Origin of the sequence: Pseudonocardia oceanicola (genome assembly GCF_047200735.1) — a bacterium.
Taxonomy (GTDB): domain Bacteria; phylum Actinomycetota; class Actinomycetes; order Mycobacteriales; family Pseudonocardiaceae; genus Pseudonocardia.
In genome coordinates this window covers 738,586-795,375 of sequence record NZ_JBJZON010000001.1, presented here as the reverse complement: position 1 = coordinate 795,375, position 56,790 = coordinate 738,586, and the positions used below count along the sequence as shown (strand labels likewise).

The window sequence follows — 56,790 nt, the reverse complement described above, 5'->3', positions numbered from 1 at the left end:
GCCGCCGCCGCGCTCACGACCGCCGTGAGCGCGCAGCCGAGGAGCAGTGCCGGCCACGAGGCGGCGGTGAGCAGGGCTCCGACGGGTGCCGCGAGCTTGACGTCGCCCAGCCCCAACGAGCCCGGCGAGACCGTGTGGACCAGCAGGTACGCGCCGGCGAGCACCGCGGCTCCCGCTGCGGCCCGCCCGACCGCCGCGGGCCCGAGCGGGATGGCGAGCAGCAGGGCGCCGGGCAGCGCCGGCAGGGTGAGCGCGTCGGGCAGGCGGTGGTGCCGCACGTCGACCACGCCGGCCACCACCGTCAACCACGCGGCACCGAGCAGCAGCGGTGTCCACGGCCATGGCAGCACCCCGGCCCCCGCCGCCCCGACCACGCCCGCCCACGGCACCCCGACCGCCAGTTCCAGCCACGGCGGCGGGACCCGGGCGCCCCGGCGCAGCCGAGCCAGCACCACCCGCCCCACGGCCCCGGCCAGCATCCCGAGCCCGAACCCCAGGACGGCCCAGCCCACCCTCGGGGGCGGCAGGAAGGCCGCCGGCACCACCGCCGACGCCGCCCTCGTCACCAGAGGCAGGACCGTCGTCGTCACTCCGCTCGTCATGCCGCCGATGCTCACCCGGCCCGGCGACCCGCGGCGACCGGCGGAGAGAGCTGTGCACAGGTCCGCCGATCCGTGGATCACGGCGGCGGCGACCCCGGCGATCGACCTGTCCCGTCGGACGGGCGTGGTAGTGCGACTCACCGTGCGAACGGCGGCACCGCGGAGGCGCGGTGAGCAAGGATCGTGGGGTGCCAGATCCCGCCCCTCCCGACCGGCCCCTCGCGTCCGCCGTCGTCCGCGCGGAGATCGACCACGGCCGGGCCGAGCTGGTCGGCGACCCCGACCGCCCGCTGGCCTGGACGTTGCTGGTCGACGGGACCGCACAGTCTTACGTCGACCTGGCCGACCCCGAGCACCTGGAGTTCGAGTACGTCCGGCGGATGGGGCACGTGGTCGACACGATCGCGCCGCCGACGCTTCCGCTGCGCGCGGTCCACCTCGGCGGAGGGGCCTGGACCTTGGCCCGGTACGTCGCGGCGACCCGGCCCGGCTCGCCGCAGCTCGTCGTCGAGCTCGACGCCGCGCTCATCGACCTCGTCGCCGCGCGCCTGCCCGCCGACGGCACCGGCATCGAGGTGGCCGGCGGCGACGCGCGGGCCCTCCTCGCCACCCGCCCGGACGCCTCCGCCGACCTCCTGGTCCTGGACGTGTTCGCGGGCGCCCGGACCCCCGCGCACCTCACCTCGGCCGAGTTCGTCGCGGACGTGCGGCGGGTGCTCGCGCCGGGCGGGGTCTACGTCGCGAACGTCGCCGACGGGGGCCCGCTGGAGTTCGCCCGCGGACAGCTCGCGACGGTCGCGGCCCGGTTCCCCGAGATCGCGGTGATCGCCGCGCCGGACCTGTTGTCGGGCCGCCGCTTCGGCAACCTGGTCGTGGTCGCCGCGGACCGTCCGCTGCCGCTCCCCGAGCTGACCCGGCGGGCCGCGGGGGACCCGTTCCGGGCGCGGGTGCTGGGTGGTCCGGCGGCGGCGGAGCTGGCGAAGGGCGCCGCCGTGCGGCACGACCGGTCCACCACCCCCTCGCCGAATCCGCCGCCCGGGTTCTTCGGCCGCTGAGCCGGCCGAGCACCGGGAAGCGGCGAGGGCCCCGCCGGCCCGCGCACCTAGAACGCGCCGTTCCGGATCGCCTCGCCGACGTTGTCCTGGTGCTCGGCCAGCGAGGTGGCGAAGCACGACGTGCCGTCCTTCTGGCACCGCACGAAGAAGGTCCACGGCCCCTCGTCGGGCGCGAGCGCGGCCGCGATCGCCGCCTTCCCGGGCGCGGCGATCGGCGTCGGCGGCAGGCCGGTGTCCCGGTAGGTGTTGTACGGCCCGGCGGTGCTGCGCGCCTCGGCGGTCGTGCGGAGGGCCTGCAGATCGAGCGGGTAGTTGACGGTGGAGTCGAGCTCGAGCCGCTGGTCGATGTCGAGCCGGTTGGTGATCACGCGCGCGACCTTGCCCATGTCCGGGGTGATCGCCTCCTTCTCGGCCAGCGAGGCGAGCACCAGCAGCTCGTAGGCGGTCAGGCCGTCGTGGCCGGCGTCGGCGGTGAGGCCGCTGGCCTCGAGCTGCGCGACCGACACCGCGAGCAGGGACTTCCAGACCTCGGCGGCGGAGGTGCCCGGGGCGACGTCGTAGATCCCCGGTACGATCAGGCCCTCGAAGCGCCGGTTCGGCTCGGCCCGGGCGACGTCCTCGACCGCCCACTGCGGCACCCCGAGCGAGGCCGGGTCCGCGGCCGCCATGACCTTCCGCAGCTCCTCCGGACTCACGCAGCGGCGCTCGCCGTCGATCCGGCCGCAGCTGGCCTGCGAGATCAGACTGATCACGCCGGGCGCGACGGTCCCGTCCGGCGAGCGGGTGTCGTCGAGCTGGGTGCCGCCGCGGATCTCCAGCCGGCCCACGCGGGAGGAAGGGTCGATCATCGCGGCCACCGCCGACTCGCCGGACATCTGCAGCCGCATCTGGTAGTAGCCCGGCTGGATCCCGAGGACCTTCTCCTCCTCGGCCGCGGCCTCGGTGAACGCCTCCGGGCTCGCGACGACGCCGCGGCGGGCCAGCATCGTCCCGATCTGCCGGGTGGAGTCCCCGTCGAGGATCCGGACCACCACGTCGCCCTGGCCCTCGCCGTCGAAGTCGTCCGTGAAGAAGGTGGAGCCGACCAGGTAGGCGCCCCCGCCGAACACGACGCCGAGCAGGACCAGCGCCGCGAGCAGCACGAACAGGCCGCGGCGGCGGCGCCTGCGCGCGATCTCGCGCAGCTCCGCCCGCCGCGCCGCGAGCTCCTCGCGACGGGTCAGGAAGGGACCGGCGGGGCGGTTCACGCCGCGCGGCCCGCCCGGCGGCGGTCCCGAGTGCAGCGGCATGTCCGGTTCACAGCTCCGGAGGGTAACGGGTGTCCGCAACGGCGGGGCACGGAGCACACCCGCGCGGGCCCGGTCGTCACCGTCGGGTGTCCGGCCACCCTGCCCGACGATCGGCCCGACCCCCGGCGCGCGCCGTGCGCGTACCCGACCTCACGGTGTGACCGTGGGGCCGGTGCCCGCCGGTGGCTCCGATGGCTCCACGGCGACCGGTGCACCGTCGCCGTTCGCCCGGCGGGACTTCCGCTCGGCCTTGCGGGCGGCTTTGCGCGCGGCCTTGGCGGCGTCGTCGGCCGCCGCGGCCTCCGCGCCCTTCGGCGTCGCCCGCAAGAAGGCGTCCGCCCAGCCCGCTTTCGGGTCGACGTCCACCAGCAGCGCCTTCACCAGCAGGGTCAGCGGAATCGCGAGGATCGCCCCCAACGGCCCGAGCAACCAGGCCCAGAAGACCAACGCCACGAACGTGACCGTGACCGACAGACCCACCGCGTCACCGATGAAACGCGGCTGGATGATCGACTGGACCACGAAGTTCAGCACGCAGTACACGACGACCACCAGCAGAGCCAGCTGCGGCCCCCCGATCAGCAACCCCAGGACGGCCGGCGGGATCACCCCGAGGATGAACCCGACGTTGGGAATGTAGTTGGTGACGAACGCCAGCAGCCCCCAGGTGACGGCCAGCGGAATGCCCATCAGAGCCAGGGCGATCGTGTCCAGCACCGCGACGATGAACCCGAAGACCGTGGTCACGAGCAGGTACTGCCGCGTGCCCCAGGCGAAGTGGCCCAGCGCCCCGGTGACGCCGGGCCGGTCTGCGGCGATCGAGGCCATCCGGTGGCCGACCCCGCCCGCCTCGACACTGAGGAACAACAGCAGCGCGAGCAGGAACACGAGGTTGGACGCCAGGCCGGCGACGCTGCTGAGCAGGGCGCCCAGGAGCCCGGCGAGCTTGCCCAGGTCGAGCGATCCCGCGGCCTGTCTGATCTGCTCCGGGCCCACACCGAACCTCGCGAGCTCCGCGGTGGCGGAGTTGACGACGTCGTTGGCCGACGGGGCGTACCGGGGCAGCTCGGTCGCCAGGCGGGCCATCGAGAAGATGATCCCCAGGGCCAGCGCCAGCATGACGGCGAACACCAGGACGATCAGCACCAGGGTCGTCGCCCACCCGGGCCACCCCTTGCGCCGCAGCCAGCTCTGTACCGGCGCCACCGCGATGACGACGATCAGAGCCATGAAGATCGGCCCGATCAGCCACGCGACCGAGCGGACGCCGGCCAGCACGACCACGACCGCTGCGGCACCGAGCAGCACGACCAGCGCGCGGGGCAGGACGGGACCGCGGGGCCTCGCCCCGTTCCTCCGCAGACCGGTGGTGCCCGATGGTGGCTCGACCGACATCGTCATCCGGCGAAACGAGGACCGGCCCCCCGGACGGGCGTCACCTGTTTCGGGCGAGCGGTCCGTCGGTCGTCACGAGTCGGGTGTGGCCGCGGCAGGAACCCGGCTCAGCGGCGGTTCCGGGAACCCTTCCCGTCGAGATACGCCTGCAGGATGGCGACCGCGGCCGCCTGGTCGATGACGGCGCGCTGCTTGCGCCCCTTCACCCGGCCCCGCAGCTGCTGGGTGGCGACGACGGTCGTCAGCCGCTCGTCGTGCAGCACGACCGGCACCGCGAGGACCGCCTCCAGCTCCCCGCGGAAGGCCTGCGCGGCCTCGGCGGCCGTCCCCTCCCGGCCGGCGAGCGTCCGGGGGAGGCCGAGCACGACCTCGACGACGAGGTGCTCCTCGACCAGTTCGGCGACCCGGCGGGCGGCGCCCTCGCGCGGCACCGTCTCCAGCGGCGTCGCGACCAGGCCGTCGGGGTCGCACAGGGCGACCCCGACGCGCACCGACCCGACGTCGACGCCGAGCCGGCGGCCGCGGGGGTCGATCACCGTGGGAATCCCGCGATCAACCCCGGACCGCCTCGCGCAGCTTCTGGATGGCGGCCGCCACGCCCGACGGGTCCGTGCCGCCGCCCTGGGCGAGGTCCGGCTTGCCGCCGCCGCGCCCGCCGACGGCCGGTGCGAAGGCCGGGATCAGCGTGCCGGCGGCCAGCCCCCTGTCCCGGGCCGCGGCGGTGGTGGCGACGACGAAGGCGACCTTCCCGCCGTCCGTCGAGAACAGGGCCACGACACCGGGCTTCGACCCGAGCCGGCCGCGGACGTCCGAGGCCAGGTTGCGCAGGTCGTTGCCGCCCAGCCCGGCCGGGGCCTCGAGCGCCACCACGGACACCCCGTCCAGGTCCTCGGCCTGCTCGGCGAGGGTCCCGGCGGAGGCCAGCACGGCCTCGGCACGGTGCTTCTCGAGGTCCCGCTCGGCGTCGCGCAGCCGCTCGACCAGGCCGTTGATCCGCTCCGGGAGATCCTCGGGCTTCGCCTTGAGCTGCTCGGCGAGCTGGTTGACCAGCAGGTGCTCCTTGGACATGTGGTCGAACGCGTCGAGCCCGACGAGGGCCTCGACGCGCCGGACCCCGGACCCGATCGACCCCTCGGACAGCACCTTGATCAGGCCGATCTCGCCGGTCCGCCCGACGTGCGTGCCACCACAGAGCTCACGGGAGTAGTCGCCCATGTCGACCACGCGGACGCGGTCGCCGTACTTCTCGCCGAAGAGCATCATCGCGCCGAGCCGCTTGGCCTCGTCCATCGACGTCTCGTAGGCCTCGACCTCGCGGTTCTGCTGCAGCACCGCGTTGATCTCGCCCTCGACCTCGGCGAGCTGGGCCGGCGTGACCGCGCCCGAGGGCGACGTGAAGTCGAACCGCAGCCGGCCCGGGCCGTTGAGCGAGCCCGCCTGCGCCGCCGAGGTGCCGAGCGCGCCGCGGACGCCGGCGTGCACCAGGTGCGTACCGGTGTGGGCGCGGGAGACGGCGGCCCGGCGGGCGACGTCGATCTCGGCGACGACCGGGGAGTCGACCGTCGCGGTGCCGTTCGTGACGACGCCGCGGTGCACCCGCAGGCCCGCGACCGGCGACTGCACGTCGTCGACCCGGATGGTGAACGAGCCCGCGCGCAGCTCACCGGTGTCGGCCTGCTGGCCACCGGCCTCGGCGTAGAACGGCGTACGGTCCAGCACGACCTCGACCGAGGTGCCCTCGGACGCGGCCGGGACCGGCCGGCCGTCGACGAGCAGCCCGACGATCGTGCCCTCGGCGGCCAGGTCGGTGTAGCCGAGGAACTCGGTGATCCCGTGGTTGTCCAGCACCGCGCGGTAGACCGACGCGTCGCCGTGCCCGACCTTGCGGGAGGCCGCGTCGGCCTTCGCCCGGCTGCGCTGCTCCTGCATGAGCGCGGTGAACCGGTCCTGGTCGACCTCGAGCCCCTGCTCGGCGGCCATCTCGAGGGTGAGGTCGATCGGGAACCCGTACGTGTCGTGCAGCTGGAAGGCGCGGTCCCCGGGCAGCACGAGCCCGCCGGCCCTCCTCGTCTCCGCCACCGCGGTGTCGAAGATCCGCGAGCCGGCGGTCAGCGTGGCGAGGAAGGCCTCCTCCTCGGCCTCGACGACGGCCGAGATCCGCTCGAAGTCGGTGACCAGCTCGGGGTAGGTCGGGGACATCTCGTCCCGGACCACCTCGGCGAACGCCCGCAGCACCGGCTGGGTGACGCCGAGCAGCCGGGCGGAACGGACGATCCGGCGCAGCAGCCGCCGCAGCACGTAGCCCCGACCCTCGTTCGACGGCGTGACGCCGTCGCCGATGATCATGACGCCGGACCGGGCGTGGTCGGCGATGACGCGGAAGCGGGTGTCGTCCTCCCGGTTCACGCCGTACCGGCGCCCGGACAGCGCCTCGGCCTGCGCGATGACCGGTCGGACCAGGTCGGTCTCGTAGACGTTGGCCACGCCCTGCAGCAGGTAGGCGACCCGCTCGACGCCCATGCCGGTGTCGATGTTCTTGCTCGGCAGCGTCCCGACCGGCGGGTGGCCGAGCTTCGGGCTCAGCTCGCCGCGCTCGTCCTGCATGAAGACGAGGTTCCAGATCTCGAGGTACCGGTCCTCGTCGGCCTCGGGGCCGCCCTCGCGGCCGTACTCCGGCCCGCGGTCGTAGTAGATCTCCGAGCACGGCCCGCCGGGACCGGGCACGCCCATGTCCCAGTAGTTGTCCTTGCCGCCGCGGCGCTGGATCCGCTCCTCGGGCAGCCCGGCGATCTTCTTCCAGAGCGCGATCGCCTCGTCGTCGTCCTGGTAGACGGTGACCCAGATGCGGTCGGGGTCGAAGCCGAACCCGCCCGACGCGAGGTCGCCGGTCACCAGGTTCCAGGCGTGCTCGATCGCCCCGGCCTTGAAGTAGTCGCCGAAGCTGAAGTTCCCGGCCATCTGGAAGAACGTGTTGTGCCGGGTGGTGCGGCCGACCTCGTCGATGTCGCCGGTGCGCACGCACTTCTGGATCGAGGTGGCGCGCGGGTACGGCGCCGGGACGTCACCCAGGAAGTACGGCTTGAACTGCACCATCCCGGCGTTGACGAACAGCAGGTTGGGGTCGTCGAGGATCAGCGACGCGCTCGGGACGGAGGTGTGCCCGGCCTGGACGAAGTGCTCGGTGAAACGACGGACGATCTCGTGGGTCTGCACGGGTGTCTCTCTCGAGGGATACGGGGGGACGACGGCACGGTGCGGCAGGGACCGCTCAGGCCCCTGCCCCGCGCGCTCGCCCCCGAGGGCGGGCCGGCTCGTCCTCGGCCACGGCCTCACTGTAGGACGGGACGTGCCCGCCCGTCCGCCGCTCGACCAGGTCGGTGAGCTCCTGCTCGCGGGTGGCCATGCCGGCGCGCACCTCGGCACCGAAGGCCCCGAGCCCCGCCCCGAGCTCGCGCAGCCCGTCGGCCAGGTCGGCGCCGATGCCCTGCGGGGTCAGCCGCTGCCTGGTCTCGGTGAGCCGGCGGGTGACGTAGGCGCCGGCGGCCGCGCCGACGCCGATCCAGAACAGCCGCTTCACTTCTTCCTCCCCCGGCGGCGGCCACGGGAGTGCACCCCACCGTCCCGGCCGGCGCGGCGGGCCTTGATCGCCTTGTTGAGGCCGTAGGAGAAGGCGGCGGCCCGCACGAGCGGGCCGCCCAGGGTCGCGGTGAACAGCGAGGTCAGTACCGACACGTTGCTGGTGACGGTCTTGGCGTTCGAGGTGATCCCGTCGACGCGCTCGAGCTGCGTGTTGACGCTGTTCAGCGTGGTGTGCGCGTCGACCAGCAGCGGGGCGCTGCCCTCATGGGCCTTGCGGATGGCGACGGTCGCCTCGTCGAGCGTGCGGCCGAGCTTCAACAGCGGGATCGCGAGCAGCACGACGAGCACCACGAACGCGATCGCCGCGATGAGCGCGGCGATCTGACCAGCCGACACGGACCCCTCCAGCGATCTTCGACTTCCGACCGCCACGAGCGTGGAGATCGGCGGTCAGGCTACTCCCCCGGCCACCGGTCCCCACGTCCGGATCACGCGCGGATCAGCCGCTGGTGACGGCCGGGCCCTCGTCCGTGTCGGCGCCGGTGTCGGCGCCCGTGTCGGCGGGTTCGCGGGGCGGCGCTTCGGTGACGAGCTGGCGCAGCCGGGCGAGCGCGCGGTGCTGGGTCACGCGCACGGCGCCGGGGGTGGACCCGACGGTCTGCGCGGTCTCCTCGGCGCTGAGCCCGACGACCACGCGCAGCACGAGGACCTCGCGCTGTCGCTCGGTCAGCACGCCGAGCAGCCCGCCGAGGCGCTGGTTCAGCTCGGCGGTCAACGCCAGGTGCTCCGGGCCGTCGAGCACCACCCCGGTGTCCGGCACGTCGGCCACCGGCTCGGAGCGGTTGCGGCCGATGGCCCGGAAGGTGTCGGTGACCTTGTGCGCGGCGATGCCGTACACGAAGGCGCGGAAGGAGAGGCCCTTCACCGTGTAGCCGGGCAGGGCGGCGAGGACGGCGACGCAGACGTCCTGCGCGACGTCCTCGGCCGAGCCGATCACCGTCTCCTGACGGCCGAGCCGGGCGCGGCAGTACCGCAGCACGAGCGGGCGGATCTCCTCGAGGAGCCGTTCACGGGCCCGCGCGTCGCCCTCGACCGCGGCGGCGACGTACTTCTCGAGCACCGACGGTGCGGGGACCGTCCGGGCCCGCCGGCCCGTCGGTTCACCGACGACGGTGAGGTGCGGTGCCTGGGCGCCGGCCGGCTCGGGGCCGGCGACGGGTCCCTCCGGCTCGGCGAACGCGGCGCCGAACGGATCCGGGGGCTCGAAGGCTGCCGCGGCGGTCATCGGACCGGCCCCGTGGCAGGACGGACGAAGGCGTGCATGGGTTCCCCTCCCCTGCGACGCAGGGGACGTGCCCGGCCCGAGCCGGACGACGCCCCTCCGCGCCGTGCGCGGTACGAGCGACCGGGGCCCGATGTGCCCGTCGGACCGTGGCCGCGTGCTCCGGGCGGAGCGACCGTACGACACCCACCCGGCCGCACGAGGCGACCCCCGACGGGCGGGTGCCCGTACCGTCCTCCGGCGGCGATCGCGGGGCCGTGCCCTGCCCGGCGAGACCGTTCGAGATTCAAGTACGTGGTCACCATCTTGGGTGATTGTCGAAATGGAGTCAAGACCAACTCGGCGCGTTTCGACTACCGTCCGTCGATGTGACCCCTGGCGGAACCGGCCGTTCGAGCGACGCTCGAGCCAGGGCGGCACAGACGAAGCGAGACCGCACCCGCCGCGCCCTCCTGGATGCCGCGGACGCCCACTTCGGCGCCCGGGGCTGGAACCGCACGCGCATGGAGGACGTCGCGGCGACGGCGGGCGTGAGCCCGGCGACCGCCTACAACCACTTCCCGAGCAAACACGCCCTCATCGGCCACGTCTACCGACCGCTGGTCCTGTCCCTCGTCGGGCAGGCGGAGCAGGACCGCAGGGCCGGACGGCCGGTGGTGGACGCACTGCGCGACCAGCTCGAGGCCCTGGCCAGGACGAGCTGGCGACACCGCGGGCTCACCGGCGCGTTCTGGTACGCCGCCCAGGACTACGTGGCCACCCGGGTCGGCCGGCCGCCCGATCCGGACGTTCCGGGTGACCCGGGTGATCCGCGCACGCTCGCCCCGGTACCCGACACGCTCCTCGGGCTCCTGCGGGACGGACAGGCCTCCGGCCAGCTGCGCCGCTACCCGCCGGCCGCCGAGATCAGCGGGGTGGTCGTCGACACCCTGCTCGTCCGGGCCGTGAACAGGCCGCACGAACCGCCGGAGCAGACGGCCGAGCTGTTACTCACCGTGCTCTTCGGGACGCTCAAGCCCGAGCTGCTCTGCGCCGTCGGTGTGGACGAGCGGCCCTTCGCCGGCGGTCACTGACCGCTTGTGCGGGACGGGCGGCCGTCTCGGCACGACGAACGGTCCCGAACGGGTGGATCGCGTCCCCCGCTGCGGGCACGTCCCTTGCCGTACCCCACACGAGGCTCGTACCTGTACCGATCATGGAACGTCGCGCGGTGTCCCGCATCGCCACCCTGCTCTCGGTCGCACTGTCCCTCGGCACGTCCGCCGCCCTCGCGGCCGCGCCCGCCGCCGCGGCACCCGTGGGCCCCGGCACCGCGGGCACCGAGGCCGGCAGCACCGTCAGCGCCACCTCCGAGGCCACGGTGCGGCCCGACGGCACGCGGACCGTCACCCTCTACTCCGGCCCGGTGCGGGTGCGGCGCGGCGCGGAGTGGCTGCCGGTCGACCTCACCCTGCAGCCCGGGCCCGACGGCGTCGTCCGGCCCGTCGCGGCGCCCCACGACCTCAGGCTGACCCCGACCGGACCGTCGGTGCGGTACGCACGGGGCGGTTCGGCCGCGGTCGTGTGGCCGGAGCAGCTGCCCACCCCGGAGCTCGACGGCTCGACGGCCGTCTACCGGCAGGTCGCGCCCGGCTACGACCTCGAGGTCGAGGCGACCCGCGCGGGTTTCGTCGCCTCGGTGCGCACGGACGGGACCGCGACCGGCCCCGCTCCGGAGCTGCGCCTCACCGGTGACGCCGAAGCGGGGCCGGACGCGGCCACGCCGCTGACCGAGGCCGAGTCCGCCGTCAGTCGCGTCGTCGCTGCCGCGCCGGTCACCGCGGAGGCGCCGGTCCCGTTCGACACCACGACGCAGACGACCGTGCGGAACACCGACACCTCCGGCGACCCCGACCTGCGGCTCGGCAGCTACGACGGCACGGCGGCGGCCCGGGGCTACCTCACCTTCGACCTCACCGAGGCGGGTGCGCTCGGGGGCGCGACCGTACGGTCCGCGACGCTGGACCTGTACCAGACCTGGTCCGCCTCCTGCCGCCCGCGCGCGTGGGAGGTGTGGACGCTGCCGGCGGGCACCACGGTCGGCCCGAAGCTGCGCTGGGCGAACCAGCCGCGGCCCGAGCGCCTCCGCGCGACCAGCACCGACACCCGCGGCAACGCCGCGGCCTGCGCGCCGGGCTGGAGCAGCGTGGACGTCACCGGTCTCGTGGCGGAGTGGGCCGCGGCCGGCGCCACCTCCGGCACCGTGGTGCTCAAGGCGGCCGACGAGGCCGACCCGCTGTCGTGGAAGCGGTTCGCCTCGGCGGAGACGGCGACCGTCCCCCACCTCACCGTCACGCTCGGCTGAGCACGCCCTCCAGGGTGTCCAGGGCGAGGTGCAGGTCCCGGTCCTCGACGACGAGCGGTGGCGAGAGGCGCAACGTCGGGCCGTGGGTGTCCTTGGTCAGCACCCCGGCCCGCGCGAGCCGCTCGCCCAGCTCGCGACCGGTCCCGAGTGCCGGGTGGACGTCGATCCCCGCCCAGAGCCCCACCCCGCGCACGGCGGTCAGGCCGGGCATCGCGCGCAGGCGCGCCTGCAGGACCTCGCCGAGCGCCCTGGTGCGGGCGAGCAGGGCGTCGTCGCGCAGGATCTCGATCACCGCCCGGCCGACCGCGCAGGCCAGCGGGTTCCCGCCGAAGGTCGAGCCGTGCTGGCCGGGCCGGAGCACGCCGAGGACGTCGGTGTCGGCCACCACGGCCGACACCGGCACCACGCCGCCGCCGAGCGCCTTGCCCAGCAGGTAGACGTCCGCCTGGACCCGGCCCAGCCCGCGGGTCGCCAGGACGTGCCCGGTGCGGCCCAGGCCGGACTGCACCTCGTCGGAGATCCAGAGCACCCCGGTCTCGGTGCAGATCTCCCGCACCGCACGCAGGTAGCCCTCCGGCGGGACGATCACGCCGGCCTCGCCCTGCACCGGCTCCAGCAGCACCGCCACCGTCTCCGGGGTGATCGCGGACCGCAGGGCGTCGGGGTCGCCGTACGGGACGACGTCGAAGCCCGGCGTGAACGGGCCGAACCCGCCGCGCGCCTCGGGGTCGGTGGAGAAGGACACGATCGAGATCGTGCGGCCGTGGAACGCACGGGCCGCCACCACGACGCGCGCCCGGTCGGTGGGCACGCCCTTGACCTCGTAGCCCCACTTGCGGGCGACCTTGAGCCCCGACTCGACGGCCTCGGCGCCGGTGTTCATCGGCAGCACCATGTCCTTGCCGAGCAGCGCGGCGAGCTCGGTGCAGAACGGGCCGAGCTGGTCGTTGCCGAAGGCCCGGCTGGTCAGCGTCATCCGGTCCAGCTGGGCGTGGGCGGCGGCCCGCAGGGCGGGGTGACCGTGGCCGAAGTTCAGGGCGGAGTAGCCGGCGAGGAAATCGAGGTAGCGGCGGCCCTCGACGTCCGTGACCCAGGCACCCTCGCCCGAGGAGAGCACCACCGGCAGCGGCGCGTAGTTGTGCGCGGAGTGCTCGGCGAGCATCCGCTCGTGGTGCGTGGTCGCCGAGAGGGCCGTGCCGGGCTGGTCCAGAAGCGTCATGCGCGCACCTCCAACGTGCAGCACTTGGGTCCGCCGCCGCCCTTGAGCAGCTCGGACAGGTCGACGCCCACGGGCTGGTACCCGCGGTCGCGCAGGGCCGCGGCCAGCCCGACGGCCGCGGCGGGGAGGACGACGTGCCGGCCGTCCGACACGGCGTTGAGCCCGAGGACCGCCGCGTCGACCGGCGAGGCGAGCACCGCGTCGGGGTAGCGGCCGGCCAGCACCCCGCGGGAGCGCGGCGAGAAGGCCTCGGGCAGGTAGGCGACCTCGTGCCCGGACAGCACGGCGAGCGCGGTGTCGAGGTGGTAGTAGCGGGGGTCGACGAGCTCGAGCCCGAGGACGGGCCGGCGCAGCACCCGGGCCGCCTCGGCGTGCGCCCGCGGCTCGGTCCGGAAGCCGGTGCCGGCCAGCACGACGTCCCCGGCCACCAGGAAGTCGCCCTCGCCCTCGTTCACGAACGCCGGCTCGGTGTAGGGGCCGGCCTCGACCAGCGCCTTGCGGTACAGCTCGGCCTCGGCGGCTCGCTGCGGGTGCCGGAAGCGGGCGCCGTAGACCCGGCCGCCGACGACCGTCGCGGCGTTGGCGGCATAGACCATGTCCGGCAGCCCCGGCTCGGGTTCCACGACGCTCACCTCGTGGCCCAGCTCGAGGTAGGTGCGGCGCAGGGCGTCCCACTGCGCGAGGGCCAGGTCGCGGTCGACCGGGGTCCCCGGCCGCATCCACGGGTTGATCGAGTACTCGACGGCGAAGTGGGTCGGTGGGCACATCAGGTAGTGCCGCCGGGTGGGGGTGCGCGCAGGTGCCGCGTCGGAACGGGTGAGAACGCTGGTCACGGAGCCTCCCTCGGCGCGCCGGGAGTCACGTCCTCGGGACTCCCGACCACGGTAGGGAGCCGAGCGGCACAGCGACAATCGCCCGTCGTTGCCCATCGGCGCACGATCGTTGCACGTTGGACCGCGGAAACGGCGTTTCAGTGCATGGTGGGCGGCGGCCTGCGAACGAGTGGTGAGAGCACCAGCACGGACTTGGTCCGCTCGACGAAGCCCTCGGCACCGATCTGCTCCAGGACGCGCTCGAAGTGGCGCATGTCGGCGGCGAGGATCCGGACCAGGGCGTCGGCGTCGCCGGACACGGTGCTCGCGTCGACGACCTCCGCCAGCCCCTCGCACGCCCGCCGGATCGCCGCCGGCGGCGTCGAGGGCCGGCAGTACAACTCGACGTACCCCTCGACGCTCCAGCCCAGCGCGGCGGGATCGAGCCGCACCGTGAACGCGGTGATGACGCCGTCGGCGCGCAGCCGGTCCACCCGGCGCTTGACCGCGGACGCCGAGAGCCCGATCTCCGCGCCCAGCTCCGCGAAGCTGCGGCGCGAGTCCGCGACCAGCAGCGTCACGATCTTCTCGTCGAGCGGGTCCCAGCGCACGGGCCCATCTTCGGTCACGATGGCGCCCATGCACCCCACGGACTCGCCGACCGACCCGATCGTCCACCGGGTCGACTCGGAGGTCGGGACGCTGCGGCGGGTCCTGCTGCACCGGCCGGGCCTGGAGCTCAAGCGGCTCACCCCGGGCAACAAGGACCAGTTGCTGTTCGACGACGTCCTGTGGGTCCAGCGCGCCCAGGAGGAGCACGACGGCTTCGCCGCGCTGCTGCACGAGCGCGGGATCGAGGTCCACCTGTTCGACCGGCTGCTGCGCGAGACCCTCGAGCTCCCCGAGGCCAAGGCGTACGCGCTCGACCGGATCTTCGACGACCGGATGTACGGCCCGCTCGCCGTCGACGCCCTGCGCAACCTGTTCGACGCGATGGACGTGGACACGCTGACCGAGCACATGATCGGCGGCATCACCAAGCGCGAGGTCCTCGACCGGATCGAGGAGCCGCGGTCGATCGCCTTCCACGTCCTCGGCCCGGACGACTTCGTGCTCGAGCCGCTGCCGAACCACCTCTACACCCGCGACACGACGGCCTGGATCCACGGCGGCGTGGCGATCAACAGCATGCGCAAGCAGGCCCGGATGCGGGAGACGGTGCACTACGAGGCCGTGTACCGCTGGCACCCGCTGTTCGCCGGGGCCGGCTTCGACGTGTGGTCGGCGGGCTCGGTCAACGGGCCCGCGACGGTCGAGGGCGGCGACATCCTCGTGCTCGGCGACGGTGCGGTGCTGATCGGGATGAGCGAGCGCACCCGGCCGGCGGGCGTCGAGCGACTGGCGCGGTCGCTGTTCGCCGGCGGTGAGGTGGACCGGATCGTCGCGCTGCGGATGCCGCACGGCCGGGCCCTCATGCACCTCGACACCGTCCTGACGATGATCGACCGCGGGACGTTCGTGAAGTACGCCGGGCTCGGCATGCTGCCCTCCTACACGGTGCGCCCGGGCGCCTCCGACAAGGAGATGGTCATGACCGACCACCAGCCGGAGGACATGCACGCCGCCATCGCCGCCGCGGTCGGGCTGGACTCGATCCGGGTGCTCACCGCCGAGCAGGACGTGCACTCCGCCGAACGCGAGCAGTGGGACGACGGCTGCAACCTGCTCGCCGTGGCGCCCGGCGTCGTCGTCACCTACGAGCGCAACGTCACGACCAACGCCTACCTGCGCAAGCAGGGCGTCGAGGTGCTCGAGGTCCCCGGCAGCGAGCTCGGCCGCGGGCGCGGCGGGCCGCGGTGCATGAGCTGCCCGATCCTGCGTGACCCGACCTGACCGCACGACCCGGCGACCCGGCACGAATACCGTGTGTGTAACTAGCCCGAACGGGTGACGCACGCGCGGGTGGACACGCGCGCCGGGAGCAACGTCGTCCTCGTTGGCGGGACGTGGCCGCCCTCGACGGACAGCGCACCGCCATGCGCCTCCCCGCGTTCCGGACCGTGCTCCGCACCCTCCTCGTCCTGACCGCCGCCGCGGCCCTCACGGGGGCCGGGGTGGCGGCGGCGTCGCCGCAGGAACCGAAGGCCGCGGCCCCGCTCGCCGGGCCCGCCGCCGTGATGGCCCTGCTCGACGCGCGGACCGCCGTCGGCATGCCCACGGAGCTGGCGGACTACGGCATCGACGGCGACGTCGTCGACGTCCGGTTGGTCGGCGCCCCCTCCCCCGGGACGACCGCGCTGCTCGAGGGCATCGACCCGGGGCTGCTGCGGATCGAGACCGGGGCGGGGGTGCCGCGTCACCAGGACCTGCGCGGCGGTCAGCGGATCACCGGCGGCACCACCCGGTGCACCCTCGGGTTCTCCGCCGGCTCGGGCGCGCAGGACTGGATCATCACCGCCGGGCACTGCACCCGCGAGTCCGACGAGTGGCTCGACTCCGAGGGCGAGGTCATCGGGGACGGCGCCCGGACGGCGGGGCGCGGCGTCGACGTCGGGGCCGTACCCGTCACCGCCGCCACCCCGGCGCTGCCCGAGGTGGCCTCGCAGGCCGTCCGCGGGGTCGAGCCCGCGCCGATCGGCTCGACCGTGTGCCTCTACGGCAGCACCAGCGGCAAGACCTGCGGCCCCGTCACGGCCCGCAACCGCACCGTGAACTTCGACGGCGAGCAGCAGCGCGGCATGGTGGTCGCCTCGATCTGCACCGCCCAGGGCGACTCCGGCGGCCCCTACATCACGGCCGACGGTCAGGCGCAGGGCGTGCACAGCGGGGCCGGCGACGGCTGCACGGCCTACTTCACCCCGATCGACCAGGCGCTGAGCTCGCTGGGTCTGACCCTGCGCACCGCCGGAGCCGGGCCAGGACTCTCATGATGGTTCCATACCGCCACCCAGCAGGCCGAAGAGCCGCATCATGGTTCCATAACGCGACCCAGCTGCTCGGGAAGTCGCGTCATGGTTCCAGGGTGCGGTGGGGTGGGGTGGGCGACTCCGTCTCAACGGCCGCGGACCGCGCGACGCAGCTTGGGCAGGCGCTCGGCGAGGACCCGCTCGGCCCCGTGCGTGGTGGGCTCGTAGTAGTCCCTGCCCACGAGCTCGTCCGGCGGGTACTGCTGGGCCAGCACCCCGTCCGGCGTGCTGTGCGGGTAGCGGTAGCCCACGGCGTTGCCCAGCTTCGGCGCGCCCGCGTAGTGCCCGTCCCGCAGGTGCGGGGGCACCGCCCCGACCGCCCCGGCCTTCACGTCCGCCATCGCGGCGTCGATCGCCGAGATCACGGCATTGGACTTGGGTGCCGTGGCGAGGTGCACGGTCGCCTGGGCCAGGGCGAGCCTCGCCTCCGGCATGCCGACGAGCTGGACCACCTGCGCCGCCGCGGTCGCGGCCTGCAGCGCCGTCGGGTCCGCGAGCCCGATGTCCTCGCTGGCGTGCACCATCAGCCGCCGCGCGATGAACCGCGGGTCCTCACCTGCCACGATCATCCGCGCCAGGTAGTGCAGCGCGGCGTCGGGGTCCGAACCCCGGATGGACTTGATGAAGGCGCTGATCACGTCGTAGTGCTGGTCGCCGGCGCGGTCGTAGCGAACCGCGACCTCGGTGACCGCCCGCTCGACCGCCGCCAGGTCGACGATCCCGGTGCCGTCGGCCAGCACCCCGTCGGCCGCCGCCTCGAGCGCCGTGAGGGCGCGCCGCGCGTCCCCGGCGGAGAGCCGGACCAGGGCGGCCTCGCCGTCCTGGGCGAGGGTGACGGCACCGTTCAGGCCCTGTTCGGCACTCATCGCCCGGCGGAGCACCTCGCGGACCTCGTCCTCGTCGAGCGACTGCAGCTGCAGGACCAGCGAGCGCGACAGCAGCGGCGAGACGACCGAGAAGGACGGGTTCTCCGTGGTCGCGGCGACCAGCAGCACCACCCGGTCCTCGACCGCGCCGAGCAGCGCGTCCTGCTGGGTCTTGGAGAAGCGGTGCACCTCGTCGATGAACAGCACCGTGGAACCGCCGTGGTGGTCCCGGCGGCGCCGGGCGTCGTCGATCACGGCGCGCAGCTCCTTCACCCCCGCCGAGAGCGCCGACAGGGCGACGAAGTGCCGCTCGCCGGCCCGCGCCATCAGCCGGGCGAGCGTGGTCTTGCCGGTGCCGGGCGGGCCGTAGAGCAGCACGGACGCCGGGGCGCCGCCCTCCAGCAGGCGCCGCAGCGGGGCGCCGGGCTTGAGCAGGTGCCGCTGGCCGACGACCTCGTCGACCGAGCGGGGCCGCATCCGCACGGCGAGGGGCGCGCCGGGGACCGGGCGCGCCTCCCCCGCGGCGGTCTCCCCGGATCCGGGGGGTTCGCCGATGTCGAACAGGCCGTCGGATGCAGCACTCATCGCCGTCCAGGGTGCCACCCGGCACCGACGGTCCCGGCACGAACCGGGGAGAACGTCAGCGCTGCAGCTCGTGCACGAGCGTCGGCGTCCCGACCTGCGGGTTCTCCTTGTTGCGTAGCGAGGCGTAGGTGACGACGGCGACGCCCGCCGCCGCCAGGGTCACCGGCAGCGTCAGGATGTTGACGACCAACGAGCGCGCGACGCTGTCCGGCGCGGTGAAGGTGCTGACGATGGCGCTGATGATCCCGCTGTAGACGGCGGCGGCGATGGCGAACGTGATCAACCGCCCGAACGTGCCCCAGAACTGCCGGTTCACCAGCTCGAAGGTCCGGCCGATCCCCGCCCGCTCGTACATGATCACACCGGTCAGCGAGGCCGCGAACACCACCAGGAGATACACGCCCGGGAGGACGAGCAGCAGGAACCCGATGAACACGAGGATCCCGGCGAGGAGCCCCCAGCCCAGCAGGGGCAGGGCGCGGCTGGCGGCGAAGGACAACGCCTCGCTCGCACCGACCGGCTGCTCGGCCGCCTGCCGGGTGACGACGTAGACCGACGCCCCCTGCGCGAGCAGCGAGGCCGCCACGACGAGGATCACGAAGATCCCCCCGCCGACGGCGACCCCGACCACGCCTCCGCCCGCGGCCAGCACGACCCCCAGGATCGCCGCGAGGATCAGCGCCGGGAGCGCCGTCGCGAGCTGGATCAGCAGCAACGGCTGCCAGCTCCGCTTCAGCACCGCGAGGACCTTCGCCCACCAGTCGGAGAAGTCGGCGGCGACGAGCGGGTCCGCGAGCGGCGCGGGCGCCCCGCCCGGGTACTGGGCCCCCTGGTACTGGGCCCCCGGGTACTGGCCACCCGGGTGCTGGCCACCCGGGGGCTGGGCGTACTGCGCCGGCTGACCCTGGCCGTAGCCGTAGGGCTGCTGTCCGTAACCCTGCTGCTCGTAACCCTGCTGGCCGTAGCCCTGCTGGCCGTAGCCCTGCTGGCCGTAGCCGGCCGGCGGCGGGTAGCCCTGCTGCCCGTAACCGGCCGGCGGCTGTCCCTGGCCGTATCCCTGCTGGCCGTATCCCTGCTGGCCGTAGCCGGCCGGCGGCGTGTAGCCCTGGCCCGGAGCCTGCCCGTACTGGTCGGGACCGGGCCCGTACCCGGGTGGAGGCGCCTGGCCGGGCTGCCCTGCTCCGGCCTGCCCGTGGTCCTGGCCCGGGCCGGGCGCGGGGTGGCTGCCGGGCGGTTCCTGCCCAGCCTCCTGCTGGGGCGGGGCCGAGTCGGGCTGCGGGGCGCCCTGCTCGCCGTGTCGGTGGCGGTCGTCGCCCGACGGGGTGCTCATACCGGGCAACCTAGAGGGTTCGTCCACGTCGGTCACCGGGCCGGAAGTCCCGTGATCGGGTTGCAACGTGGCGCTCCTCCCAGGATGCGGGAAACCGGTTCCGTATGCCAGGAACAGGGCGCATCATCGGGACGGGCGGCGGTCCACCCGATCGCGCGCTCGCTGCTCCGCGGACCCCGCGGGACGGCCCGGCCGCTCCCGGTGACCACCCGGCGGCGGCCGGCCCCCGCCCCTGCCCCACCTCTCCGCGAGGCCCACGTGACCAGTACCGATCTCCGTCCCCGCTCCGCCGGCGGAGCACCTCCGATCAGGCTCGCCGCCCGGCTGTCCGGGATCCGCGGCTCCGCCATCAGGGATCTGCTCACCCTCACCGCGCGCGACGACGTGCTGAGCCTCGCCGGCGGCCTGCCCGCCGCGGACCTCATGCCGCGCGAACGGATCGCCGAGGCCGCCGAGCGGGCGCTGGCGTCCCCCACCGCCGTGCAGTACTCCGAGACGGCCGGGCTCGGCCGGCTGCGCGAGGTCGTGGCCGCGCACGAGACGGGCCGGACGGGGCGGCCGGTCGGCCCGGCCGACGTCGTCGTGACGAGCGGGTCGCAGCAGGCCCTGGACCTGCTCGCGCGCGCCCTGCTCGACCCGGGCGACCCGGTGGCCGTCGAGGACCCGGTCTACGTCGGGGCGCTGCAGGTCCTGCAGGCCGCGGGTGCCGACGTGCACCCGGTCCCGCTCGACGGCGAGGGGATGCGGGTCGACGTCCTGGCCGCCCGCCTGGCCGCGGGGTTCCGGCCCCGGCTCGTGCACACCGTGTCCAGCTTCCACAACCCGCGCGGCGTCACCCTGGGCCAGGAGCGCCGCCGGGATCTGGCCGGACTCGCCGAACGGTACGGCTTCCTCGTCGTCGAGGACGACCCGTACGGTCTGCTCGCCTTCGACGGCGATCCGCCCCGCCCGGTGGCCGCCCACGGCGACCACGTCGTCCGGCTGGGCAGCGCGTCGAAGGTGCTGGCCCCGTCCCTACGGGTCGGCTGGCTGGTCGCGCCGCCGGTGCTGGCCGCGGCCGTCGAGCGGCTCAAGCAGTCCACGGATCTCTGCGGGTCGTCGCTCACCCAGATGATCACGGCCGAGCTGCTGGCCGACGAGGAGTGGTTCGCCGGGCACGTCGTCGGGGTGCGGCGCGAGAACCGCGGCCGCGCGGCGGCCCTCACCGCCGCCGTCGACGCCGAGTTCGGACCCGCGGTCACCCGGTCCACCCCGTCCGGCGGGATGTTCTGCTGGCTGGAGTTCGCCGACGGCACCGACACCGCGGCCCTGCTGCCGCGGGCCCTGGAGCAGGGTGTCGGGTTCGTGCCCGGGGGCGCCTTCTCCGTCGACGCGCCGGTCGACGGCGGGGCGCTCCGCTCGGCCGCGCGGCTCTGCTTCGCCACCTACCCGCCCGATCTGCTGCGCGAAGCCGTCCGGCGACTCGCCCGGGCCTCCCGCCGGCCGGACTCCTGAGTAGGGTCGGTGACCGTGCGCGAGATCCTGGAACTGCTGGAGCGGGACGCGTCGCTGAGCCACGACACCCTGGCGACCATGACCGGGCGGCCCGTCGCGGAGGTATCGGCCCAGATCGCGGCGTGGGAGAAGGCGGGCGTGATCCGCCGGTACAAGGCGGTGGTCGACTGGGAGAAGGTCGACGGCTCCGAGGCCACCGAGGTCACCGCGTTCATCGACGTGGCGGTCGCGCCGGCCCGCGGCGTCGGGTTCGACGACGTCGCGGAGCGGATCTCCCGCTTCGACGAGGTCCGCAGCTGCTACCTCGTCTCCGGCGGGCACGACCTGCGGTGCACGGTCGTCGGGTCGAACATCCGCGCGGTCAGCGACTTCGTGAGCCGCAAGCTCTCGACCATCGACCGGGTCACGGCCACCGCCACGCACTTCGTGCTGCACACCCACAAGCGCGACGGCGACACGTTCTTCGAGCCGGAGCCCGACCACCGCCTCCGCGTCACCCCGTGAGGACCCGCCCGTGAAGCCGCTCAACGACGTCATCGCCGCCTGCCCGCCGTCGGGCATCCGGCGCTTCTTCGACATCGCCGCCGAGATGGACGACGTGATCTCCCTCGGCGTGGGCGAGCCGGACTTCGTCACGCCGTGGCGGATCCGCGAGGCCGGCATCTACGCCCTCGAGCACGGCTACACCACCTACACCTCGAACGCGGGGCTGCCCGAGCTGCGCCGGTTGATCTGCGCGAGCCTGGAGCAGCGGTACTCCGCGCGGTACGCGTGGGACACCGAGTGTCTGATCACCACCGGGGTGTCCGAGGGGCTCGACCTGGCGCTGCGGGTACTGCTCAACCCCGGCGACGAGGTGGTCGTCCCGGAGCCCTGCTACGTCGCCTACGAGCCGTGCGTCGCGTTCGCGGGCGGTACCCCCGTGCAGGTGGCCACGCGGTGGGAGGCGGACTTCGCGATCGACCCCGCCGCGGTCGAGGCCGCGATCACGCCGCGCACCAAGGCGATCCTCATCGGTTCGCCGGCCAACCCGACCGGCGCCGTCCAGCCGCGGGCCGCCCTCGAGGGCCTGGTGCGGCTGGCCGAGAAGCACGACCTGTACCTGATCTCCGACGAGATCTACGACCGGCTGACCTACGACGACGTCCACGTCTGCCTGGGCGCCGTGCCGGGCGCGCGGGAACGGACCGTGGTGCTCGGCGGGTTCTCCAAGGCCCAGGCGATGACGGGCTGGCGGGTCGGCTGGATCTGCGCGCCCCGGGCCGTGGCCGAGCTGTGCGTGCGGGTGCACCAGTACACGATGCTGTGTGCCCCGCACGTCTCGCAGGTCGCCGCCGTCGAGGCGCTCGAGGAGGCCGACGGCGACGTCCGCGAGATGGTCGCCGACTACGACCGACGGCGGCGGGTGTTCGTGAAGGGTCTGCGCGAGATCGGGCTGGAGTGCCCGGAACCGGGTGGCGCCTTCTACGCGTTCCCGTCCGTCCGGTCGTCCGGGCTGGACTCGGAGACCTTCGCCGAGCGGCTGCTGAAGGCCGAGAGCGTGGCCGTGGTGCCCGGCAACGTCTTCGGGCCCTCCGGCGAGGGGCACATCCGGTGCTCCTACGCGACCGCCCTGCCGCAGCTGGAGGAGGCGTTGGTGCGCATCGACCGGTTCCTCCGGTCGCTGTAATACCGCCGAACCGGGATCACACTCTTCGCCGGATCGCAACACTGCGCGGCGTGGCGTTCACAGCACGGCAATGCGGGCGGTCCATGCTCCGGGGGCATGGACGACGGCGCACCTGTCACCGCCCGCCCCCTCCACTCCTGCACGGTCTGCGCCTGCCCGCGGACCCCGAGCGACGTCCGCGGCCTGGCCTGGAGCAGCCACCACGTCGATGGCGTGACCAGCTGGGTGTGCGGGCCCTGCACCCGCGCCCACCTCTTCGAGATCGAGGCGGGGCAGCCGGTCCGCCCCGCCTCGCTCCCCCGCTCCGCGTAGACCCGCACGATCAGGCGGCCCCGGCCCGCCCGCCCGCCAGCAGGCCGTGCAGGATCACCGGGCCGAGATCGCGGCCGCGGCGCACCAGCCACGGCGTGCCGCGGACCACGATCCACGCCGCCCGGTGGAAGGCCGTGATCTCGCGCCCGCCGCCGCACGCGGTCGGCACCGGCGCGGGCACCGCGAAGCCCGCGCTCGCGAGCAGCTCGCCCGCCGCGCGGGCCAGCAGCCGGTGGCCCAGCTCCGAGGGGTGCAGCCGGTCGACGCTCCACGCGGCGCGCTCGTAGCCGCCGGGCAGCAGATGCAGGTCGAGCACCCCCACGCCCGCGCCGGTCCCGTCGACGCCCGGGCCCACCTCCTCGACGGCCGCGTCGATCGCGGTGTCGATGGCGTCGTTCAGGGCCACCACCCGGGTCCGCAGGGCGGCCCGCAGGCGTCCCGGCAGCCGGAAGACCCGCGTGTGGTCGTGGTAGCGCAGGACCACCGGGAAGGTGCCCTCCGCCGCGAGGGTGGCCAGCGTCGCCGCGAGGTCGGCGCGGATGCCGGCGGGGTCGAAGTCCGACCGCAGGGTGTCGTTCATGCCCGCGCAGATCACGGCGGCCTCGGGCCGCGCGGGCAGGACCGCGGCGAGCTGGGTCCCGCGGACGTCGGCCATCCGGGCACCGGTGCGGGCGGGGTTCAGCAGCCGGGTCCCGGGACCGAGGGCGTCGCGGAGCAGTACGGGGAAGCCCCGCCAGCCGCCCCCGGGCAGCGGGTCCCCCAGCCCGACGGCCGTCGAGTCGCCCAGCGTGGCCAGGGTGGTGACGACGCGGCCCGCCTGCGCGGCGGCCGGGGCGGGCGTGGTCGTCGGGAGGGCACGGGCGGGTCGCACGCTCTGCACGGACACCAGCGCATGATCGGGTGGCGAGGCTCCGCCGCGGTGTGCGCACGATGACGTCGCGCCGACGGCTCCGCGAACTCCGTCCCCGCAGGCTGGACCGCGCCGCGCTTCAGATTCAGGCGAAGCCGCGGAACGCCGGGTAGAGCGGCAGCGTGCCGGAGCCGTTGTCCGAGGGGTTCTCGAACCGCTGGTGCAGGGCACTCGAGACCCGGTCGGCCAGCTCGACGGTGGCGGTCCGGCCGCCCTCCGCGGCGGCGCTCGCCAGCCGGCGCCAGTAGTCCGCCAGCGCCGCGCCGATCCGCGGCGAGCGGCCGGGATCGACCCCGATCCGCGTCTCGCCGGCCACCGCCCGCGGCAGCAGCCACCACGTGCACAGCCACACCCACAGCAGCTGGGCGTCGAGCAGGCGCCCGCGCAGCAGGGCCGGGTCGTCGAGGTCCGGCCACACGGTCGCGATCTCGTTGCGCCAGGCCTCGAGCATGGCGTCGGCCATCCCGTCGGGAAGCGCGAAGCTGGACTCGCAGGCCGGGAACGGGACGCGGAAGTAGGCCGCGTCGAGCGCGACGTCGCGGAAGCAGCCCCACTCGAAGTCGACGAACCGCACCCCGCGGCCGGTCACGAGGTTGTTGTCCGGGCAGGTGTCCGACGGGCTGAACGCCCGGTACCGGGTCCCGCCCAGCAGCCGCGCGGTCTCCCGGGCCTCCGTCTCGGCCGCGGCGCTGACCGGTACGTCCAGCACCTCGGCGACCAGCCCCGGCACCCCGGCGAACGCCGCCCGCGCCTCGTCGGCGATCGGGTCGCGCCGCGCCTTCTCGCCGAGTCGGCGCAGCAGCGCACCGAAGTCGTTCTCCCGGCCCGCGGTGGCGGCCTGCATCCGGCCCAGCGCCCGGGCCCAGCTCAGCAGGCAGCGTTGGGCCGCCGCGGGATCGGGCGCGAAGAGCATGTCGGCGAGGGTCGAGCTGCGGCCCAGGTCCTCGAGCACCAGCAGCCGGGTCGCCGGGTCGTGGGCGATGAGCACCGGGCTGGGCCGGGTGTCGGCCGGCAGCGCGGTGAACAGCTGGCAGCTCGCGACCTCGAAGTGGTAGGGATCCGGCCGACCCGCCCCGGGCTCCCCCACGTACTGCTTGACGACCAGGGTGCGCGGCAGCGAGAAGGGATTGCGCGCCACCCGGGCGCGCGCCACCACCGACCGTTCGCTGCCGCCGAGGTCCTCGGGATCGGCGAGGACGACGGTTGCCCCGGCCCGCCGGGTGAGCAGGCGTTCCGCGGCGGCCAACGCGGTGAGCACGGGCCTGGGGAAATCGGCCAGGTCACGTGACATCGCTGTCGACCTTACCCCGCCGAGCGCGCCCGGCCGCGGTCCCCGCACCGCCGGGTGCGTCGCCCCGCGAGCAGCGACCGGGCGGCCGCGACCACGATCCCGACCGGTTCACCGCCGGCTGCAGCACCGACGGGTCCGCCAGGCCGGCGGGGCACCGGTCAGGCCCCGCCGCCCTCGGCGTCCTTCGCCGCAGCCTGCGCATCGGCCGCGCCGGCGCCCGCCCGTGCGCCCGGCTCGGCCGGCACGGCGTCGACGCCGGCCTCCTTGCGCTGCTCCGGCGTGATCGGCGCGGGCGCCGCGGTCAGCGGGTCGTGACCCCCACCGGTCTTCGGGAAGGCGATGACCTCGCGGATCGAGTCCTCCCGGGCGAGCAGCGCGGTGATCCGGTCCCAGCCGAACGCGATACCGCCGTGCGGGGGCGGGCCGTAGGCGAAGGCGTCGAGCAGGAAGCCGAACTTCTCCTGCGCCTCCTCCTCGGACAGGCCCATGATCTCGAAGACCCGCTTCTGCACGTCCGCGCGGTGGATACGGATGGAGCCACCGCCGATCTCGTTGCCGTTGCACACGATGTCGTAGGCGTAGGCCAGCGCGTTGCCCGGGTCCGACTCGAACTTGTCGATCCAGTCCGGGGTCGGCGAGGTGAAGGCGTGGTGCAGGGCCGTCCACCTGCCGTGTCCGACGGCCACGTCGGTCGTGTCCTCGGTGGCCTCGAACAGCGGGAAGTCCACGACCCAGACGAACGACCAGGCGTTCTCGTCGATGGCCCCGATGCGGCGGGCGATCTCGCCGCGGGCCGCGCCGAGCAGCGCGCGCGCCTCGGTCGGGCGGCCGGCGGCGAAGAAGATGCAGTCGCCGGGGTTCGCGCCGACGGCGGCCGGCAGCCCGGCCCGCTCCTCCTCCGACAGGTTCTTGACGACCGGGCCCTTCTCGGAGACGGTCCCGTCCTCGTCGACCAGGACGTAGGCCAGGCCGCGGGCGCCCCGCTGCTTGGCCCACTCCTGCCAGGCGTCGAGCTGCTTGCGGGGCTGGCTCGCCCCGCCGGGCATCACGACCGCGCCGACGTACGGGTTCTGGAAGACCCGGAAGCCGGTGGCGGCGAAGTACTCGGTGAGCTCGGTGAGCTCGATGTCGAAGCGCAGGTCCGGCTTGTCCGAGCCGTAGCGGCTCATGGCCTCGGCGTAGCTGATCCGGCGGATCGGCCGCGGGATCTCGTGGTCGATCAGGCCCCACAGGGCGGCGAGGATCTCCTCGGACAGGGCGATGACGTCGTCCTGTTCGACGAAGCTCATCTCGATGTCGAGCTGGGTGAACTCGGGCTGCCGGTCGGCGCGAAAGTCCTCGTCCCGGTAGCAGCGTGCGATCTGGTAGTAGCGCTCCATCCCGCCGACCATCAGCAGCTGCTTGAACAGCTGCGGGCTCTGCGGCAGCGCGTACCAGGAGCCGGGCTTGAGCCGCGCCGGCACCAGGAAGTCCCGGGCGCCCTCGGGCGTGGACCGGGTCAGCGTGGGGGTCTCGATCTCCACGAAGTCGTGCGCGTCGAGGACTACGCGGGCGGCGCGGTTGACCTTGCTGCGCAGCCTGATCGCGGCCGCCGGCTCGGGGCGGCGCAGGTCCAGGTAGCGGTACTTGAGCCGGATCTCCTCACCGACCTCGCCGTGCTCGTCGATCGGGAAGGGCAGCGGCGCGGACTCGGACAGCACGACGAGGTCGGTCACCGTGACCTCGATGGCCCCGGTGGGCAGGTCCGGGTTCTCGTTGCCGGCCGGGCGCGTGACGACCTCGCCGGTCACCTGCAGGCAGAACTCGGCGCGCAACCGGTGGGCGCGCTCGGCCATCTCGCCCTCGCGGAACACGATCTGGGCGGTGCCCGAGGAGTCCCGCAGGTCGACGAAGATGACACCGCCGTGATCGCGGCGTCGGGCCACCCATCCGGCGAGGGTCACGGTCTGGCCGGCGTGCTCGGCACGCAGGGTGCCGACGGGGTGGGTTCGCATCACGGTGGCCAAGGCTATCCGCCCACACCGGGCCCCCCTCCACCAGGTTTCCGCCACGCTCCCCCGTGCTCGCCCCCGCGGAGCACTCGTGCGGTCGGTCTGCCCGGGGGTGCCGTTCGTGCGGGTCAGAGCAGGGTGAGCTGCTCGACGACCGGGGCGGCCGGCGGTTCGCCGGGCGGCGCCCGCCGGGCCACGTCCGACGCCGGGAAGCCCGCCTGCGGGCCCGGGCCGGCCTCCTCGCCACCGCTGCGGCGCACGCCCGAACCGCGGTCCAGCCCGTGCCGGCGCAGCAGCGGGCGGACCCGCTCGGCCAGTGCCCGCCGGTACTCGGGGTCGACGTGGGCGCCGCGGCGGTAGAGCCGCTCGTAGGCGGGGACGAGGGCCGGGTGCTCCCGCGCCAGCCACGCCGTGAACCACTCCCGCGTGCCGGGCCTCAGGTGCAGGGCCAGCACACCGACCCCCGACGCGCCCGCCGCCCGGACGCGCCCCAGCAGCGCGTCGAGCGCCTCGGCGGAGTCGGTGAGCAGCGGCAGCACCGGCGCGACCATCACCCCGCAGTCCAGCCCGGCATCGGCGATCCGCGCGACCAGGTCGAGCCGGGCCCGCGGCGACGGCGTGCCGGGTTCGAGGCGGGCCTGCAGCTCACGGTCCGCCAGCGCCAGCGACACCCCGAGGCCGACGGGGACCTCCCGCGCCGCCGCCACGAGCTCCGGCAGGTCACGGCCGAGCACCGTGCCCTTGGTGAGGATGGAGAACGGGGTGCCCGAGCCGGCGAGCGCACGGATGACGCCCGGCATCAGCCGGTACCGGCCCTCGGCGCGCTGGTAGGGATCGGTGTTGGTGCCCATCGCCACGGGCTCCCGGCTCCAGCGCGGGCGTGCGACCTCGCGGGCCAGCACCCGCCCGACGTTCACCTTCACCACGATCTGCGAGTCGAAGTCCGCCCCGGCGTCGAGGTCGAGGTAGGTGTGGGTGTTGCGGGCGAAGCAGTAGACGCACGCGTGCGAGCAGCCGCGGTAGGGGTTCACCGTCCAGCGGAAGGGCATCGGCGAGCTCCCGGGCACGCGGTTCAGCGCGGACTTCGCCTCCACCTCGTGGAACACGGTCCCGGCGAACTCCGGTGTGCGGACCGACCGCAGCAGGCCCCGTAGCCCTGGCAGGGCGGCCGCCTCGCCTACGCCGTCCGCCCGCACCCGTTGCCCGCTCCACCTCACCGACAGATTCGAACACATGTTCGCACGGCTCGCAACCGCCTCGTCCGGCAGGATCCGCCCGTTTCGGCGACGCTGATCCCATGCAGGCGAAGACGACGACGCTGGTGGTGATGGGGGTGTCCGGGGTCGGCAAGTCGACCGTCGCCGGGGAGCTCGTCCGGCGGACGGGCTGGACGTTCGCCGAGGGCGACGACCTGCACCCCGAGGAGAACCGGCGGAAGATGGCCGGCGGCCACCCGTTGACCGACGAGGACCGGTGGCCGTGGCTTCACCGGGTGGCCGCGTGGATCGGCGAGCAGGAGGCGGCGGGCCGCAACGCGGTCGTCACCTGCTCGGCGCTGCGCCGCACGTACCGGGACGTCCTCGCCGACGGGCACCCGTCCGTCCGCTTCGTCCATCTCGAGGCCTCCCCCGACGCGCTGTCCAGCCGGTTGGCCGCGCGGAGGGGCCACTACATGCCCGCGTCGCTGCTGCAGAGCCAACTCGACACCCTCGAGCCGCTGGAGCCCGACGAACCGGGTCTCGCCGTCAGCGGCGAGGTCGACCCCGGCACCGCGGTCGACCAGGTCCTCACCGAACTCGCCCCCGCCGGAGGTGTGGCATGAGCACGGCGCAGGTGTTGGCCCAGGCGCAGGAGACCGCCCCGGCGACCGGGGGGACGCAGCTGATCGTCGCCGCCCTGCTCGGCATCGCGGCGATCGTCCTGCTGATCACGTGGCTGCACGTGCACCCCTTCCTGGCGCTGATCGCGGGCACGGGCGTGCTCGGGATCGTCGGGGGGCTCGGCGCCGGTTCGACGATCGAGAGCTTCACCGACGGGGTCGGCTCCACGGTGGGCAGCGTCGGCGTCCTGATCGCGCTCGGCGCCATGATCGGCGGGCTGCTGCGCGACTCGGGCGGTGCGGACCGCGTCGTCGAGGCCGTCACCCGGCGGGTCGGGCCGCGCGGCATGCCATGGGCCCTCGCGGGCGTGGCCGCGCTCATCGGGCTGCCCCTGTTCTTCGAGGTCGGCGTGGTGCTGCTGGTGCCGGTCGTGGTGCTCGTCGCCGCGCGGACCCGGTCCTCGGTGATCGCCATCGGCATCCCGGCGCTGGCCGGGCTCTCGGTCCTGCACGGCCTCGTCCCGCCGCACCCGGGCCCGCTCGTCGCCATCGACGCCCTCGGCGCCGACCTGGGGCTCACCCTGCTGTTCGGGCTCGTGGTCGCGATCCCGACCGTGATCGTCGCGGGTCCCCTGTTCGGCCGGCTCGCCGCGCGCTGGGTCCCGCTCCCGCCGCCCTCGGAGAGCGCCGCCGCCGTCGCCGGCGAGGCCGGCGGGACCCGGGACGACGACGCCACCCGCCCGGACTCCGGCACCGAGCCGGACCGGGCGACCGCCCGGGTCGCCACGGCCGAGCGCACCGGCCGGGACCGGAGCGGTGTGCGGGTCGGCGCGGCCGTGGTCGTGATGCTGACCCCGGTCGTCCTGATGCTGATCCGCGCGATCGCGGAGATCGCACTGCCGGACGGGAACCCCCTGCGCAGCGCGCTGGAGATCGTCGGGGAGCCCATCATCGCCCTGCTCCTCGGCGTCGTGGTCGCCATGGTCACCCTCGGCCTGCCGTCCGGGATGGGACGGCAGGGGCTCACCGACTCGGTCGGCGGGGCGCTGCCCGCGATCGCCGGCATCCTGCTGATCGTCGGCGCCGGCGGCGGCTTCAAGCAGACCCTGGTCGACGCCGGGGTGGGCACCCTGATCGGGCAGTGGGCGAGCGCCGTGGCGCTCTCGCCGCTGCTCCTGGGCTGGCTGGTGGCCGTCGCGATCCGGGTGGCGACGGGTTCGGCGACCGTCGCGACGATCACCGCCGCCGGGATCGTCGCCCCCCTCGCCGCGGGGCTGCCGCCGGCGACGGTGGCGCTGCTGGCCCTCGCCGTCGGCGCCGGGTCGCTGTTCTTCTCGCACGTCAACGACGCCGGATTCTGGCTGGTCAAGGAGTACTTCGGGCTCACGGTCGGGCAGACGATCAAGAGCTGGTCGGTGATGGAGACGGTCATCTCCGTGGTCGGCCTGCTGCTGGTCCTGCTCATCTCGGTGTTCGTCTAGGAGACCTCGGTCGCCGGGCGGCTGCGGGGCGGCTGCGGGGCGGCTGCGGGCTCGGGCGAGGATGCCGGGGTGGCCCCCCGCGATCCGACGTCCGACAGCGGGCGGCACCGTGCTCCCGTGCGGGCCCCCGTCCGGGTCCCGGCCCCGCCGGAGTCGGACGCCGAGCGCACCACCCCGCTCCCGCCGGTGCCGGACCGGCCGGTCACCTCCTCCGGCGAGCCGGCGCCCCCGGTCGCCCGGAGCACCGTTCCCACCCGCGGGACCACGGCCCCCGAGACGCAGCCGGACGCGGGGCAGGGACGGGAGGAGCACCCCGGACAGGAGCGGGGGCACGGACAGGAGCGGGGGCACGGACAGGAGCGGGGGCACGGACAGGGCCACGGCCACGGGCACGGGCCGGCCGCCCCGGCGGGACGTCGCGTCCGGCTGCTGCTCGCCGGCCTGCTGGTGCCGTGTGCCCTGGCCACCCTCGTCGGGCTGGTGCTGCTGTGGCCGAGCGGGCCGCTGCCCGGCAGCACCCAACCACGCCAGGAGGTCTTCGACGCCGAGGTGGTGGCGGCCCAGGCGGCCGACTGCTCGCCCGGCTCCGGCGACGGCGGGTGCGCGGGCCTGACGCTGCGGATGGACGGCGGCCCGCTGCCCGGGCGCGACCTCGTGCAGATCGTGCCCGTCGAGCCGTCGACGCCGCGGTTCGCCGTCGGCGACCGCGTCCGGGTGGCCTACTCGGGTGGCGCGGCGGCCGACCCCGGCTCCTACCAGGTCGTGGACTTCCAGCGGTCGGCCCCGCTGGTCGCGCTGGCGGTCGCGTTCGCGCTGGCGGTACTGCTGCTGGGCCGGTGGCGCGGGCTCGCCGCGCTGGTCGCACTCGGGATGAGCCTGGTCGTGCTGGTGCTGTTCGTGCTGCCGGCGATCCTGGGCGGGGCGAGCCCCGTCTGGGTGGCGGTGGTCGGCGCCTGCCTGATCATGTTCGTGGTCCTCTACCTCACCCACGGCCTCTCGGCCCGGACCTCGACCGCGGTACTGGGCACCCTGGCCTCCCTGGCGCTGATCGCGGTGCTCAGTGCGGCGTTCTCGGCCCTCGCCCGGCTCACCGGGCTCGACGACACCACCGCCAGCCTCATCGCCACGCTCGGCACTCCCGTCGACGCCCGGGGCCTGCTGCTCGCCGGCATCGTGATCGGCGCGCTCGGCGTGCTCGACGACGTCACGGTCACCCAGACCAGCGCGGTGTGGGAGCTGCGGGCCGCGAATCCCGGCCTGGGCGCCCGCGCCCTGTTCACCGCCGGGATGCGGATCGGGCGCGACCACGTGTCGTCGGCCGTCAACACCCTGGTGCTGGCGTACGCGGGCGCGTCGCTGCCGTTGATGCTGCTGTTCACGGTGGCGGGCCGTGGGCCGGGCGAGGTGCTGACCGCGCAGGACGTGGCGACCGAGATCGTCCGGACGCTGGTCGGCAGCATCGGGCTGGTGGCCTCGGTGCCGGTCACCACCGGTCTCGCCGCGCTGGTCGCGAGCCGGGAGGAGCCCCGTCGGGTGTCCGGTCGGGTGTCCGGTCGCCGGGCGGCCCGCGCCCGCTGACGGCGTCAGCGGCGGCGGGCCAGCAGCGTCGCCTCGCCCCCGCCCTCGCGGTGGTCGAGCGTCGCGAGCTGTGGGAACGCCCCGCCGAGCTCGCCCGCGGGCGCCCGGAAGCGGCCACCCTCGTCGCCCACCTCGGACAGCACGGTGAGCACGAGCAGCCCGCCGGGCGCGAGCGCGGCCGCGAGCGCCGGATAGAGCGCGGGATCCCGGTAGCGCTGGCAGACCACGAGGTCGTAGGGGCCCGCGACAGGGAGCCCGGCGTCGAGGTCGGCCTCGAGGAACCGCACGTCGACCCCCTCCGACGCCGCGAGCGCCCGCGCCGCCACGAGACCGGCCGCCGAGACGTCGACGGCGTCGACCGCGAACCCCCGCTGCGCCAGCCACACCGCCACCGCACCGCGCCCGCAGGCGACGTCGAGCGCCCGCCCGCCGGCGGGGAGCCCGCCGCGGTCGGGGGTCGAGGCACCGCCCGGGAGCAGCTCGAGCCGGCCCCGCAACCCGTCCGGTGGCATCGGCGTACCCGGCCCCACCACGGCGTGCCGGACGTCCCACCGCTCCCGGTCCGCCTCGCTCACCCCCACCCCCCGCTGAGCGAACGGCGCTCTCGCTCACACCTGGTGAGCGAGAGCGTCGTTCGTGCGTGCATCAGGCGAGCTTCGCCGCCAGCTCCGCGACGACGGAGTCGAGCGGCACCGAACGCTGGTCGCCGGAGGCGAGGTCCTTCACCCCGACCGTGCCGGCCTCGAGGTCCCGCTCCCCCAGCACCAGCGCGTACCTCGCGCCCGACCGGTCCGCCGACTTCATCGCACCCTTCAGCCCGCGCCCGCCGTAGGCCAGGTCCACCCGGATCCCGGCGCGGCGCAGCTCGGCCGCGATCACGACGAGGCGGCGCTTGGCGGCGTCGCCCAGTGGCACGCCGAACACCTCGGCCCGGGCCTCCGACCAGGGCTGCACGCCCTCGGCGCGGCAGGCCAGCAGCGTGCGGTCCACGCCGATGCCGAACCCGACGCCGGACAGCGGCTGCCCGCCCAGGGTCTCCATCAGGCCGTCGTACCGCCCGCCGCCGCCGATCCCGGACTGGGCGCCGAGGCCGTCGTGCACGAACTCGAAGGTCGTCTTGGTGTAGTAGTCCAGCCCGCGCACCATCCGCGGGTTGATGGTGTAGGCCACGCCGAGGTCGTCGAGGTGGGCCAGCACGGTGGCGTGGTGCTCGGCCGAGGCCGCCGACAGGTGGTCGAGCAGCAGCGGCGCGTCCTCGAGCTGCCGGCGCACCTCGGGTCGCTTGTCGTCGAGCACCCGCAGCGGGTTGATCCGCGCCCGGGCGCGCGTCGGCTCGTCGAGGTCCAGCCCGGCCAGGAACTCCTGCAGCCGCTCGCGGTAGGCCGGCCGGCACTCCGCGTCGCCCAGCGAGGTCAGCTCCAGCCGGTACCCGGTGAGCCCGAGCGCCCTGAACCCCTCGTCGGCGACGGCGATGACCTCGGCGTCGAGCGCCGGGTCGTCCACCCCGATGGCCTCCACGCCGACCTGCTGCAGCTGCCGGTAGCGACCTGCCTGCGGCCGCTCGTAGCGGAAGAACGGGCCGGCGTAGCGCAGCTTCACCGGCAGTCCGGCGCGGTCGAGGTTGTGCTCGATCACCGAACGGACCACCCCCGCGGTGCCCTCCGGCCGCAGCGTGACGGACCGGTCGCCCCGGTCGGCGAACGTGTACATCTCCTTGCTGACCACATCCGTCGACTCGCCGACCCCGCGCGCGAACAGCCCGGTGTCCTCGAAGATCGGCAGCTCGACGTACCCGTACCCGGCGCGCTCGGCCGCGGCCGAGAGCGTGTCCCGGACGTGCACGAAACCGGCGGATTCCGGCGGATAGTACTCCGGGATGCCCTTGGGTGCCGCGAAGGCGGTGGCGCGCCGGACACCCTCCTGCACCGCGCTCACAGCCAGCGCCCCGGGGCCGGCGTGGCGGCGGAACCCGCGTCGGGACCGCCGGTGGTCTCACCGAGGCCCTGCAGGAACGGGTTGGCCACCCGCTCCCGGCCCACCGTCGTCGTCGGGCCGTGACCGGGGAGGACGACGCCGGAGTCCGGCCGGCCGAGCAGCCGGACGCGGATGCTCTCCAGCAACTGGCGGTGTGAGCCACCGGGCAGGTCCGTCCGCCCGATCGAGCCCGCGAAGAGCGTGTCGCCCGCGAGGATCACCTCGGTCCCGTCCTCCGTCTCCGTCGTGAACACCACCGATCCCGGGGTGTGGCCGGGGGTGTGGTCGACCCGCAGCCGCATCCCGGCGAGCTCCAGGTCGCTGCGGTCGGTCAGCGTGCGCACCTCACGCGGCTCCTTCAGCTCCAGCCGGCCGCCGAAGAACGCCGCGGACTCCGACGAGATGCCCTTCATCGGGTCGGCGAGCAGCTCCCGGTCGTCCGGATGGATCCACGCCGGGATGTCCGAGCCCTCGCACACCGGCTGCACGCTGAAGGTGTGGTCGAAGTGGCCATGGGTCAGCAACACCGCGACCGGGGTCAGCCGGTGCTCGGCGAGCACGGCCTCCAGCGGTTCGACGGCGTCCTGCCCGGGATCGACGACCACGCACGCCTCGCCCGCCTCCCGGGCGACGACGTAGCAGTTGGTCTGGAACGCTCCGGCGGGGAATCCTGCGACGAGCACCCGACCAGCCTAGACGTGCCTGCACACGGACCTCTCAGGAACGGTCGATACCCTGCCCCGCGATCGATTCGACCGGGAGGACGACGCACACCGTGGCCACGAACCAGATGCGGCGGGAGGCGGCCAAGCGCAAGCTGGCCCATCAGCAGGCGCGGCGGGCCGATCGGGCCCGCCGACAGAAGCGGGTCGCCGTGATCAGCTCCGCCGCGGCCGTGGTGGTCGTGGTCGTCGCGGTGGTGCTGCTCACGACCGCCCCGTGGAAGTCCGACCCGGCCCAGCCGGCCGCGCAGGCCGCCGCCCCGCCCGGCACCGTGAACTGCGAGTATCCGGCCGACGGCGCCGCCGCGAAGCCCGCGGACCCGCCGCCGACGGACGCGATCAGCGCCCAGGGCACCGTCCCGGTCTCCCTGACGACGTCGGCCGGACCGATCGGTCTCACGCTCGACCGCGCACAGGCCCCCTGCACCGTGAACAGCTTCACCTCGTTGGTGAGCCAGGGGTACTTCGACGACACCCCCTGCCACCGGCTCACCACGAGCGAGGGGCTGAAGGTGCTGCAGTGCGGCGACCCGAGCGGCCAGGGCACCGGCGGTCCCGGCTACACCATCGCGGACGAGCCACCGACGAACCTGGCCCCGGCCGGCCAGTCCGGCGCCGTGATCTACCCGCGGGGCACGATCGCGATGGCCAAGACCTCGGCCCCCGACTCCGGCGGCAGCCAGTTCTTCCTGGTCTACGCCGACTCGACGCTCCCGCCGGACTACACCGTGTTCGGCACGATCGACGAGGCCGGCCTCGCGACCGTCGACAAGGTCGCCGCGGGCGGCACGGACGACGGCAACGGCCCCGGCGACGGCACGCCGAACACCCCGGTCACCATCCAGACCGCCACGGTCGCGGCCTGACCGCACGGGACGCCGAGGGCCCCGCCGGATCTCCGGCGGGGCCCGTCCGTGTGGTCAGCTCGCGCTGGTGACGCGATAGACGTCGTAGACGCCCTCCACGTTGCGCACGGCGTGCAGCACGTGCCCGAGGTGCTTCGGGTCGCCCATCTCGAAGGAGAAGCGCGAGACGGCCACGCGGTCCCGCGAGGTGGTGACCGAGGCGGAGAGGATGTTGACCTTCTCGTCCGCCAGCACCTTCGTGACGTCGGACAGCAGCCGGTGCCGGTCGAGTGCCTCGACCTGGATCGCCACCAGGAACACCGACGCCGGCGAGACCGACCACGCGACGTCGACGAGCCGCTCGCTGCGGGCCTTCAGGTCGGCGGCGTTGGTGCAGTCCGTGCGGTGCACCGAGACCGCACCGCCGCGGGTGACGAACCCCAGGATCTCGTCGCCGGGGACGGGCGTGCAGCACCGCGCGAGCTTGCAGTAGACGTCGCCCATCTCGACGCCGTCCTCCCCGGTCAGCACCACGCCGGCGTCGCCGGAGGGCCGCCGCACCCGGACGGTCGACGGGGTGGCCCGCTCGGCGAGCTCCTCCTCGGCGTCCTCCATCCCGCCGAGCAGCGCGACCAGCCGCTGCACGACGTGCCGGGCGCTGGCCTGCCCCTCCCCGATCGCGGCGTAGAGCGCCGAGATCTCGGAGTAGTGCATCTCGCGGGACAGGGCGGCCATCGCGTCGGCGGAGACGAGGCGCTGCAGCGGCATGCCCGTGCGCCGGGCCTCCCGCGTGATCGCCTCCTTGCCCTCCTCGATGGCCTCCTCGCGGCGCTCCTTGGCGAACCACTGCTTGATCTTGTTCTTGGCGCGCGGCGACTTGACGAAGCCCAGCCAGTCCCGGCTCGGCCCGGCGCCCTCGGCCTTCGACGTGAAGATCTCGACGACGTCGCCGGACTCCAGCGTGCGCTCCAGCGCGACCAGCCGGCCGTTGACCCGGGAGCCGATGCAGCGGTTGCCGACCTCGGTGTGCACGGCGTAGGCGAAGTCGACGGGTGTGGACCCGACCGGCAGGGTGACGACGTCGCCCTTCGGGGTGAAGACGAAAAGCTCCTTGGCCGCGAGGTCGTAGCGCAGCGACTCCAGGAAGTCCCCGGGGTCCGCGGCCTCGCGCTGCCAGTCGAGCAGCTGCCGCATCCAGGACATCTCGTCGATCTCGACGGTGCCGGCGGCGGCGTTCTGGCCGTGCTGTCCTCGGGACTCCTTGTAGCGCCAGTGCGCGGCGATGCCGTACTCGGCCGTGCGGTGCATCTCGTGCGTGCGGATCTGCACCTCGAGCGGCTTGCCGTCCGGCCCGATGACCGTGGTGTGCAGCGACTGGTACACGCCGAATCGCGGCTGGGCGATGTAGTCCTTGAAGCGCCCGGGCATCGGCTGCCACAGCGCGTGGACCATGCCCATCGCCGCGTAGCAGTCCCGCACCTCGTCGACCAGCACGCGCACGCCGACCAGGTCGTGGATGTCGTCGAACTCGCGGCCCTTGACGATCATCTTGCGGTAGATCGAGTAGTAGTGCTTCGGCCTGCCCTCGACCGTGCCGTTGACCCGGGCCGCCTCCAGCTGCCGCGACACCTCGTCGATGACCTGCTTGAGGTAGGTGTCCCGGGACGGGGCGCGGGTGGCGACGAGCCGCACGATCTCCTCGTACTTCTTCGGGTGCAGGATCGCGAAGGACAGGTCCTCCAGCTCCCACTTGATCGTCGCCATGCCCAGGCGGTGCGCCAGCGGGGCCATGACCTCGAGGGTCTCGCGCGCCTTCTTCGCCTGCTTCTCCGGTGGCAGGAAGCGCATGGTGCGCATGTTGTGCAGCCGGTCCGAGAGTTTGATCACCAGGACCCGGGGGTCGCGGGCCATCGCGACGACCATCTTGCGGATGGTCTCGGCCTCCGCTGCGGTGCCGAACTCGACCTTGTCCAGCTTGGTGACGCCGTCGACGAGGTGGGCGACCTCCTCGCCGAAGTCCGTGCTGAGCCGCTCGAGCGAGTAGTCGGTGTCCTCGACCGTGTCGTGCAGCAGCGCCGCCACCAGCGTGGTGGTGTCCATGCCGAGCTCGGCGAGGATCGTGGCAACGGCCAGCGGGTGGGTGATGTACGGGTCCCCGGACTTGCGCTTCTGCCCGGCGTGCTTCTGCTCCGCGACGTCGTACGCGCGCTGCAGCAGCACCAGGTCGGCCTTGGGGTGCAGCGCCCGGTGCACGCTCGCCAGCGGCTCGAGGACGGGCTTGACGATCGCCACCCGCTGCGGGGTCATCCGCCGGGCGATCCGGGCCCGGACGCGGCGGGTGGCCGAGGGCCGCGCCGGGTCCTGCGCCGGGGACGGGGCGGTGGTCCACGGGCCGCCGGGGCGCACCTCCGCGGGTGCGGGCGCGTTCTGCTGGACGTCCGTCACCGGGCCTGCTCCGCTCCTGTCACCACCTACCGAAGGATAACCCTCCGGTAGCCGTCCGGGATTCCCGCCTCAGTAGGTGAGCAGGGCGTGCACGTCGATGCCGGCGAGCTTCTGCCGACCCTGCAGCGCCGCCAGCTCGACCACGGCGCCGAACCCGGTGATCTCGGCCCCGGCGTCCGTCAGCAACCCGCAGGCCGCGGCCGCGGTGCCGCCGGTGGCCAGCACGTCGTCGACGACGAAGACCCGCGCCCCGGGCTCGACCGTGCCCGCCGGCAGCTCCAGCGTGGCCGTGCCGTACTCGAGCTCGTAGGTCCGCACGCCGGCCACGGCCGGCAGCTTGCCGGCCTTGCGCACCGGGACGACACCGGTGCCCGCCACCAGGGCGACCGCCGCGCCGATCAGGAACCCGCGCGCCTCGACACCGGCGATCAGGTCGGCCGCGCCGGCGGAGGCCGCCAGCTCCGTGGTGAGGATCGCGAAGGCCTCCGCGTCGGCCAGCGCCGGCGTGAGGTCACGGAACAGCACCCCGGGCCCGGGGTAGTCCGGCACCGCGCGGACCAGCTCCCGGACCTTCTCGAGGTCCAGGGCGGACTCGTCCATCGCGTCGTGGGCCGCGCTCACCGGCGCCGCTTCCCGCTCGGCCGGCCGCCGGGCGTCCGGTCCCGGGCCGCGCGGCCCTGACCGGCCTTGCCCTGCGGCCGACCCGGGCGCACCCGGTCCGGGGCGCCGGCCGCCGCGGCCAGCGCCCGCTCGCGGCGCAGCTCCCGGGCGAGGGCCTCGTCGTCGGCGGTGTCGAGGCCCTCGTCGGCGAGGTCACCGGACTGCGCGGCGGCCGCCCGGGCGCGGCGGGCGGCGACCCGCTCGGCCTGCTTGCGGAACCGCGGGTCGCGCATCTTGAGGTCGACCAGGATGGGCGTGGCCAGCAGCAGCGAGGACAGTGAGCCCGCGATGATGCCGACCAGCTGGACCAGCGCCAGATCGGCCAGCGTCCCCACGCCCAGCAGGCCGACGCCGATCACCATCAGCCCGATCACCGGCAGCACGGCGATCAGCGAGGTGTTGATCGAGCGCATCAGCGTCTGGTTGACCGCGAGGTTGGCGACCTCGGGATAGGTGCGCCGGGTCAGGTTGAGCAGCCCGCGGGCGTTCTCCTTGACCTTGTCGAACACCACGACCGTGTCGTAGAGGGAGAAGCCGAGGATCGTCAGCAGGCCGATCACGGTGGCGGGGCTGACCTCGAAGCCGACCAGCGAGTAGATGCCGGCGGTGACCACGACGTCGTGCACCAGCGCCACCAGCGCCGCGACCGCCATCGCCCGCTCGAAGTAGACGGCCAGGAAGATCGTGACCAGGACGAGGAACACCGCGAGGGCGATGAGCGCCTGCCGGGTGATCTCCCCGCCCCAGGTCCCGCTCACCGCGGTGTCGCTGATCACCTGCTCGGACGGCCGGCCGCTCGCGTCGAGCGGCTGGAGCTGTTGGAAGGCGGCGTCCTTGAACGCGGCGATCTGGGCCGGGTCCAACGCCTCCGAGCGCAGCACGACCGTGGCCGAGCCGCCGGTGCCCACCGACTGCGTCGACGCCGGCTCCTCGCCGACCGAGGAGCGGAAGACCTCCTCCACCTGCTCGGCGGTGATGGCGCCGTTCGCGCCCGTCGCCGGCATCTGGAACTGCGAGCCACCCGTGAAGTCGATGCTGAGGTTGAACCCGCGCAGGACGATCGACAGCACGCAGATCAGTACCAGCACGCCGAAGCCGAGGTACCAGGTCGTGCGCCTGCCGACGATGTCGAAGGCGCCGGTGCCCGTGTACAGCCGGCTGAACACGCCGCGCCTGCGCTCGCCGTTCGCCGCCGTGGTCGTTCCGTCGACCATCGCTCAGGCCCCCCTGCTCGTGCCGGACCCGCTGCCGGCGGTCTCCCGCGGTTGCCGCCGCCGTCGTGCCCCGATCTCCGCCACGGCCCCGAGCCCGGAGAACGCCGGGCTGCCGAAGACCTTCGAGTTCGACGCCAGCGCGACCAGGGGGTGCGTGACGAGGAAGACCACGAGCAGGTCGAGGACGGTCGACATGCCGAGGGTGAACGCGAAGCCCTTCACCTGCCCGACGGCGAGGATGTAGAGCACCGCGGCCGCCAGGAAGCTCACGGCGTCGGCGGTGAGGATCGTGCGCCGGGCGCGCACCCAGGCCCGCGGGACCGCCGAGCGGAACGAGCGGCCCTCGCGGACCTCGTCCTTCAGGCGTTCGAAGAAGATCACGAACGAGTCCGCGGTGATGCCGATCGCCACGATGAACCCGGCGATGCCGGCCAGGTCGAGGGTGAACCCGATCCAGCGCCCGAGCAGCACCAGCACGGCGTAGACCACCAGGCCGGAGAGCACCAGCGACAGGATCGTGAGCAGGCCGAGCACGCGGTAGTAGAACAGGCAGTAGACGAACACCAGGGCCAGGCCGACCGCGCCGGCGATCAGGCCGGCCTCCAGTGAGGCGAGCCCGAGCGTGGCCGACACCGTCTGCGCGTCGGACGACTCGAAGGACAGCGGCAGGGAGCCGTACCGGAGGATCCCGGCGAGGTCCTGCGCCTGCTCCTGGTTGAAGTTGCCGCTGACCTGCGTGTTGCCGTAGAGCGCGCCCTGGATCGTCGGGGCGGACACGACCTCGCCGTCGAGCACGAACGCGGCCATCTCGCCGATGTGCTGGGAGGTGTAGTCGCCCCACGCCTGCGCGCCGGCGGACTCGAAGCTCAGGTCGACGACGTAGCCCACGCCCTGCGGGTTCTGGGTGGCCTGCGCCGAGGCGATCTCGGTGCCCTCCACCACGGTGGGCCCGAGGATGTACTTCGCCGTGCCGTCCTGGTCGCAGGTGACCAGGGGCAGCGACGGGTCGTCGTAGCCCTGCAGCGGGTCCGGGGCGGAGCAGTCGAGCGCGAGCAGCGCCTGCTGCTGGACGGCGGGGTCCGTGCTCTGCCGGGTGGCCTTCGCCTCGGCGATCGCGGCGGCCTGGGCCGGGTCCGTGGCGCCGTCGTCCGGTGGCGGGGCGGGCTGCTGGGCGGGCGCGAGGGGAGACGTGTGGGCCACGGGGGCGACGGCGCCGTCGACGACCGGGCCCGCGCCCATGCCCTGCGGTTGGCCGTCGCCGCCCGCAGGTTCGGGGGCGGTGCCGGACGGCGCGGCGCCCCCCGGCGGCTCGGCGCCCCCGGACGGGGTCGCGCCGTCGCCGGCGGGGACCCCGGGGATGTCCTGCGCCGTGGCCGGCGTGGCGGCGATCGGCTGCCCGATCACGGGGCGGATGCGCAGCTGCGCGGTCTGGCCGAGCGAGCGGGCCTGCTCGCCCTCCTCACCGGGCACCGTGATGGTGATGTTGTCGCCGTCGAGCACCACCTCGGCGCCGCTCACGCCGAGCCCGTTCACCCGTTGCTCGATGATCGACTGCGCCTGGACCAGCTGGTCCCGCGGCGGGACCTCGCCCGACTCGGTGCGCGCGGTCAGGGTGACCCGGGTGCCGCCCTGGAGGTCGATGCCCAGCTTCGGGGCGAAGGACCGGTCACCGGTGAAGGCCACCAGCGCGTACAGCACCACGACGATGCCCGCGAAACACGCGAGGTACCGCCAGGGGCGGATCCGCCCCGGGGTCGTTGCCACTCTCTCTTCTCTCCCGGCGTCACGGCCCGGTCACGCGTCGGCGGACGGCCTGTCCAGTCCCGTCCCGCGGCGTGACCGCGGCCCGGTGTTCCCGCACGATGCTGCACCACCCGCCGCACCGGGCGGACGGCGGCCCCGCCTCGGGGCAACGCCCTACTTCTTCTCCTCGGCGGTCGAGTCCGCGGACGCGTCCGAGATCGTGCCGTTGGCGCTCGTCGTCCCGTTCGCGCTGGTGGATCCGCTCGTCGGGAGCTCGGTGGTGGTCGCGGAGCTCGCCGCCGTGGCCCCGCCGGTCTCGTCGGCGTGCTCGGCGTGGGTGTCCTGCGGGAGCTTCTCGCGGACCGCGGCGCGCAGCCAGGTGGTCACGACGCCGTCGGCGATCTCCAGGTCGATCGTGTCCTCGTAGGAGGCGTCGACCACCGTGCCGCGCAGCCCCGAGGTGGTCGTCACGACGTCGCCCTCGGCGAGCGCGCTCTGCATCGCCTGGGTCTGCGCCATCTGACGCTTTTGCTTGCGGCCCGACAGGAAGATCGGGATGAAGAGCAGCAGGATGAGGATCGGGAACAGCAGGCTCAGGTCCATGATGTCGCGTTTCTCCGTTTCTCGGGCACGTCGGACGGCGAGTCTGCCAGTCGGGTCCGACACCCGGTCCATCGACCCGGTTCCGTGACGGGCCCGTGACGTGCGATTTCCCCGCGCGCCCCGCCGGATGCGGCCCCGGTACCGCTCCGCCCCCGATCGAGACCGCGTTCAGAACAGCGCCGGCGGCCCCCCGCCGTCGGACTCCGCCGGCGGCCGCAGGCCGAGATGGCTCCAGGCCGCGGGTGTGGCGACACGGCCGCGCGGCGTCCGGGCCAGCATCCCGGCCCGCACCAGGTAGGGCTCGCAGACCTCCTCGACGGTACCGGGTTCCTCGCCCACCGCCACAGCCAGCGTGGACACACCCACCGGGCCTCCCCCGAACGTCCGTACGAGGGCCCCCAACACGGCCCGGTCGAGGCGGTCGAGACCGAGGTCGTCCACGTCGTAGACCGCGAGCGCGTCCTGCGCGACGGACCGGGTGACGGCGCCGTTCGCGCGGACCTCGGCGAAGTCCCGGACCCGGCGCAGCAGCCGGTTGGCGATGCGGGGCGTGCCGCGGGAGCGGCGGGCGATCTCGGCGGCCCCGTCCGGCTTCAGGTCGACGTCGAGGATCACGGCGGCCCGCGTGAGCACGAGCTCCAGCTCCTCGGGCTCGTAGAACTCCATGTGCGCGGTGAAGCCGAACCGGTCCCGCAGCGGGCCGGTGAGCGCGCCGGCCCGGGTGGTGGCCCCCACCAGCGTGAACGGCGCGATGTCGAGCGGGATGGAGGTGGCGCCCGGGCCCTTGCCGACCACGACGTCGACCCGGAAGTCCTCCATCGCGAGGTACAGCATCTCCTCGGCGGGGCGGGCGATGCGGTGGATCTCGTCGATGAACAGCACGTCGCCGGGCACGAGGTTCGACAGCATGGCCGCCAGGTCCCCCGCGCGCTCCAGCGCGGGTCCGCTGGTCAGCCGGATCGCCGCACCCAGCTCCGCCGCGACGATCATCGACAGGCTCGTCTTGCCGAGCCCGGGTGGGCCGGAGAGCAGGATGTGGTCCGGCGGGTCGCCGCGCCGGCGGGCGCCCTCCAGCACCAGCTCCAGCTGCTCGCGCACCCGGGGCTGCCCGATGAACTCGCTGAGCCGGCGGGGGCGCAGCGAGTTCTCGACGTCGAGGTCCTCGGGGACGGCCTCGGCGTCGACGTCCCGCAGGTCGCCTGGCTCGTACTCGGTCACCGGCTCGGTCACCTGCTCCGGCCCAGGCTCGCCAGCGCCGCTCGGAGCAGCTGCGAGGCCTCGGCCTCGGGCTTGTCCGCGAGCACGGCGTCGACCGCCTGCTCGGCGGGCCTGAGGGTGAAGCCGAGGCCGACGAGCGCCTCGACGACCTGGTCGCGGACCGGCGAGGCCCCGTTGCCGGCCGCGGCCGGGACGGCGGCGCCCGCCGTGGTGACCGGCACGGGCGCGACCACGACCTTGTCCCGCAGCTCCACCACGAGCCGCTCGGCGCTCTTCTTGCCGACGCCCGGGATGCGGGTCAGCGTGGCCAGGTCGCCGTCGTGCAGGGCGCGGCGCAGCACCTCCGGCTCCAGCACGGCGATGGTGGCCAGGGCGAGCCGCGGCCCGATCCCACTCACGGTCTGGAGCAGCAGGAACAGCTCGCGCTCGTCCGCGTCGGCGAAGCCGAACAGGGTCAGCGACTCCTCGCGCACGATCAGCGTGGTGGACAGCCGGGCCTCGGTGCCGCGGCGCAGTCCGGCGAGCGTGGCCGGCGTGCAGAACACCGCCAGCCCGACGCCGCCGACCTCGACCACGGCGTGGTCCAGCCCGATCTCCAGCACGGGTCCGCGCACGGACGCGATCACGGCACTCCCCCGCTCCTGCGAACAGTCGTTCGAGGCCGCAGGCTACCCGGACCCTCCGACACCCCCGCCCGCTCCCCCGCCCCTCGGCGTGTCCCGCACACAGTTCCCGCGAGTCGCGCCCCAAGCTCCCGCGAGTCGCGCTGTCAGCTTCCGCAAGTCGCGCCCCGAGGTCCCGCGAGTCGCACCCCCAGCTCCCACAAGTCGCGCTCTGGGCTTCCGCGAGTCGCGCTCTGGGCTTCCGCGAGTCGGGCTCCGGGCTTCCGCGAGTCGGGCTCCGGGCTCCCTCGAGTCGCGCCCCGAGCTCCCGCGAGTCGCGCTCTGGGCTTCCGCGAGTCGCGCTGTCAGCTTCCGCGAGTCGCGCTCTCGGGTGACGGAGTTGCACATCCGATCTCGCGGGACGAGGGTCAGGGGCGGAGACGGGCGGCGGACTGCGCGAGCCGCTGCTTCTCCAGCTGCTTCTGCACCTGCTTCTGGCGTTCCTTCTGCGCCGCCGCGAGGCGGGCCTTGTGTGCCTTCGCGATCTCGGCCGCTCGGCGCTCCGCCTCCGCCATCCGCGTCATCATCGGGCCGCGCCAGCAGTGGCAGATGGCGAGGGCGAGCGCGTCGGCGGCGTCGGCGGGCCGCGGCGCCTCGGACAGCCCGAGCACGCGGGTGACCATGGCGGTGACCTGGGCCTTGTCCGCCCGTCCGGCCCCGGTGACGGCGGCCTTGACCTCGCTCGGGGTGTGGAAGGCGACCGGCAGCCCCGCCCGCGCGGCCACCAGCGCGACGACGCCGCTAGCCTGGGCCGTCCCCATCACGGTGCGCACGTTGTGCTGGCTGAACACCCGCTCGACCGCGACGACGTCGGGCCGGTGCCCCGCGATCCACCGCTCCACCTCGTCGGCGACCACCACGAGCCGCCGGTCCACCGGCAGGTCGACGTCGCTGCGGACGACGCCGACGTCGACGCACGCCACCTGGCGCCCGCCGTCGCCGTCGACCACGCCGAGGCCGCACCGGGTCAGCCCCGGGTCGACTCCGAGCACCCGCACGCGCGCTCCCCTCACCGGTCCGCGCCGCACGCTACCGGCGCGGCGGCCGGCCCCCGTGTGCGGCGCGCCGCCCCGCGGCCGAGACGATCACCACGGGACGGGACTCAGCCCGCGTGCCGCTGGCAGAGGCTGAACCAGTTGCCCGAGTCGTCGACGAACACGGCCTCGATGCCGTACGGCCGCTCGGCGGGCGGCTGCAGGAACTCGACCCCGCGGTCGACGAGCTCGGCGTGGGTGGCGTGGCAGTCGTCCGTCGCCATCACGCCCGTGCCGAGCGCCCCCTTCGCGACGAGTTCGCGGATCTGGCCGGCCGTCGACGGGTCGTGGCCCATCGCCGGGTCGGCGAGGATCAGCTCCTGGTCGGGGCGGCCCGGCGGGCCGACGGTCAGCCAGCGGATCCCGCCCTCGGACTCCGGGCCCATCACGACGTCGGTGCGCACCTCGAAGCCGAGCTTGTCGGTGTAGAAGCTCCTGGCGGAGTCCTGGTCCAGGACCCAGATGGTGGTGTGGGACATGCGGTCGATCACGGCGTTCCCTCCTCGGTGGATCGGTCGTGGGAACGGTAGGACCGCCCGGCGTCCGGCGGCTTCTCCGTACTTGCGGTCTCCGGCGTGCGCGGCGCGGGCGGGCGCGTCCAGCTCATGAGGACGCAGCCGGGGATCGGGGGCGGACCTCCTCGGCGAACGTGCTCGTCCCGGTACGCGGTCGGGCTCAGACCCACCAGCTCGGTGAATCGGCTGCTGAAGGAGCCGAGGCTGGTGAACCCGACGACATGGCAGGTCTCGGTCACGGTGAGGTTCGCCGAGCGCAGCAGGTCCTTGGCTCGCTCGACCCGCCGCCGGGTCAGGTACGTCGCGGGCGTCTCGCCGTAGGCCGCGCGGAAGGCGCGGGCGAAGTGGAAGCGCGAGAATCCCGCGGCCGCGGCCATGGCGTCGAGGTCGAGCGGCTCGGCGTAGTCGCGGTCGATCAGGTCGCGCGCCCGCCGCACGTGCGCGACCGCGGGCCGGGGCGTGCCGCGGGTCATGCCGCCATCGTCCCAGCCCGGGCCCGCCGCGGGCATCATCGAGGCGTGCAGGAGATCGCCGCGCAGGACGCGACCGACGCGTCGGTGGGCATCCCCGTCGAGATCGTCGAGCTGGTCGCCTCGCCCGTGCACGCGTACGAGGGCCGCCCGGGCGACGGACCACGGCCGGATCCCGAGGACCCGCGGCGGGACCGGATCGAGGTCCGGGGCGGGCTCGGCGTCGTCGGCGACCGGTACTTCAACCACGCGGCGCACCGGCGCGCCGCGGTGACCCTGCTGTCGGCGGAGGCGCTCGAGGCCGTCGCGACCGACCTCGGCGTGCCGCGCTTCGACCCCGTCCTGGCGCGGCGGACCGTCGTCCTGCGCGGGGCCGCGGTCGACGCCCTGGCCGGTACCGGAGCCGAGGTCACGCTCGACTCCGGCGAGGGTCCCGTCCGCTTCCGCGCGCACCGCGCGGCACACCCCTGCCGCTGGATGGACGTCGTGCTGGCTCCCGGGGCCTTCACAGCGCTCCGCGGCCGCGGCGGTGTGCGCTGCGAACCCCTGTCCGACGGCGTGCTGCACCGGGGAGCCGCGACGCTCACCGTGCCGGGCGGGCTTGCCGCCGTCGTCGCCCGCCCACGACGCTGAGGTACGTCGAACTGCGTACTACCGCCGCCCGACGACGAGTGTGACGCTCGGCACACATCGACGTCAGGGAGGTTCCGATGCGGGCCGTGCGGCTGCACTCCTACGACAAGCCACCCCAGCTCGACCAGGTGCCCGAACCGGAGGCGACCGGCCCGCACGACGTGGTGGTGCGGATCGTCGGGGCCGGCCTCTGCCGGACCGACCTGCACATCCGCGACGGCTGGTTCGCGCCCGCCGTGCCGACCGACCTCCCGCTCACCCTGGGTCACGAGAACACCGGTGTGGTCGAGGCGGTCGGACCGGAGGTGCGGGCCGTGACGCAGGGCGACACCGTGATCTGCCATCCCCAGCAGAGCTGCGGCACGTGCCCGGCCTGCCGTATCGGTGACGACATGCGCTGCGCGCGCGGCCTGTCCTTCACCGGTCTCACGCGGGCGGGTGGCTTCGCCGACCTGCTGCTCACCACCGACCGCGGCGTGCTCCCGGTGCCCGAGGGCCTCGACCCGGTCGACCTCGCACCGCACGCCGACGCCGGCCTCACCGCCATGCACGTCACCCGCAAGGCGGTGCCGCTGCTCGGGCCCGGGACCACGGTCGCAGTCGTGGGCGCCGGGGGGCTCGGCCACATCGGTATCCAGTGCCTGCGCGTGCTCACCGCAGCCACGATCGTCGCCGTCGACCCCGATCCCGAGGCCCGCGCGCTGGCCACCGAGTCCGGGGCCCATCACGTGCTCGCGGTCGACGGGCGGGAGGTCGACGGCGTCCGCGACCTCACGGACGGGGCCGGAGCCCACGCCGTGGTCGACTTCGTGGGCGAGGGCGACGCCGTCGGGACGGCGCTGGCGATGGTGCGGCCGCGCGGCACGTACTTCGTCGTCGGCTACGGCGGCGAGCTCCGGGTACCGACCTTCGCCCTCGTCCTGCCCGAGATCAGCGTGGTCGGCAACGCGGTCGGGACGTTCGACGACCTCCGTGAGCTCGTCGCGCTCGCGGCGGCCGGCGCGGTCACGGTGCGGACGCGGCGTTACCCGCTCGACGCCTTCGCCGACGCGTTCGCAGACCTCGAGCAGGGCCGGATGCACGGGCGGGGCGTGCTGGTGCCCTGACGACCGGACGCGACTCGCCGAAACCCACACCCCGACTCGCGGGAGCCCACAGCGCGACTCGCCGAAACCGACAGCGCGACTCGCGGTTCAGGTGCCGGCGGGGGCGCGGGCCGCCACCGGGCCGGCGAGGCGGTGCCGGGTCTCGCGACGCGTGCTGGTCGGCCGGGGCCGGCCGCGCACCCGGTCTCCGACCGTGCTGTCCGCTCAGTGCGCCGCGTCGTCCCAGCTGCGCCCGTACCCGACCGACACCTCCAGCGGTACCGACAGCGTCTCCGCGGCGCCCATCTGTCGTCGCACGAGCTCCTCGACCGCCTCGCGCTCGCCCTCGGCGACCTCCAGCACCAGCTCGTCGTGCACCTGGAGCAGGATCCGGCTGCGCAGCGACTCCGCGGCCAGCGCCTCGTGCACGTTGAGCATCGCGACCTTGATGATGTCCGCCGCGCTGCCCTGGATCGGCGCGTTGAGCGCCATCCGCTCGGCCATCTCGCGGCGCTGACGGTTGTCACTGGTCAGGTCGGGCAGGTAGCGGCGGCGGCCGAGCATGGTGGCGGTGAAGCCCTCCTTGCGGGCCACGTCGACCACCGAACGCAGGTAGTCCCGCACCCCGCCGAAGGTCTCGAAATAGTCCTCCATCAGCCCGCGGGCCTCCTCGGTGGAGATCCGCAGCTGCCCGGAGAGGCCGAACGCCGACAGCCCGTAGGCCAGCCCGTAGTTCATCGCCTTGATCTTGGCGCGCTGCTCGGGGGTGACCTCGTCCGGCCCGACGCCGAACACCTTGGACGCGGTCTCGGAGTGGAAGTCGCGGTGCGAGTGGAACGCCTCGATCAGCGCCGCGTCCTCGGACAGGTGCGCCATGATCCGCATCTCGATCTGGCTGTAGTCGGCGGTCATGAGCTCGCCGTAGCCCGCGCCGACCACGAACGTCTCGCGGATCCGGCGCCCGGCCGCGGTGCGGATCGGCACGTTCTGCAGGTTCGGGTCGGTCGACGACAGCCGGCCGGTCGCCGCGATCGTCTGGCTGTAGGTGGTGTGGATCCGCCCGTCGGCGGCGATCGACTTGAGCAGGCCCTCGACGGTGACCCTGAGCCGCATGGCGTCCCGGTGCCGCAGCAGGTGCATCAGGAACGGGTGCTCGGTCTGCTCGTACAGCGTCTGCAGCGCATCCGCGTCCGTGGTGTAGCCGGTCTTGGTGCGCTTGGTCTTCGGCATGTTCAGCTCGTCGAACAGCACGACCTGCAGCTGCTTCGGCGAGCCGAGGTTGATCTCCTTGCCGATGACCTCGTATGCGGCCTGCGCGGCGTCCTTGACCTGGGCCGCGAACTCGGCCTCGAGCGACTCCAGGTGGTCCCTGTCCACGGCGATGCCCGCGGCCTCGAGGTCGGCGAGCACGAACGCCAGCGGCTGCTCCAGCTCGAGCAGCAGCCGGGTCTGCTCCTTCTCGGCCAGCTCGGTGCCCAGCGCGTCGGCCAGCTCGGCCACCGCCGACGCCGCCACCATCTCGGTCTCGGCGTGCTTCGCGTCCGCCTCCTCCTCGCCGCCGAGCAGGGACAGCTGGCCGTCTTCCTCGCCGCCCTCCATCGCGAGCTCCCGGCGCAGGTAGCGCAGCGCCAGGTCGGCGAGGTCGAAACTGCGCTGGCCGGGCCGCGCGAGATAGGCCGCGAGCGCGGTGTCGCTGGTGAGCCCGCCGAGCGTCCAGCCCCGGGCGCGCAGCGCGTGCAGCACCGCCTTGACGTCGTGCGAGGCCTTGGGCACCGAGGGATCGGCGAGCCACTCCCCCAGCGCCGCCTCGTCGTCCGGCTCGAGGTGGCGCACGTCCATGTACCCGGCGACCGGAACGCCCGCCCGGGCGCCGTCGGCCCGGTCCTCCAGCGTCGGCTCGCCGGTGGCCAGCGCGATCCCGGTGAAGTCCCGCTCGGTGATTCCGCCGGCGACGCCGGAGAACGCCACACCGACCCGCCGCCCGTCCCGGGCGTGCTCGGCCAGCCAGCTGCGCACGGTGCCGGGCGCGACGACGCCGCCCTGCACGTCGAAGCCCGACTCGGCCTCCGGCTCGGCGCTCTGCAGCGTGGCGAACAGCCGCTCGCGCAGGACCCGGAACTCCAGCTCGTCGAACAGCCGGTGCACCGCGTCCCGGTCCCAGGGCCGGACCTCCAGCTCGGGGGGCGCGGCGTCGAGCGGCACGTCCCGGACCAGCTCGGTGAGCTGCCGGTTCATCAGGACGTTGGCCAGGTTGGCGCGCAGCGCGTCGCCCGCCTTGCCCTTCACCTCGTCCACCCGGTCGGTGAGCTCGCCGAGCGAGCCGAACTCGCGGACCCACTTGGCCGCCGTCTTCTCCCCCACGCCGGGGATGTTCGGCAGGTTGTCGCTGGGGTCGCCGCGCAGCGCCGCGAAGTCCGGGTACTGGGCCGGGGTGAGCCCGTAGCGCTTGTCGACCTCCGCCGGGTCGATCCGCCCGAGATCGGACACCCCGCGCTTCGGGTACAGCACGGTGACGTGGTCGGTGACCAGCTGGAACGCGTCCCGGTCCCCGGTGGTGATGAGCACCTCGAAGCCCTGCGCCTCGGCCTGCGTGGCCAGGGTGGCGATGATGTCGTCCGCCTCGAACCCCTCGACCGCGAACACCGGGATGTTCAGCGCGCGCAGGACTTCCTTGATGAGATCGACCTGACCCCGGAAGTCGTCCGGCGTGGTGGTGCGGTTCGCCTTGTAGTCGGCGTAGCGCTCCGCGCGGAACGTCTTGCGCGAGACGTCGAACGCCACGGCCAGGTGGGTCGGCTGCTCGTCGCGCAGCTGGTTGATGAGCATCGACGTGAAGCCGTAGACGGCGTTCGTGGTCTGCCCGGTGCCGGTGCGGAAGTTCTCCGCGGGCAGGGCGAAGAACGCCCGGTACGCGAGGGAGTGACCGTCGAGCAGCAGCAGGCGCCTGCCCTCGGGGGCGGCGGTCCTCCCGGCGCTCGCGGCGGACTTCCCGGCGGCCGGTGTGGCGGGTGACTTCGTGGCGGGGCTCATCGGGGGCGAGTCTAGGACCGGGCACCGACGGTTCCCGGCCTGCCTCCGGGCCCACGCAGCCGCGACGACCCGGACGGTCCCGCACCGCTCGTCACCGTCCGCCCGGGAACGCCGACGGCGCCGTCCCCGGCGGGGAACGGCGCCGTCGACGCGCACGGGCGGGGTCAGCCGACCTCGGCCATGACCTCGTCGGACACGTCGAAGTTCGCGTACACGTTCTGGACGTCGTCGGAGTCCTCGAGCGCCTCGACCAGCCGGAAGACCTTCCTGGCGGCCTCGGCGTCGAGCTCCACCTGCATGGAGGGCAGGAAGGTCGGGTCGGCGGAGTCGTAGTCGATCCCCGCCTCCTGCAGCGCGGTGCGCACGGCCACCAGGTCGGAGGCCTCGGAGACGACCTCGTAGCTCTCACCCAGGTCGTTGACCTCCTCGGCGCCGGCCTCGAGGACGGCCATGAGCACGTCGTCCTCGGTCAGCTCGCCCTTCGGGAGCACCACGACGCCCTTGCGGGTGAAGAGGTACGCGACGGAGCCCGGGTCGGCCATGGTGCCGCCGTTGCGGGTCATGGCGGTGCGCACCTCGGTGGCCGCGCGGTTGCGGTTGTCCGTGAGGCACTCGATCAGCAACGCGACGCCGTTGGGCCCGTAGCCCTCGTAGGTGATCGTCTGGTAGTCCGCGCCGCCGGCGTCGGCACCCGAGCCGCGCTTGACCGCGCGGTCGATGTTGTCGTTGGGCACCGAGCTCTTCTTCGCCTTCTGGATGGCGTCGTAGAGCGTGGGGTTGCCGTCGGGGTCACCGCCGCCGGTCCGGGCCGCGACCTCGATGTTCTTGATCAGCTTGGCGAACATCTTGCCCCGGCGGGCGTCGATGACGGCCTTCTTGTGCTTGGTCGTCGCCCATTTGGAGTGGCCACTCATCGGCTGCCCCGTCCCTCCCGAACTCGCGCGTGTGCCCGCGACGCCGGAACAGGCGGGCACGCAGGGCCCCGCGGGCACCTGCCGGATCCCCTCGATGGTACCGACGGGCCCGTCACCGGGACGAACACCCCGCGCGGCGGCCCGGCTTCGTCACATCCCGGGCCCGGTTCGGCACGGACGAGGTGGGGAACTCACCGATATCGGTGAAAGTCCGGGCCGCGCGTTCACGTTCGCGCCGGTCCACACGATGTCACCGGCGAGAGCACGGTGAGGGGGCGCGGGATGGCGAAGCAGGGGACGCAGGGTCGGAGGCGGACCGCGGCGCGGCTCGGCTGGGCCGCGGCGGGTGCCGCGCTCGTCGCGACCGGGGGCACCGCGGCCGCGACGCTGCTCACCGGCACCGCGACCGCCGAGACCCCGCTGACCGTCACCGTCACCGGGGCGCCGGCCCCGCTCTACACCTGCGACCTGCAGTCGCCGCCGGAGTTCGGCGACCCCGCGAACCCGGACACGATCACCAACCGGGCCTGCGGCTACGTCGACGACCAGGGCCGACAGCGCTCGTTCGACCCGTGGATCGACGGCCAGCTGCGCGACGCCGCGGGCTCCTGAGCCGTGGTCGGCCTCACCCGCCGGACCGCTCGCGGAAGGCCGCCAGCAGAATCGAGGTCGCCTCAGGAGAGAGGGTCTCGACGGGGACGTGGCCCAGCACGCGGATCGTCGCGCGCATCTGGGCCAGGTAGGCCGCGCAGCCGGGGCACAGGGCCAGGTGCGCCTCGATTACCGCGGCGTCGTGGGCCGGCAGCGCCCCCTCCAGGTAGTCCGTGAGGAGCTCGACGAGCTCGGCGCAGGCGAGCCGGACGGCCGCCTCGTGCAGCGCGTCGGTCGGGGCGCCGGGGTCGTGCGGGTCGGTCACGCGATCGCCGCCTCGAGCAGCCCGCGCAGCCGGGACCGGGCGCGGTGCAGCAGCACCCGCTGGTTGGCCGGGGTGAGATCGAGCAGCGCGCACACCTCCTCGGCGTCGAACCCGTGCACGTCCCGCAGCTCGACGACGGCACGCTGGCGCTCCGGCAGCTCCGCGAGCGCCCGCTCCAGGAGACCACGGAACTCGGCGGCGAGCACCTCGGGCTCGGGCCCCCACTCCACCGGCGCCGCCCGGTCGCGCCAGTGCCCCGGGTACTCGTCGTCCTCGCCGCGGAACCGGTCCGGGTCCACGCTCGGCCGGGTGAGCTCGAGGACATGGCCGGCCTCGGCCCGGCCCCGGCGGCGCGCGGTGTTCACGAGGATCGTGAAGACCCAGGTGCGCAGCGAGGACCGGGCGGCGAAGCCGTCGAGCCCGCGCACGACGGACAGCCAGGCCTCCTGCACGACCTCCTCCGCCGAGGCGCGCGTGCGGACGTGCCCCCGGGCCACCCGCAGCATCGCCGGCGACCACGCCCGGACGAGCTGCGCGAAGGCCTGCTCGTCGCCCCCGCGCAGGCGCTCGACCAGCTCCGGGTCCGCGACCGGCACCGGGGCACGGTAACCGTCTCACGCCGGAACGGGAACGGGCCGCGGCAGGAGCGCGAGCGCGAGCGCAGGCAGCACGAGCACGGACACCAGACCGGCGGCGACCAGCGCTGCTCCGGTCGCGGGGTCGAGCAGGCCCATCTCCTCGCCGATCTGGGCGGCCGCGAGCAGGAACGGCAGCGAGGTCGCCTGGAGCAGGCCGACGGCCACCAGCTCGCGGCGCGGGAGGTCGCGGCGGAACGTGAGCACGGGCAGGCCGCGCACCACCAGCAGCGCGGCCAGCAGCAGCGGCACCGCCGCCAGGGCCGCCGGGTGCGCGGCGAGTCCGCGCAGGTCCAGGGTGAGCCCGCTCGTCACGAAGAAGACCGGCACGAGCAGCCCGAACCCGACCGCCTCCAGCTTCACCGGGAACCGCGGGTGGGACACCTCCGGGTCCGGGTCGAGGGCGCGCACGAGCAGCCCGGCGAGGAACGCCCCGAGGATCGCCTCGAAGCCCAGCGCCTCGGCGGCCAGCGCGAGCCCGGCCACCAGCAGCACGGTCAGCCGGATGCGCAGTTGCGCGCTGGTGTCGGCCAGGCGCACGACGAGGGCGGACACTCGCGCCGAGTGCTCCGCCCCGACCACGACCAGGGCGACCGCGCCGAGGCCGCAGAGCAGCAGGACGAGGAGCAGCAGCCGCCCACCGAGCGGGACGTCCCCGCCGGCCAGGCCGACCGACAGCAGCACGACCGCGGTGACCTCGCCGGCCGAGGCGCCGGCGATCGCCAGCCGTCCGACGGCCCGGTCGCGCACGCCCGCGTCGCCGAGCACGGGCACGACGAGTCCGAGCGAGGTCGCCAGCAGGGCGACCCCGACCAGCGGCGCGCCCCGGACCCCGGCGGCCAGCAGCACACCGGTCACGGCGACGGCGGCCAGGACCGACAGGCCCATCGAGACGCCGACGCGCCGGCCCGGACTGCCGCGGAAGCGGCGCAGGTCGACCTCGGCGCCGGCGAGGAACAGCAGGAACGCGAGCCCGAACAGGGCGAACGCGCGCACGGTCGCGTCGGGTTCGATCCAGCCCAGCACGGCCGGGCCCAGCACGATCCCCGCGACGATCTCCAGCAACGGGCCGGGCAGCGGCAGGGCCGGGACCAGGCCGAGCAGCAGCGGGACACCCGCCGCCACGGCGAGCACGAGCACCAGGTTCACCGACATCGCACGGCCCTCACACCAGCTCGCCGTCCGCGTGCACGTGCAGCAGGGCCGGTCCCTCGGCGGCGAACAGTTCCTTCATCCCCGCGTCGAGCTCGTCGGACCGGAACACCGGGATCCCGGTGGCCCCGCACAGCCGCGCGAACCCGGCGAAGTCCGGGTTGACCAGCGCGGTCTGCCAGACGGGCAGGTCGCCCGCGAGCTGCTCCTTGCTGATCTTGCCGAGCGCGCCGTTGTCGAGCAGGACGTGCTTGACCGGGATGCCGTACCTGACGGCCGTGGTCAGCTCGGCGAGGTACTGCCCGAACCCGCCGTCGCCGGTCACGGCCACGACCGGCCGGCCCGCGCGGGCACCCTCGGCCGCCGGCCCGCGGCTCCGCGTGGCGGCCCAGGCCCCGAGCGCGGCCGGGTAGCCGAAGCCGATCGAGCCGAGGTAGCCCGACATCAGCACCGGCTGGCCCGCGCTCTCGAAGTACCGCCCGAAGCTGTAGGCGTGGTTGCCGACGTCGACGGTGATCACGGCGTCGGCCGGGCAGTGCGCGGACAGCGCCGCGAACACCGCCGCCGAGGCGACCCCGCGGCCCCGGTCGTCGGCCGCGCGCCGGGCCTTCTCCGCCCGCCAGATCGCCCACCGGGCGGCGACGTCCGGGCGCTGGTCGCGGGCCGCGGGCTCGCCGAGCCGGTGGGCCAGGGCCCGCACCGTGACCGCGGCGTCACCGAGCAGCCCGATCTCCACGCCGTGGAAGCGGCCGATGGCCGACGGGCTGTCGTCGACCTGCACGATGGGCTTGTAGGGCGCGATCCCGGTGTGGTTCGCGAACGACGCGCCGACGACCACGAGCAGGTCGGCCTCGTTCATCAGCCAGGAGGCGACCGGGGTGCCGGACCGGCCGAGCACGCCGGCGCCGAGCGGGTGGGTGTCCGGCACCAGGCCCTTCGCCCGGAAGGTCGTGAGCACCGGCGCGCCCAGCCGCTCGGCCAGGGCCAGCAGGTCCGCGGCGGCGCCGCGGGCTCCCTGCCCGGCGATCACCACGGGCCGGCGGGCGCCTCGCAGACGGGCGGCGGCCGCGGCGAGCGCCGCCTCGGGGGGCGCGACGGCGAGGTCGGCCCGGCGGCCGGCCGGGGCGCCGGCGGGGGCGTCCGACGGCAGGTCCTGCACTTCGTCCGGCAGCACGAGATGGGCCACGCCGCGGCCGTCGACGGCGTGCTTGACGGCGGTGGCGGCGAGCTCGGCGTGGTCGGACCCGGCGTGCACGGTGACGGTGGAGACCGCCACGTCGCGGAAGGCCGCGGACAGGTCGAGGTCCTGGAAGGCGCCGCGGCCGAGCACCGACGACGGGACCTGGCCGGAGATCGCGAGCACCGGCGCGCCGTCCAGCTTGGCGTCGTAGAGCCCGGTGAGCAGGTTAGTCGACCCGGGCCCGGCGATGGCCAGGCAGGCGGCCGGGCGGCCGGTGAGCTTGCCGTAGGCGGAGGCGGCGAACGCGGCCGCGCCCTCGTGGCGGATGCCGACGTACCGCAGCTCGCCGCGGGCCTCGGCCCGGCGCAGCGCCTCGGCGAACCCGAGGTTCGAGTGCCCGACCATGCCGAACACGGTGTCGACACCCCATGCGACGAGGGTCTCCACCAGCACGTCGGAGACGCTGCGCGGCCGCTCGACCGGGTCGGGCAGCTGCACCCAGACCGTGTCGCCCCGCTCCTCCACGGGATAGGCGGTCGGCGCGTCCGAGAAACCTGCGGGTGGCCGCCCGGTCGTCGGGTCGTAGTCGTAGCCGTGCCACGGGCAGCGGAGCAGGCCGTTCTCGATCGACCCCTCCCCCAGCGGCCCGCCCTGGTGCGGGCAGTGGTTGTCGAGCGCGCCGATCCGGCCGCCGCAACGGGACAGGGCGAGGGTCCGGCCGTCGACGACGGCGGTGCGCACCCGGCCCTCGTCGGGCAGCGCGTCGAGCTTGTACCAGGCGGTCATCGGGTCACCCCCGCGTAGTGGACGCCGACCAGCTCGGCGACGTCGCGTTTCCAGCTCGTGAGGTCCTTCGGGGTGAAGTGCGAGAGCGAGTCGTGCCCGCACGCCCGCGCCAGCACCACCATCAGCTCCGTCAGCGCGCCGAGGTAGCGGGTCAGCTGGTCGGCCGCGCGCTGCACAGGCAGCCGGGCCCGCAGGTGCGGCTTCTGCGTGGCGATCCCCACCGGGCAGTTGTCCGTGTGGCAGGCGCGCATGCCCACACAGCCGATGGCCTGCAGCGCCACGTTCGACACCGCGATCGCGTCGGCGCCCAGGGCGAGCGCCTTGACCATGTCCTGGGCGCGCCGGAACCCGCCGGTCGCGACGAGCGTGACGTCCCGGGCCCCGGCCAGGTCCAGGTGCCGGCGGGCCCGGGCGAGGGCGGCCATCGTCGGGACGCTGATCGTGTCGCGGAAGATCGTCGGTGCGGCGCCGGTGCCGCCGCCGCG

The 56,790-nt window shown here is 74.4% G+C and carries 53 protein-coding genes (2 of these 53 cut by a window edge); 16 read left to right on the top strand and 37 right to left on the bottom strand.

All coding sequences use genetic code 11. From position 1 onward, the window contains the following. Positions 1-602 carry the 5' portion of a prepilin peptidase gene (locus tag ACL02T_RS03650; protein WP_412829190.1) on the bottom strand. 325 nt of this gene lie to the left of the window's left edge, so only the first 602 of its 927 coding nucleotides appear in the window; it begins with the start codon at positions 600-602; its stop codon lies beyond the left edge, outside the window. 188 nt (positions 603-790) lie between these two features. Here ACL02T_RS03650 and ACL02T_RS03645 point away from each other — a divergent pair, with 188 nt between their 5' ends. Continuing rightward, on the top strand, positions 791-1,657 hold the full coding sequence (locus ACL02T_RS03645; protein ID WP_412829189.1) for a spermidine synthase: 867 nt from the start codon (positions 791-793) through the stop codon (positions 1,655-1,657). Between the two features lie 47 nt (positions 1,658-1,704). Here the strand turns inward: ACL02T_RS03645 and ACL02T_RS03640 are convergent, their stop codons facing one another. The 7 genes from ACL02T_RS03640 to shbA form a co-directional block, all read right to left on the bottom strand. Next, positions 1,705-2,946, bottom strand: coding sequence for an endolytic transglycosylase MltG (locus ACL02T_RS03640; RefSeq protein ID WP_412829188.1), 1,242 nt, complete (start codon positions 2,944-2,946; stop codon positions 1,705-1,707). Positions 2,947-3,096: 150 nt separating this feature from the next. Continuing rightward, a complete protein-coding gene (locus ACL02T_RS03635; RefSeq protein WP_412829187.1) occupies positions 3,097-4,347 on the bottom strand; it encodes an AI-2E family transporter in 1,251 nt (416 codons plus the stop codon). Positions 4,348-4,448: 101 nt separating this feature from the next. After that, entirely contained in the window at positions 4,449-4,877 is a 429-nt protein-coding gene (gene ruvX, locus ACL02T_RS03630) for a Holliday junction resolvase RuvX (RefSeq protein WP_412829186.1), read from the bottom strand. A gap of 16 nt (positions 4,878-4,893) precedes the next feature. Further along, positions 4,894-7,554, bottom strand: coding sequence for an alanine--tRNA ligase (alaS, locus tag ACL02T_RS03625; RefSeq protein ID WP_412829185.1), 2,661 nt, complete (start codon positions 7,552-7,554; stop codon positions 4,894-4,896). 55 nt (positions 7,555-7,609) lie between these two features. Continuing rightward, positions 7,610-7,918, bottom strand: a complete 309-nt coding sequence (locus tag ACL02T_RS03620; protein ID WP_358206103.1) for a hypothetical protein — start codon at positions 7,916-7,918, stop codon at positions 7,610-7,612. Next, the gene (locus ACL02T_RS03615) at positions 7,915-8,316 is read right to left on the bottom strand and encodes a DUF948 domain-containing protein (protein WP_412829184.1); all 402 of its coding nucleotides are present in this window, start codon (positions 8,314-8,316) and stop codon (positions 7,915-7,917) included. Before ACL02T_RS03615 ends, ACL02T_RS03620 begins: the two co-directional genes overlap by 4 nt. A 103-nt stretch (positions 8,317-8,419) precedes the next feature. Further along, positions 8,420-9,040, bottom strand: coding sequence for an RNA polymerase sigma factor ShbA (gene shbA, locus ACL02T_RS03610; protein ID WP_412829331.1), 621 nt, complete (start codon positions 9,038-9,040; stop codon positions 8,420-8,422). 530 nt (positions 9,041-9,570) lie between these two features. Here shbA and ACL02T_RS03605 point away from each other — a divergent pair. Both ACL02T_RS03605 and ACL02T_RS03600 read left to right on the top strand, forming a co-directional pair. Beyond that, the gene (locus tag ACL02T_RS03605) at positions 9,571-10,275 is read left to right on the top strand and encodes a TetR/AcrR family transcriptional regulator (RefSeq protein ID WP_412829183.1); all 705 of its coding nucleotides are present in this window, start codon (positions 9,571-9,573) and stop codon (positions 10,273-10,275) included. Between the two features lie 137 nt (positions 10,276-10,412). Beyond that, positions 10,413-11,546, top strand: a complete 1,134-nt coding sequence (locus ACL02T_RS03600) for a DNRLRE domain-containing protein (RefSeq protein ID WP_412829182.1) — start codon at positions 10,413-10,415, stop codon at positions 11,544-11,546. Here the strand turns inward: ACL02T_RS03600 and rocD are convergent. The 3 genes from rocD to ACL02T_RS03585 all read right to left on the bottom strand — a co-directional run bounded on the left by rocD (position 11,533) and on the right by ACL02T_RS03585 (position 14,218). Then, entirely contained in the window at positions 11,533-12,765 is a 1,233-nt protein-coding gene (gene rocD / locus ACL02T_RS03595) for an ornithine--oxo-acid transaminase (protein WP_412829181.1), read from the bottom strand. The two genes, ACL02T_RS03600 and rocD, sit on opposite strands and share 14 nt — an antisense overlap. Next, positions 12,762-13,598, bottom strand: a complete 837-nt coding sequence (gene ddaH / locus ACL02T_RS03590; RefSeq protein WP_412829180.1) for a dimethylargininase — start codon at positions 13,596-13,598, stop codon at positions 12,762-12,764. The genes rocD and ddaH overlap by 4 nt, the downstream gene beginning before the upstream one ends. Before the next feature lie 137 nt (positions 13,599-13,735). Then, positions 13,736-14,218 carry an Lrp/AsnC family transcriptional regulator gene (locus tag ACL02T_RS03585; protein WP_412829179.1) on the bottom strand — a complete coding sequence of 161 codons (483 nt, stop codon included), beginning with the start codon at positions 14,216-14,218 and terminating at the stop codon, positions 13,736-13,738. On the opposite strand from ACL02T_RS03585, the gene ACL02T_RS03580 reads away from it, so the two are divergent. Together ACL02T_RS03580 and ACL02T_RS03575 are read left to right on the top strand one after the other, a co-directional pair. Further along, complete coding sequence (locus ACL02T_RS03580; RefSeq protein WP_412829178.1) at positions 14,217-15,470, top strand: arginine deiminase; 1,254 nt, start codon at positions 14,217-14,219, stop codon at positions 15,468-15,470. The genes ACL02T_RS03585 and ACL02T_RS03580 overlap by 2 nt on opposite strands. A gap of 113 nt (positions 15,471-15,583) precedes the next feature. Next, the gene (locus ACL02T_RS03575; RefSeq protein WP_412829177.1) at positions 15,584-16,507 is read left to right on the top strand and encodes a S1 family peptidase; all 924 of its coding nucleotides are present in this window, start codon (positions 15,584-15,586) and stop codon (positions 16,505-16,507) included. Positions 16,508-16,629: 122 nt separating this feature from the next. Here the strand turns inward: ACL02T_RS03575 and ACL02T_RS03570 are convergent, their stop codons facing one another. Both ACL02T_RS03570 and ACL02T_RS03565 read right to left on the bottom strand, forming a co-directional pair. After that, positions 16,630-17,994, bottom strand: coding sequence for a replication-associated recombination protein A (locus ACL02T_RS03570; protein WP_412829176.1), 1,365 nt, complete (start codon positions 17,992-17,994; stop codon positions 16,630-16,632). A 55-nt stretch (positions 17,995-18,049) separates the two neighbouring features. Further along, entirely contained in the window at positions 18,050-19,324 is a 1,275-nt protein-coding gene (locus tag ACL02T_RS03565; protein ID WP_412829175.1) for a hypothetical protein, read from the bottom strand. Positions 19,325-19,582: 258 nt separating this feature from the next. Between ACL02T_RS03565 and ACL02T_RS03560 the strand changes: the two genes are divergently transcribed. The 4 genes from ACL02T_RS03560 (at position 19,583) to ACL02T_RS03545 (ending at position 22,799) form a co-directional block, all read left to right on the top strand. Then, positions 19,583-20,818 (top strand): aminotransferase-like domain-containing protein, encoded by a 1,236-nt coding sequence (locus tag ACL02T_RS03560; protein ID WP_412829174.1) that lies wholly within the window; start codon positions 19,583-19,585, stop codon positions 20,816-20,818. Between the two features lie 15 nt (positions 20,819-20,833). Then, the gene (locus ACL02T_RS03555) at positions 20,834-21,322 is read left to right on the top strand and encodes an Lrp/AsnC family transcriptional regulator (protein ID WP_358207512.1); all 489 of its coding nucleotides are present in this window, start codon (positions 20,834-20,836) and stop codon (positions 21,320-21,322) included. A 10-nt stretch (positions 21,323-21,332) separates the two neighbouring features. Next, on the top strand, positions 21,333-22,487 hold the full coding sequence (locus tag ACL02T_RS03550) for an aminotransferase class I/II-fold pyridoxal phosphate-dependent enzyme (protein ID WP_412829173.1): 1,155 nt from the start codon (positions 21,333-21,335) through the stop codon (positions 22,485-22,487). A gap of 96 nt (positions 22,488-22,583) precedes the next feature. After that, entirely contained in the window at positions 22,584-22,799 is a 216-nt protein-coding gene (locus ACL02T_RS03545) for a hypothetical protein (protein ID WP_412829172.1), read from the top strand. Between the two features lie 10 nt (positions 22,800-22,809). Here the strand turns inward: ACL02T_RS03545 and ACL02T_RS03540 are convergent, their stop codons facing one another. The 4 genes from ACL02T_RS03540 to ACL02T_RS03525 all read right to left on the bottom strand — a co-directional run bounded on the left by ACL02T_RS03540 (position 22,810) and on the right by ACL02T_RS03525 (position 28,208). Next, positions 22,810-23,685 (bottom strand): GDSL-type esterase/lipase family protein, encoded by an 876-nt coding sequence (locus ACL02T_RS03540; protein WP_412829171.1) that lies wholly within the window; start codon positions 23,683-23,685, stop codon positions 22,810-22,812. Positions 23,686-23,794: 109 nt separating this feature from the next. Further along, a complete protein-coding gene (locus ACL02T_RS03535; RefSeq protein ID WP_412829170.1) occupies positions 23,795-25,000 on the bottom strand; it encodes a hypothetical protein in 1,206 nt (401 codons plus the stop codon). A gap of 158 nt (positions 25,001-25,158) precedes the next feature. Then, positions 25,159-26,997, bottom strand: coding sequence for an aspartate--tRNA ligase (gene aspS / locus ACL02T_RS03530; protein WP_412829169.1), 1,839 nt, complete (start codon positions 26,995-26,997; stop codon positions 25,159-25,161). 122 nt (positions 26,998-27,119) lie between these two features. Next, a complete protein-coding gene (locus tag ACL02T_RS03525; RefSeq protein ID WP_412829168.1) occupies positions 27,120-28,208 on the bottom strand; it encodes an Rv2578c family radical SAM protein in 1,089 nt (362 codons plus the stop codon). A gap of 80 nt (positions 28,209-28,288) precedes the next feature. On the opposite strand from ACL02T_RS03525, the gene ACL02T_RS03520 reads away from it, so the two are divergent. From ACL02T_RS03520 to ACL02T_RS03510, 3 genes are all read left to right on the top strand, one after another. Further along, positions 28,289-28,813 (top strand): gluconokinase, encoded by a 525-nt coding sequence (locus tag ACL02T_RS03520; RefSeq protein WP_412829167.1) that lies wholly within the window; start codon positions 28,289-28,291, stop codon positions 28,811-28,813. Continuing rightward, a complete protein-coding gene (locus tag ACL02T_RS03515; protein WP_412829166.1) occupies positions 28,810-30,291 on the top strand; it encodes a GntT/GntP/DsdX family permease in 1,482 nt (493 codons plus the stop codon). The genes ACL02T_RS03520 and ACL02T_RS03515 overlap by 4 nt, the downstream gene beginning before the upstream one ends. 117 nt (positions 30,292-30,408) lie before the next feature. Beyond that, positions 30,409-31,869 (top strand): YibE/F family protein, encoded by a 1,461-nt coding sequence (locus ACL02T_RS03510; protein WP_412829165.1) that lies wholly within the window; start codon positions 30,409-30,411, stop codon positions 31,867-31,869. A 5-nt stretch (positions 31,870-31,874) separates the two neighbouring features. On the opposite strand, the gene ACL02T_RS03505 is transcribed toward ACL02T_RS03510, so the two are convergent. The 3 genes from ACL02T_RS03505 to ACL02T_RS03495 all read right to left on the bottom strand — a co-directional run bounded on the left by ACL02T_RS03505 (position 31,875) and on the right by ACL02T_RS03495 (position 34,526). Further along, complete coding sequence (locus ACL02T_RS03505; protein ID WP_412829164.1) at positions 31,875-32,444, bottom strand: class I SAM-dependent methyltransferase; 570 nt, start codon at positions 32,442-32,444, stop codon at positions 31,875-31,877. Positions 32,445-32,514: 70 nt separating this feature from the next. Further along, complete coding sequence (gene hisS, locus ACL02T_RS03500; RefSeq protein WP_412829330.1) at positions 32,515-33,795, bottom strand: histidine--tRNA ligase; 1,281 nt, start codon at positions 33,793-33,795, stop codon at positions 32,515-32,517. 5 nt (positions 33,796-33,800) lie between these two features. After that, positions 33,801-34,526 carry an MBL fold metallo-hydrolase gene (locus ACL02T_RS03495; protein WP_412829163.1) on the bottom strand — a complete coding sequence of 242 codons (726 nt, stop codon included), beginning with the start codon at positions 34,524-34,526 and terminating at the stop codon, positions 33,801-33,803. A 92-nt stretch (positions 34,527-34,618) separates the two neighbouring features. On the opposite strand from ACL02T_RS03495, the gene ACL02T_RS03490 reads away from it, so the two are divergent. Then, positions 34,619-35,431, top strand: a complete 813-nt coding sequence (locus ACL02T_RS03490) for a peptidylprolyl isomerase (RefSeq protein WP_412829162.1) — start codon at positions 34,619-34,621, stop codon at positions 35,429-35,431. 54 nt (positions 35,432-35,485) lie between these two features. Here ACL02T_RS03490 and ACL02T_RS03485 read toward each other — a convergent pair whose 3' ends face one another. From ACL02T_RS03485 to ACL02T_RS03440, 10 genes are all read right to left on the bottom strand, one after another. Then, a complete protein-coding gene (locus tag ACL02T_RS03485) occupies positions 35,486-37,816 on the bottom strand; it encodes a RelA/SpoT family protein (protein WP_412829329.1) in 2,331 nt (776 codons plus the stop codon). Between the two features lie 108 nt (positions 37,817-37,924). After that, the gene (locus ACL02T_RS03480) at positions 37,925-38,440 is read right to left on the bottom strand and encodes an adenine phosphoribosyltransferase (protein WP_412829328.1); all 516 of its coding nucleotides are present in this window, start codon (positions 38,438-38,440) and stop codon (positions 37,925-37,927) included. Positions 38,441-38,472: 32 nt separating this feature from the next. After that, entirely contained in the window at positions 38,473-39,729 is a 1,257-nt protein-coding gene (secF, locus tag ACL02T_RS03475; RefSeq protein ID WP_412829161.1) for a protein translocase subunit SecF, read from the bottom strand. Between the two features lie 3 nt (positions 39,730-39,732). Further along, the gene (gene secD / locus ACL02T_RS03470) at positions 39,733-41,493 is read right to left on the bottom strand and encodes a protein translocase subunit SecD (RefSeq protein WP_412829160.1); all 1,761 of its coding nucleotides are present in this window, start codon (positions 41,491-41,493) and stop codon (positions 39,733-39,735) included. 153 nt (positions 41,494-41,646) lie between these two features. Further along, entirely contained in the window at positions 41,647-42,075 is a 429-nt protein-coding gene (gene yajC, locus ACL02T_RS03465) for a preprotein translocase subunit YajC (protein ID WP_412829159.1), read from the bottom strand. Positions 42,076-42,243: 168 nt separating this feature from the next. Continuing rightward, complete coding sequence (ruvB, locus tag ACL02T_RS03460) at positions 42,244-43,293, bottom strand: Holliday junction branch migration DNA helicase RuvB (RefSeq protein ID WP_412829158.1); 1,050 nt, start codon at positions 43,291-43,293, stop codon at positions 42,244-42,246. 8 nt (positions 43,294-43,301) lie between these two features. Further along, the gene (gene ruvA / locus ACL02T_RS03455; RefSeq protein ID WP_412829157.1) at positions 43,302-43,919 is read right to left on the bottom strand and encodes a Holliday junction branch migration protein RuvA; all 618 of its coding nucleotides are present in this window, start codon (positions 43,917-43,919) and stop codon (positions 43,302-43,304) included. Between the two features lie 404 nt (positions 43,920-44,323). Beyond that, a complete protein-coding gene (gene ruvC / locus ACL02T_RS03450) occupies positions 44,324-44,953 on the bottom strand; it encodes a crossover junction endodeoxyribonuclease RuvC (protein WP_412829156.1) in 630 nt (209 codons plus the stop codon). 104 nt (positions 44,954-45,057) lie between these two features. Then, positions 45,058-45,480 (bottom strand): VOC family protein, encoded by a 423-nt coding sequence (locus tag ACL02T_RS03445; RefSeq protein WP_412829155.1) that lies wholly within the window; start codon positions 45,478-45,480, stop codon positions 45,058-45,060. Continuing rightward, positions 45,477-45,977 (bottom strand): helix-turn-helix transcriptional regulator, encoded by a 501-nt coding sequence (locus ACL02T_RS03440; RefSeq protein ID WP_412829154.1) that lies wholly within the window; start codon positions 45,975-45,977, stop codon positions 45,477-45,479. The genes ACL02T_RS03445 and ACL02T_RS03440 overlap by 4 nt, the downstream gene beginning before the upstream one ends. A gap of 45 nt (positions 45,978-46,022) precedes the next feature. Here ACL02T_RS03440 and ACL02T_RS03435 point away from each other — a divergent pair, with 45 nt between their 5' ends. Both ACL02T_RS03435 and ACL02T_RS03430 read left to right on the top strand, forming a co-directional pair. Continuing rightward, complete coding sequence (locus tag ACL02T_RS03435) at positions 46,023-46,607, top strand: molybdenum cofactor biosysynthesis protein (protein WP_412829153.1); 585 nt, start codon at positions 46,023-46,025, stop codon at positions 46,605-46,607. A gap of 77 nt (positions 46,608-46,684) precedes the next feature. Further along, positions 46,685-47,713 carry an NAD(P)-dependent alcohol dehydrogenase gene (locus ACL02T_RS03430; protein WP_412829152.1) on the top strand — a complete coding sequence of 343 codons (1,029 nt, stop codon included), beginning with the start codon at positions 46,685-46,687 and terminating at the stop codon, positions 47,711-47,713. A gap of 204 nt (positions 47,714-47,917) precedes the next feature. On the opposite strand, the gene polA is transcribed toward ACL02T_RS03430, so the two are convergent. Further along, complete coding sequence (gene polA / locus ACL02T_RS03425) at positions 47,918-50,722, bottom strand: DNA polymerase I (RefSeq protein ID WP_412829151.1); 2,805 nt, start codon at positions 50,720-50,722, stop codon at positions 47,918-47,920. Between the two features lie 164 nt (positions 50,723-50,886). Beyond that, entirely contained in the window at positions 50,887-51,636 is a 750-nt protein-coding gene (locus ACL02T_RS03420; protein WP_412829150.1) for a YebC/PmpR family DNA-binding transcriptional regulator, read from the bottom strand. A gap of 282 nt (positions 51,637-51,918) precedes the next feature. On the opposite strand from ACL02T_RS03420, the gene ACL02T_RS03415 reads away from it, so the two are divergent. Then, positions 51,919-52,248, top strand: coding sequence for a hypothetical protein (locus tag ACL02T_RS03415; RefSeq protein ID WP_412829149.1), 330 nt, complete (start codon positions 51,919-51,921; stop codon positions 52,246-52,248). Between the two features lie 13 nt (positions 52,249-52,261). Here the strand turns inward: ACL02T_RS03415 and ACL02T_RS03410 are convergent, their stop codons facing one another. The 5 genes in view from ACL02T_RS03410 to ACL02T_RS03390 are tightly spaced (at most 18 nt apart) and all read right to left on the bottom strand, a layout consistent with a single transcriptional unit that may run on beyond the window. Further along, the gene (locus ACL02T_RS03410; RefSeq protein WP_412829148.1) at positions 52,262-52,552 is read right to left on the bottom strand and encodes an anti-sigma factor family protein; all 291 of its coding nucleotides are present in this window, start codon (positions 52,550-52,552) and stop codon (positions 52,262-52,264) included. Then, positions 52,549-53,148 carry an RNA polymerase sigma factor gene (locus ACL02T_RS03405; RefSeq protein WP_412829147.1) on the bottom strand — a complete coding sequence of 200 codons (600 nt, stop codon included), beginning with the start codon at positions 53,146-53,148 and terminating at the stop codon, positions 52,549-52,551. Before ACL02T_RS03405 ends, ACL02T_RS03410 begins: the two co-directional genes overlap by 4 nt. An 18-nt stretch (positions 53,149-53,166) precedes the next feature. Then, positions 53,167-54,342, bottom strand: a complete 1,176-nt coding sequence (locus tag ACL02T_RS03400) for a cation:proton antiporter (protein WP_412829146.1) — start codon at positions 54,340-54,342, stop codon at positions 53,167-53,169. A 10-nt stretch (positions 54,343-54,352) separates the two neighbouring features. Continuing rightward, complete coding sequence (locus tag ACL02T_RS03395) at positions 54,353-56,305, bottom strand: thiamine pyrophosphate-binding protein (protein WP_412829145.1); 1,953 nt, start codon at positions 56,303-56,305, stop codon at positions 54,353-54,355. Then, positions 56,302-56,790, bottom strand: the final stretch of a protein-coding gene (locus ACL02T_RS03390; protein ID WP_412829144.1) for a glutamate synthase-related protein. It continues 1,125 nt past the right edge of the window; only the last 489 of its 1,614 coding nucleotides appear in the window; its start codon lies off the right edge, out of view — the gene reads right to left on this strand; it ends in the stop codon at positions 56,302-56,304. The genes ACL02T_RS03395 and ACL02T_RS03390 overlap by 4 nt, the downstream gene beginning before the upstream one ends.

Excerpts from the sequence above, each read along its gene's own strand:
- ACL02T_RS03640 (WP_412829188.1), bottom strand. The coding sequence starts at position 2,946 with ATGCCGCTGCACTCGGGACCGCCGCCGGGCGGGCCGCGCGGCGTGAAC.
- ACL02T_RS03635 (WP_412829187.1), bottom strand. The coding sequence starts at position 4,347 with ATGACGATGTCGGTCGAGCCACCATCGGGCACCACCGGTCTGCGGAGG.
- rocD (WP_412829181.1), bottom strand. The coding sequence starts at position 12,765 with ATGACGCTTCTGGACCAGCCCGGCACGGCCCTCTCGGCGACCACGCAC.
- ACL02T_RS03580 (WP_412829178.1), top strand. The coding sequence starts at position 14,217 with ATGCACCCCACGGACTCGCCGACCGACCCGATCGTCCACCGGGTCGAC.
- ACL02T_RS03585 (WP_412829179.1), bottom strand. The coding sequence starts at position 14,218 with ATGGGCGCCATCGTGACCGAAGATGGGCCCGTGCGCTGGGACCCGCTC.
- ACL02T_RS03570 (WP_412829176.1), bottom strand. The coding sequence starts at position 17,994 with ATGAGTGCTGCATCCGACGGCCTGTTCGACATCGGCGAACCCCCCGGA.
- ACL02T_RS03565 (WP_412829175.1), bottom strand. The coding sequence starts at position 19,324 with ATGAGCACCCCGTCGGGCGACGACCGCCACCGACACGGCGAGCAGGGC.
- ACL02T_RS03545 (WP_412829172.1), top strand. The coding sequence starts at position 22,584 with ATGGACGACGGCGCACCTGTCACCGCCCGCCCCCTCCACTCCTGCACG.
- ACL02T_RS03535 (WP_412829170.1), bottom strand. The coding sequence starts at position 25,000 with ATGTCACGTGACCTGGCCGATTTCCCCAGGCCCGTGCTCACCGCGTTG.
- ACL02T_RS03520 (WP_412829167.1), top strand. The coding sequence starts at position 28,289 with ATGCAGGCGAAGACGACGACGCTGGTGGTGATGGGGGTGTCCGGGGTC.
- ACL02T_RS03515 (WP_412829166.1), top strand. The coding sequence starts at position 28,810 with ATGAGCACGGCGCAGGTGTTGGCCCAGGCGCAGGAGACCGCCCCGGCG.
- secF (WP_412829161.1), bottom strand. The coding sequence starts at position 39,729 with ATGGTCGACGGAACGACCACGGCGGCGAACGGCGAGCGCAGGCGCGGC.
- yajC (WP_412829159.1), bottom strand. The coding sequence starts at position 42,075 with ATGGACCTGAGCCTGCTGTTCCCGATCCTCATCCTGCTGCTCTTCATC.
- ACL02T_RS03440 (WP_412829154.1), bottom strand. The coding sequence starts at position 45,977 with ATGACCCGCGGCACGCCCCGGCCCGCGGTCGCGCACGTGCGGCGGGCG.
- ACL02T_RS03430 (WP_412829152.1), top strand. The coding sequence starts at position 46,685 with ATGCGGGCCGTGCGGCTGCACTCCTACGACAAGCCACCCCAGCTCGAC.
- polA (WP_412829151.1), bottom strand. The coding sequence starts at position 50,722 with ATGAGCCCCGCCACGAAGTCACCCGCCACACCGGCCGCCGGGAAGTCC.
- ACL02T_RS03420 (WP_412829150.1), bottom strand. The coding sequence starts at position 51,636 with ATGAGTGGCCACTCCAAATGGGCGACGACCAAGCACAAGAAGGCCGTC.
- ACL02T_RS03415 (WP_412829149.1), top strand. The coding sequence starts at position 51,919 with ATGGCGAAGCAGGGGACGCAGGGTCGGAGGCGGACCGCGGCGCGGCTC.
- ACL02T_RS03400 (WP_412829146.1), bottom strand. The coding sequence starts at position 54,342 with ATGTCGGTGAACCTGGTGCTCGTGCTCGCCGTGGCGGCGGGTGTCCCG.
- ACL02T_RS03395 (WP_412829145.1), bottom strand. The coding sequence starts at position 56,305 with ATGACCGCCTGGTACAAGCTCGACGCGCTGCCCGACGAGGGCCGGGTG.